Raw genomic sequence first — 57,671 nt, forward strand, 5'->3', positions numbered from 1 at the left:
TAGCCCGCCGCCTCGCAGACCAGCATCGCCTCGCGCGTCTTCTCGGCCACGCCGCCCAGCGTGCCGCCGCTGGGGCTGGGGCGGATGTAGGCGCGTTCGTCCATCGACAGACGCTCCATGCGCGTCTTGTCGCCGAGGATGGAGCCGCCGGAAACGCTGCTGGACGGATCGACCGTCAGCACCGCCACCCGGTGGCCCCGCTCGATCAGGAACAGGCCCAGCGCCTCGATGAAGGTGCTCTTGCCCACGCCGGGCACGCCGGAGATGCCAAGGCGCAGGGACTTGCCGGTGTGCGGCAGCAGTTCGGTCAGCAGCGCATCGCCCTCCGCGCGATGGTCCGCGCGGGTTGATTCCAGCAAGGTGATGGCCTTGGCGATGGCGCGGCGCTGGCCGGCGAGGATGTCCTCGATGCGGATCATCGCGGTGCGCTCCAGCGGTACTGGATGTCGAACTCTTCCTCGGCGATCGGCACGAAGCCCTCGCGCAGGTAGAAGCGGTTCGCGTCGCTCTGCTTCAGCGCATGCAGCACGACGTCCCGGCCATGGCTCTTCACCCAGGCCATGGCCCAGGCGCCGGCGCCGCAGCCCTGCTCGCCCGGCCGCAGGTAGAGATGCTTCAGGTTCAGCAGTTCGCCCTCGGGCAGCAGGGTCAGGAAGCCGATGCGATCCGCGCCGCGGCAGATGTGCCGCATGCAGGACGGATCGAAGCCATCCGCCAGGCGCGCGCGCGAGCGCTCGGGGTCGAAACGGCCGAGCCGCTCCAGGCTTTCGCGCATCGCGGCCATGCGCAGTTCGTGCAGTGCATCGAAATCTTCGGAGCGGACGGGTTCAAGGCTCAGCATCGGGAGCATTCTGAGGTCTGCCCGATCAAGCCACCGCCATCCGAATCTGCTCCAGCACGTCCTTCGCGCTCGCCGGGATCGGCGTGCCGGGGCCGTAGATGCCTTTGACGCCGGCCTCGTACAGGTAGTCGTAGTCCTGCGCCGGGATCACGCCGCCGACGAAGACGATGATGTCGTCCGCGCCCTGCTCGCGCAGCGCCTTGATGATGGCCGGCACCAGGGTCTTGTGACCAGCGGCCAAGGTGGACACGCCGACCGCGTGGACGTCGTTCTCGATCGCCTGACGGGCGCATTCCTCGGGCGTCTGGAACAGCGGGCCCATGTCGACGTCGAAGCCGAGGTCGGCGTAGGCGGTGGCCACGACCTTGGCGCCGCGGTCATGGCCGTCCTGGCCCAGCTTGGCGATCATCACGCGCGGGCGGCGGCCCTGGTCATCCGCGAAGAGCTTGATCTCGTCCTGCAGCTTGGCCCAGCCTTCGGCCGAGTCGTAGGCCGCGGCATAGACGCCGCTGACCTTCTGCGTGTCGGCGCGGTGGCGGCCGAACTCGGCCTCCAGCGCATCGCTGATCTCGCCGACGGTGGCGCGCAGCCGGATCGCCTGGATCGACAGGTCGAGCAGATTGCCTTGGCCGGCCTTCGCGGCCTCGGTCAGCGCGGCCAGGGCGGCGGCCACCGCCGTCGCATCGCGGGTGGCCTTGATCGTCTTGAGCCGCTCGATCTGCCCATCGCGCACCTTGACGTTGTCCACGTCGAGGATCTCGATCGGGTCCTGCTTCGCGAGCTTGTATTTGTTGACGCCGACGATCACGTCCTTGCCCGAATCGATGCGCGCCTGCTTCTCGGCCGCGCTGGCCTCGATCTTCAGCTTGGCCCAGCCGGAGTCGACGGCCTTGGTCATGCCGCCCATCGCCTCGACCTCTTCGATGATGGACCAGGCCTTGTCCGCCATGTCCTGCGTCAGCTTCTCCATCATGTAGCTGCCGGCCCAGGGGTCGACGACGTTGGTGATGTGGGTCTCTTCCTGGATGATCAACTGCGTGTTGCGGGCGATGCGCGACGAGAACTCCGTCGGCAGGGCAATCGCTTCATCGAGCGAATTCGTGTGCAGGCTCTGCGTGCCGCCGAAGACCGCCGCCATCGCCTCGATGGTGGTGCGCACGACGTTGTTGTATGGGTCCTGCTCGGTCAGGCTCCAGCCCGAGGTCTGGCTGTGCGTGCGCAGCATCAGGCTCTTCGGGTTCTTCGCATCGAAGCCCTTCATGATCCGGCACCACAGCAGGCGCGCGGCCCGCATCTTGGCGATCTCCAGATAGAAGTTCATGCCCACAGCCCAGAAGAAGGACAGCCGGCCGGCGAAGTCGTCCACGTCCATCCCCTTGGCGATGGCCGTCTTCACATACTCCTTGCCGTCCGCCAGCGTGAAGGCCAGTTCCAGCGCCTGGTTCGCGCCGGCCTCCTGCATGTGATAGCCGCTGATGCTGATCGAGTTGAACTTCGGCATGTTCTTGGCCGTGTACTCGATGATGTCGCCGATGATCTTCATCGACGGCTCCGGCGGGTAGATATAGGTGTTGCGGACCATGAACTCCTTGAGGATGTCGTTCTGGATCGTTCCGCTCAGCTGCGCCTGCGAGACGCCCTGCTCCTCCGCCGCCACCACGTAGCCGGCCAGAACCGGCAGCACGGCACCGTTCATCGTCATCGAGACCGAGACCTTGTCCAGCGGGATGCCGTCGAACAGGATCTTCATGTCCTCCACCGAATCGATCGCCACGCCGGCCTTGCCGACGTCACCCGTCACGCGCGGGTGGTCGCTGTCGTAGCCGCGGTGCGTGGCCAGGTCGAAGGCCACCGACACGCCCTGCCCACCGGCGGCCAGCGCGCGGCGGTAGAAGGCATTGCTCTCCTCGGCGGTGGAGAAGCCGGCGTACTGGCGGATCGTCCACGGCCGCACCGCATACATCGTGGCCTGCGGGCCGCGCAGGAAGGGCTCGAAGCCGGGCAGCGTGTCGGCATTGGGCAGGCCGGCGGTGTCGGCCGCCGTGTACAGCGGCTTGACCGTGAGGCCCTCGGGCGTCGTCCAGTTCAGCGCCGACACATCGCCGCCGGGTGCGGACTTGGCCGCAGCCTTCAGCCACTGTTCCATCGTGACCGGCGCGAATTCCTTCGAGGACGCTTTTGAGGACGAATCAGACATGGAGCACTCCTGTAACGCGCCGCATCATAGCCGATGAATTATTCATAATTATAAATTCAGATCGCCTGCAGATCGTCTTACACTGGCGCCGCCATGAGCGCACCGACCGTCTCCGCCGACCCCAACGCCGCCACCTCCCTGGCGCCGCGCGCCCTCTATCAAGAGGTGGCGGAGCGGCTGCGCCAGCGGATCTTCGGCCGCGAGCTGGAGCCCGGGAGCTGGATCGACGAACTGAAGCTCTGCGCCGAGCTGGGCATCAGCCGCACGCCGCTTCGCGAGGCGCTGAAGGTGCTGGCCGTCGAGGGCCTGGTGACGATGAAGGTGCGCCGCGGTGCCTATGTCACCGAGATGTCCGAGCGCGACGTGCGCGAGGCCTACCAGCTGCTGGGCCTGCTGGAAAGCGACGCCGCCGCCCAGGTGGCCCGCCAGGTGAGCGACGCCCAGGTCGCCGAGCTGCAGGCGCTGCACAACGAACTGGAGAGCCAGGTCGGCCAGCGTGACGCCTTCTTCGCCACCAACGAGCGCTTCCACTTGCGCCTGCTGGAGATCGAAGGCAACCGCTGGCGCCAGCAGATCATCAACGACCTGCGTCGCGTGATGAAGCTGAACCGTCATCACTCGCTGTTCGCCCAGGGCCGGCTCGCCGACTCGGCCGCCGAGCACGCCGAGCTGATGGCGGCCATCGCCCGCCGGGAGCCCGAATCCGCCGCCCGGCTGATGCGCCTGCATTTCGAGAACGGCCTCGATGCCGCCGTCCGGCGCGGCAACCCTAGCGATAGCTAAGACCCGCCTCGGCGCCATCGCGCAATCCCCTGCGCCGGTGCTAACGCCGAGTTCACGTGGACAAGTTCACGTGTGCCGGTTCGTTACATTTATGAAACAAGGCGGCAAAGGAACACTTTTTGGGAAGATTCGGCAAGTCCCTAGAACCGTAGCATCCCGCTACCCTGAATCCGCCGTGCGTCCCGATGTCGTACCTCGCCAACGGCCCTGAAGCCACCTCCCGGCCCCGTCCTACGCGGATTCGGCCTGCCGTCCTACGGAACTTTTCCGCACTTCTCGCGCAGGTGAACGAACTTCCCTCAAGTTTGGGGGGCGCTGTCCGAAATACCGATGAACGAGCAAAGGCCTATCTGTGCCCTGTCCATGCCGGACCGGTAACAACAGTAAGCAGTTGTTTGGAATATGAGGGCCTGGATTCGCCGATTTCCTGACGGATCCATCACAAGACAGACACGTGTGCCGCCCAGGGAGGGCGAGTCGCGCGAACGGTACGCACAAAACTTTTACTGAGCGAGCTCCAAATGGCTTCAATCATCACCAGCCTGACCACCGCGCAGATCGCCCAGCTGTCGACCTCGACACTGGCGCACCTGACTTCGGCCGACTGGGCTGCGTTCAGTACCGACCAGATCCAGGCACTGACCTCCTCCCAGGTCGGCAGCCTGACCTCGGCGGCCTTCAGCTTCATCAATACCCAGCAGTTCGGCGCGTTCGTCTCGCAGGACCTGATGGCGATCAACACGCTGGCGCTGAAGACGCTCAGCAGCGGCCAGCTCGGCGCGCTGGGCTCCGACCAGGTCGGCGCCTTCAAGACCTCGCAGATCCAGGCGCTGACGACCGCGCAGATCGCCGCCATGGGCAGCGACACGCTGAACGCCCTGACCAGCAGCCAGATCCCCGCGCTGACCAGCGCCCAGATCGGCTCGATCGGCACGTCCCAGATCAGCACGATGACGACCGAGGACATCGTTGCCCTCGGCTCCTCCGGCATCAAGGCACTGAAGTCCAGCCAGATCGGCGCGCTGACGACCGACGGCATCGTCGCCCTGACGACGGCCCAGGCCGCCGCGCTGACCTCCGCGCAGGTCGCGGGCCTGAAGAGCGATCAGATCGCCAACCTACAGACGGACGACCTGCGCGCGCTGAACAGCGCCGCGCTGCGCTCGCTGGGCAGCGCCCAGCTCGCCGCACTCGACAGCGACCAGGTCGGCGCGCTGACGACCGCCCAAGTCCAGCAACTGACCACCGCCCAGATCGCCGGCCTCGGCAGCGATGACCTGAACGCGCTGACCAGCGGCCAGATCGCCGTGCTGACCAGCGCCCAAGTGGCCTCGATCGGCACCGCGCAGATCGCCACGATGACGACGGAAGACGTCGTCGCTCTCGGCTCCGCCGGCGTCAAGGCACTGGGCTCCGCGCAGATCCATGCGCTGACCACCGACGACATCGTTGCCCTGACCACCGGCCAGGCCGCCGCACTCAGCTCGGCCCAAGTACAGGGCCTGACGACCGACCAGCTCGCCAATCTCGGTACCGACGATCTGCGTGCCCTGAACAGCGCCGCCCTGCGTTCGCTGACGAGCGCCCAGCTTGCCGCGCTGGACAGCGACCAGATCGGCGCACTGACCACCGCCCAGGTCCAGCAGCTGACCACCGCGCAGATCGCCGGCCTCGGCAGCGACGACCTGAACGCGCTGACCAGCGGCCAGATCGCCGTGCTCACCAGCGGCCAGATCGCCGCCATCGGCACCGCCCAGATCGCCACGATGACGACCGAAGACGTCGTCGCCCTCGGCTCCGCCGGCATCAAGGCACTGGGCTCGGCCCAGGTCCATGCGCTGACCACCGATGACATCGTCGCCCTGACCACCGGCCAGGCCGCCGCACTGAGTTCCGCCCAGGTCCAAGGCCTGACGACCGACCAGATTGCCAACCTCGGCACCGACGACCTGCGCGCACTGAACAGCGCCGCGCTCCGCTCGCTGGGCAGCGCCCAGCTCGCCGCACTCGGCAGCGACCAGGTCGGTGCGCTGACGACGGCCCAGGTCCAGCAACTGACCACCGCCCAGATCAACAGCCTCGGCAGCGACGACCTGAACGCCCTGACCAGCGGCCAGATCGCCGTGCTGACCAGCGCCCAGGTGGCCTCGATCGGTACCGCGCAGATCGCCACAATGACGACGGAAGACGTCGTCGCCCTCGGCTCCGCCGGCATCAAGGCGCTGAACTCGGCGCAGATCCACGCACTGACCACCGACGACGTCGTTGCCCTGACCACCGGCCAGGCCGCAGCACTCAGCTCCGCCCAGGTGCAAGGCCTGACGACCGACCAGCTCGCCAACCTCGGCACCGATGACCTGCGTGCGCTGAACAGCGCCGCCCTGCGCTCGCTGGGCAGCGCACAGCTGGCCGCGCTCGACAGCGACCAGGTCGGCGCGCTGACCACCGCTCAGGTCCAGCAGCTGACCACCGCTCAGATCGCAGGCCTCGGCAGCGACGACCTGAACGCCCTGACCAGCGGCCAGATCGCCGTGCTCACCAGCGCCCAGATCGCCGCCATCGGCACCGCGCAAGTGGCCACGATGACGACCGAAGACGTCGTCGCCCTCGGCTCCGCCGGCATCAAGGCCTTCAGCTCCAACCAGATCCACGCGCTGACGACGGACGACATCGTCGCCCTGACGACGGGCCAGGCCGCCGCGCTCAGCTCCGCCCAGGTGCAGGGCCTGACGACCGACCAGCTCGCCAACCTCAGCACCGACGACCTGCGTGCGCTGAACAGCAACGCCCTGCGTAGCCTCGGCAGCGCCCAGCTCGGCGCGCTCGACAGCGACCAGATCGGCGCGCTGACCACCGCCCAGGTCCAGCAGTTGACCACCGCCCAGATCCACGGCCTCGGCAGCGACCAGTTGAACGCGCTGACCAGCGGCCAGATCGCCGCGCTGACCAGCGCCCAGATCGGCTCTATCGGCACTGGCCAGATCGCCACGATGACGACAGAAGACGTCGTCGCTCTCGGCTCCGCCGGCATCAAGGCGCTGGGCTCGGCCCAGATCCATGCGCTGACCACCGACGACATCGTCGCGCTCACCACCGGCCAGGCGGGGGCGCTCAGCTCCGCCCAGGTGCAGGGCCTGTCCACCGACCAGCTCGCCAACATCGGCACCGATGACCTGCGCGCACTGAACAGCGCTGCCCTGCGCAGCCTGAGCAGCGCCCAACTGGCTGCGCTCGACAGCGACCAGATCGGCGCGCTAACGACCAGCCAAGTCCAGCAGCTGACCACGGCCCAGATCGCCGGCCTGGGCAGCGATGACCTGAACGCCCTGACCAGCGGCCAGATCGCTGTGCTCACCAGCGCGCAGATCGCCGCCATCGGCACCGCGCAGATCGCCACGATGACGACCGAAGACGTCGTCGCCCTCGGCTCCGCCGGCATCAAGGCACTGAACTCGGCGCAGATCCACGCGCTGACGACCGACGATGTCGCCAACCTCGGCACCGCCCAGACTGCGGTCCTGACCTCCGCCCAGGTGCAGGGCCTAACGACCGATCAGGTGCACGCGCTGACGACCGACGAGTTGCGCTCGCTGTCCAGCGGCGCGCTGCGCGGCCTGTCCACGGCCCAGATCGCCGCGCTGAGTTCCGACCAGATCGGCTCGCTGACCTCGGCGCAGATCGCCCAGCTGACGACGGCACCGCAGGTCGCCGGCCTCGGCAGCGATTCGCTGAACGCGCTGACCAGCAGCCAGATCGCCGCGCTGACCAGCGCCCAGATCGCTGCCATCGGCACCTCGCAGATCGCCACGATGACCACCGAGGACCTGCAGGCCTTCGGTTCCGCCGGCATCAAGTCCTTCAGCGCCAACCAGATCGGCGCGCTGACGACCGACGGCATCGTCGCCCTGACCACGGCCCAAGCCGCCGTGCTGAGCTCCGCCCAGGTCGCGGGCCTGAAGAGCGACCAGATCGCCAACCTGCAAACGGATGACCTACGCGCGCTGAACAGCGCCGCCCTGCGCAGCCTGGGCAGCGCCCAGCTCGCCGCGCTCGACAGCGACCAGATCGGCGCGCTGACGACCGCTCAGGTCCAGCAGCTCACCACCGCTCAGATCGCCGGCCTCGGCAGCGATGACCTGAACGCGCTGACCAGCGGCCAGATCGCCGTGCTGACCAGCGCACAGATCGCCGCCATCGGCACCGCCCAGATCGCCACGATGACGACCGAAGACGTCGTCGCCCTCGGCTCGGCAGGCGTCAAGGCGCTGGGCTCCGCCCAGGTCCATGCACTGACCACCGACGACATCGTCGCCCTGACCACCGGCCAGGCGGCGGCTCTCAGCTCTGCCCAGGTGCAGGGCCTGACGACCGACCAGATTGCCAACATCGGCACCGATGACCTGCGTGCGCTGAACAGCGCCGCCCTGCGCTCGTTGGGCAGCGCGCAACTCGCCGCGCTCGACAGCGACCAGATCGGCGCGCTGACCACCGCCCAGGTGCAGCAGCTGAGCACGGCGCAGATCAACAGCCTCGGCAGCGACGACCTGAACGCCCTGACCAGCGGCCAGATCGCTGTGCTGACCAGTGCACAGATCGCCGCCATCGGCACCGCGCAAGTGGCCACGATGACGACCGAGGACGTGGTGGCGCTCGGCTCTGCCGGCATCAAGGCTTTCGGCTCCGCGCAGATCCATGCGCTGACCACCGACGACATCGTCGCGCTCACCACCGGCCAAGCGGCCGCGCTCAGCTCTGCCCAGGTGCAGGGCCTGACGACCGACCAGATCGCCAACATCGGCACCGATGACCTGCGTGCACTGAACAGCGCTGCGCTGCGCTCGCTGAACAGCGCTGCGCTGGCCGCGCTGGGCAGCGATCAAGTCGAGGCCCTGACGACCGCGCAGGTGCAGCAGCTCACTACCGCTCAGATCGCCGGTCTCGGCAGCGATGACCTGAACGCCCTGACCAGCGGCCAGATCGCCGTGCTGACCAGCGCCCAGATCGCCGCCATCGGCACCGCGCAAGTGGCCACGATGACAACGGAAGACGTCGTCGCCCTCGGCTCCGCCGGCATCAAGGCTCTCAGCTCCAATCAGATCCACGCGCTGACGACGGATGACGTCGTCGCGCTGACCACCGCGCAGGCCGCAGCACTCAGCTCGGCCCAGGTGCAGGGCCTGACGACCGACCAGCTCGCCAACCTCGGCACCGACGACCTGCGTGCTCTGAACAGCGCTGCCCTGCGCTCGTTGGGCAGTGCTCAGCTTGCCGCGCTGGACAGCGACCAGATCGGGGCGCTGACGACTGCCCAGGTGCAGCAGCTCACCACGGCTCAGATCGCCGGCCTCGGCAGCGATGACCTGAACGCGCTGACCAGCGGCCAGATCGCCGTGCTGACCAGTGCCCAGATCGCCGCCATCGGCACTGCGCAGATCGCCACGATGACGACGGATGACGTCGTCGCCCTCGGCTCCGCCGGCATCAAGGCTCTCAGCTCCAATCAGATCCACGCTCTGACGACGGATGACGTCGTCGCGCTCACCACCGCGCAAGCCGCCGCGCTCAGCTCGGCCCAGGTGCAAGGTCTGACGACCGACCAACTCGCCAACCTCGGTACCGACGACCTGCGTGCGCTGAACAGCGCTGCCCTGCGCAGCCTGGGCAGTGCCCAGCTCGCCGCGCTGGACAGCGACCAGATCGGTGCGCTGACGACCGCTCAGGTGCAGCAGCTCACCACCGCGCAGATCGCCGGCCTGGGCAGCGATGACCTGAACGCCCTGACCAGCGGCCAGATCGCCGTGCTGACCAGCGCCCAGATCGCCGCCATCGGCACCGCCCAGATCGCCACGATGACGACCGAAGATGTCGTCGCCCTCGGCTCGACCGGCATCAAGGCACTGGGCTCTGCGCAGATCCATGCACTGACGACGGACGACATCGTCGCCCTGACCACCGGCCAGGCCGCTGCGCTCAGCTCCGCTCAGGTTCAAGGTCTGACGACCGACCAACTCGCCAACATCAGCACCGACGATCTGCGCGCGCTCAACAGCGCCGCCCTGCGCAGCCTCGGCAGCGCGCAGTTGGCCGCACTCGACAGCGACCAGATCGGCGCACTGACAACTGCGCAGGTGCAGCAGCTCACCACCGCTCAGATCGCCGGCCTCGGCAGTGATGACCTGAACGCGCTGACCAGCGGTCAGATCGCCGTGCTGACCAGCGCGCAGATCGCCGCCATCGGTACCGCGCAGATCGCCACGATGACCACCGAGGATGTGGTGGCGCTCGGCTCGACCGGCATCAAGGCGCTGAACTCGGCGCAGATCCACGCGCTGACGACGGATGACGTCGTCGCGCTGACGACCGCGCAAGCCGCCGCGCTCAGCTCGGCGCAGGTGCAAGGCTTGTCGACCGACCAGCTCGCCAACATCAGCACCGACGACCTGCGCGCCTTGAACAGCGCCGCCCTGCGCAGCCTGGGCAGCGCCCAGCTTGCCGCGCTGGACAGCGACCAGATCGGTGCCCTGACGACTGCACAAGTCCAGCAGCTCACCACGGCGCAGATCGCCGGCCTGGGCAGCGATGACCTGAACGCCCTGACCAGCGGCCAGATCGCTGTGCTGACCAGCGCTCAGATCGCCGCCATCGGCACTGCGCAAGTGGCCACGATGACGACGGAAGACGTCGTCGCCCTCGGCTCCGCTGGCATCAAGGCCTTCAGCTCCAACCAGATCCACGCGCTGACGACCGATGACGTCGTTGCTCTGACGACCGCGCAAGCCGCCGCGCTCAGCTCGGCCCAGGTGCAAGGTCTGACGACCGACCAACTCGCCAACATCAGCACCGACGACCTGCGTGCGCTGAACAGCGCGGCCCTGCGCAGCCTCGGCAGCGCCCAGCTCGCCGCGCTCGACAGCGACCAGATCGGCGCGCTGACCACGGCCCAGGTGCAGCAGCTGACCACCGCCCAGATCGCCGGCCTCGGCAGCGACGACCTGAACGCCCTGACCAGCGGCCAGATCGCCGTGCTGACCAGCGCCCAGATCGCCGCCATCGGCACCGCGCAGATCGCCACAATGACGACCGAAGACGTCGTCGCCCTCGGCTCCGCCGGCGTCAAGGCACTGGGCTCCGCCCAGGTCCATGCGCTGACCACCGATGACATCGTCGCGCTGACGACCGCTCAGGCTGCCGTGCTCAGCTCCGCGCAAGTGCAAGGCCTGACGACCGACCAGATCGCCAACCTCGGTACCGACGACCTGCGTGCCATCAACAGCGCCGCCCTGCGCAGCCTCGGCAGCGCGCAACTGGCCGCACTCGACAGCGACCAGATCGGCGCGCTGACGACCGCGCAGGTCCAGCAGCTGACCACGGCACAGATCGCCAACCTCGGCAGCGATGACCTGAACGCCCTGACCAGCGGCCAGATCGCCGTGCTGACCAGCGCCCAGATCGCCGCCATCGGTACCGCCCAGATCGCCACGATGACGACCGAAGACGTCGTCGCCCTCGGCTCCGCCGGCGTCAAGGCTTTGGGCTCCGCGCAGATCCACGCGCTGACCACCGACGACATCGTTGCGCTGACGACCGCGCAGGCCGCCGTGCTCAGCTCCGCCCAGGTGCAGGGCCTGACGACCGACCAGGTCGCCAACATCGGCACCGACGACCTGCGCGCCATCAACAGCGCCGCGCTGCGCAGCCTGGGCACCGCCCAGCTCGCCGCGCTCGACAGCGACCAGATCGGCGCGCTGACCACCGCCCAGGTGCAGCAGCTGACCACGGCGCAGATCAACAGCCTCGGCAGCGACGACCTGAACGCCCTGACCAGCGGCCAGATCGCCGTGCTGACCAGCGCCCAGATCGCGGCCATCGCCACGGCCCAGGTCGCCACGATGACGACCGAGGACGTGGTGGCACTCGGCTCCGCCGGCATCAAGGCGATGAGCACGAGCCAGATCGCTGCGTTGACGACCGATGACATCGTCGGCCTGACGACCGCGCAGGCCGCCGCGCTGAACTCCGCCCAGCTGGGTGGCATGACGACGGACCAGATCCACAACATCGGTACGTCCGACCTGCAGGCGATCACCAGTGCCGCGCTGAAGGGCATGACCACCGCGCAGTTCGCGGCAATGACCTCCGACCAGATGGGCGCGCTGACCAGCGCCCAGATCGCCGGCCTGGGCACCGCCCAGATCAGCGGCATGACCACCGACGCGCTGAACGCGTTCACGTCCACGCAGTTCTCCGGACTGTCGACGACGCAGCTCGCTTCGCTGACCACCACCCAGGTCGCGAACCTGGAAACGGCGGACCTGCAGGCGATCGGCTCGACCGGCATCAAGGCCTTCGGCTCCGGCCAGATCGGCGCGCTGTCGACGGACGGCATCGTCGCCCTGACCAGCGCCCAGGTCGGCGCGCTGAGCACGGCCCAGGTGACGGGCCTGACGACCAACCAGATGCAGGCCATCGGCACCGATGACATCGCCGCACTGAGCACCAACGCGGTCCACGCGCTGAGCACGGCACAGGTCGGCGCGCTGACCTCCGACCAGACCGGCCAGCTGACCGGCAACCAGGTCGGGGCGATGACATCGGGCCAGATCGGCGCGATGAGCACGGGCACCCTGGACGCCATGGGCACGGCAGCGTTCGCCGCCATGACCAGCGCGCAGATAGCCGGCCTCACGACCGACCAGATGGCCAACCTGGAGACCGACGACCTGCGGGCGATGACCCTGTTCGGCATCCGCGCCCTCAACAGCGCGCAGTTGGACGCGCTCGGCAGCACGCAGATCCAGTCGCTGACCAACCTGCAGGTGCAGTGGCTCAGCACGGCGCAGATCGCCAAGATGAGCACCGACGACGTCGAGGCCTTCACGTCGAGCCAGATCCTGGCGATGACGACGAGCCAGATCGGCGCGCTGACGTCCGACCAGTTCGCGACGCTGTCGACCGACTCGCTGCACGGCCTCAGCACCGGCGCGATCCGCGCGCTGACCGCGGGTGACCTGCACGCGCTGGGCTCCGACCAGATCGCCTCGCTGACCAGCACGCACATGAGCCTGCTGAACAGCGCGCAGATCCAGGGCATCGACACGGCCGACATCGCCGCGATCAGCACCGACGCCATCCACGCTCTGAACACGGCCGCCCTGCACAGCATGACGACCGATCAGATCCATGCGATGACCAGCGATCAGATCAGCTCGATGTCCTCGAGCCAGCTGATCTCGCTGACGACGGGCCACATCCAGGCATTCACGACCGACGACATCCACGCCCTGACGACGGCGCAGATCGCCACCTTCACGTCCGCGCAGATCGGCGCGATGACGACCGACCACTTCCTCACGATGGGCTCGGCCGACATCACCGCACTGACGACGGCGCAGATCGCCGGCCTCACGACGGCGGACATGTCGGTGATGACCAGCGACCAGATCATGGGCTTCGAGGTGGCGGACATCGCCAAGCTGGACATGAACCAGGCGAACGCGCTGGTGGCCAACACCACGGCGATGAGCGCGATGAACGGCCAGCAGCTCGATGCGCTGTTCCTGACCTCGCCGATCGTGCTGGACCTGGACGGCAACGGCATCCACACGCTGTCGGCCAGCAACGGCGTCAACTTCGACCTGAACAACACCGGCAACGCGCAGAAGTACGGCTGGGTGGGCAGCGGTGACGGCCTGCTGGCGATCGACCTGAACAACGACGGGAAGATCAACACGGGTGCGGAACTGTTCGGCACGGGCACGGTGCTCGCCAACGGCCAGCACGCGGCCAACGGCTACCAGGCCATGGCCGCACAGGACACCAACCACGACGGTGCGCTGACCGCCGCCGACGCACACTTCAATCAGCTGCGCGTCTGGGTCGACGCCAACCACGACGGCAAGACCGACGCGGGCGAGCTGAAGTCGATGGCGGACCTGGGCATCGTCGAGCTGGACCTGAACGCGAAGGCCTCGACCGCGACCGACAACGGCAACCTGGTGGGCTTGATCTCCGGCTACAAGACGGCCGACGGCGTCACCCACCAGATGGCCGACGTCTGGTTCGCCAAGGACGTGCAGCCGCAGACCAGCAGCGACACCGCCAGCAGCAAGGTGAGCCTGGGCGACGTGCTGGCCTCGCCGACGACCACGGCACTGCCAGGCGCCGCCGACCACGCGGCCGCCGCTGACCACGCCGCGGCAACCGCCGCCACAGCTGCCGCCACCACCACGGCCACGTCGCACCAGGCCCTGCTGGAGCAGAAGCTGCTGCAGGAAGAGGAAGAGCACAAGCAGCGCAGCAACCTCAACCCGCTGGTCTGATCGATCAGGAGCGCTTGAGCGAAACGGGCCCGGTTTTTACCGGGCCCGTTTTTCTTGGCGTCTCGCTGCCACAACGCCGCGAGAGCCAATCTCGCAGGTCGGCGCCGGCAGGCAATCAACTACAAACATAGTTGACAACCCGGCTGCGATTGATATTCTTCAACTATAGAAATAGTTGAAGAGGCCGATCACATGAAAGTTTCACTGACAGACCGTGAAGCCAACTTGATGCAGGTGCTGTGGGATCGCGGGCCGTCCCTGGTGTCGGAAGTGCGTGATGCCTTGTCGGACCCACTGGCCTACAACACCGTGCTGACAGTGCTTCGAACCTTGGAGAGCAAGGGCTATGTCGGCCACGAAGAGGAAGGCCGAGGACACCGCTACTTCGCGAGCGTCAAGCAGCAGGCCGCGCGCAAGAGCGCCCTACGGCACCTGACCGACAAGTTGTTCAACGGCTCGAGCGAACTGCTGTTCGCTCAACTTGTCACGGACAAGAAGTTGAGCACAGAACAGATCCAACGCATGCGCAAGCTGTTGAACGAGGCGACGGGCGACGGAGAAGCGTCATGATGGCCTGGGCGCTCTATGCCGTGCTTGTCGCAATGCTGATGGGGATCGCGGCCTGGATGGCGGAACGGTCGATGCGCCGCCAGGGCAAGGCGAGTCGCTGGGTTTGGCTGGCCTCCCTGATCGCGTCGGGCGCCTTGGCCGTGCTCGGATTACAGCCCGAGTGGTCTGAATTGCACTCGCCCGCCGTAGACACGCCATCCACCACGCGACAGGCACCAGACGCGCGCATGCGGGTCCCCGATCCGATCTTGCGCGTTCAGGCACAGGTCGAACGCCAGGTGCAAGTCCGGGCGCTGCAGATCAGTGAATTGCCTGGGTCCCGCTTCGTCGCCGCTGCTGGCTACGTCGGCCTCTCCGGTCTGATGGCCGCTGCGCTGGCCTGGAATGCCTGGACCCTGCGAAGGCGCATGCAGCAGTGGCGTGCGGCAATGTTGCTCGGCACACCCGTGCTGGTGGCTCCCGACGCCGGTCCGGCCGTAGTGGGCCTCCTTCGTCCGCGCATCGTGGTGCCGCAGTGGCTGCTGGACGCCACGGCATCGCAGCAGCGTCTGGTGCTTGCCCACGAGCAAGCCCACCTGGATGCGCGAGATCCCTTCTGCCTGGCAGCCGTGCTGATCTTGCTCGTCGCCATGCCATGGAATCTGCCCTTGTGGTGGCAGGTGAGCCGCCTGCGCCGCGCTATGGAAGTGGACTGCGACGCACGAGTGCTCGCTCAGGGCCATTCCTTGCGGTCCTATGGAGAACTGCTTCTTGCCGTGGGCCAGCGCCAGTCGGTTCGGCTGGGACTTTCCAGTTCGATGTCGACAAGCACGTCATTTCTCGAGCAAAGGCTGACCCTCATGTTCAAGCAACGAGGCCCCTCGCTGGCCGGACGCGTGGCTGCGTTTTCATTGGCAAGCCTGGCCCTGAGCCTGGCGGCTGCGGCCACTCAAATGGATCCTCCGGGGACGGCTTTGGTCCTGTCACCCGAGGCACTGACGGCACTGGATGGCGACTACCAGACCGCGGAACAGGAAGTGCTCCATGTCAGCCACGAAGGTCAACGCCTGTTCGTGCAGAGCACCGGTCGTCCGCGCGTGGAATGGCAGGCTCGCAGCGGCGGCGAGTTCGTCGCGCTGAACGGCCGACAGCGCGCCAGGGCACAGTACGACAGTGAAGGTCACGTGAGCCTGCTGAAGCTGCATCTTCACGGCATCGACCTGAGCGCCCAACGGATCTCAGAAGCTCAAGCGCTGAGAATTGCGGATGGGGTCGCGGCGCGGATTCGCAAGCAGACGGCATCGCCGGGCACTGAGGCAGCCGTGAGACGCTTCTTTACCCAGATTCTGATGAAGCCCGCGAATCTCGACGGCCTGAGCCCTCTCATGATCGCCGGCGTGCGGGAGCAGAACGAACGTTTGCGCCCGCAATTCGGCAAGCTCGGTGCGGTCCAGTCCGTCGAGTTCGCCGGCGTCTCGGAAACCGGCTACGACAAGTACCTGATGCGCTGCGAGCACGGCAGCGTGCTCTGGGACATCCTGCTCGACGCTGACGGCACCATCGCGCGAGTGAACTTCACCTTCCCGAATCTCTGAAACGGCGCCCCTGATGACCAAGCTCCTCGTGACTCTCGCCGCGGCCCTCACGTTCAGCGGCGCAGCATCGGCACAGACCGACCACTCCGGCGACCCCGATGCCGAGTTGACAGCGATCATTGCCAAGCTCGACCAGAAGCACTTCGACGCCTTCAACAACTGCGACACGGATACCTTGCTCGAGCTCTACGCACCGGACGTGGAGTTTTTCCATGATCTCAGCGGGCGTGTCCTGAATCGAGAGCAGTTCATTCAAGCCGTGAAGAAAAACATCTGCGGCAAGGTGCAGCGGCGACTGCTACCCGGAACGATGGAGGTCTATCCAATGGCCAAGATCGGCGCCATTCAGATGGGTCGACATTGTTTCGCCGAGCCAGGCAAGGCCGATTGCATTCAGCAAGGCCGGTACTACATCCTCTGGCGCTTCGACGGGACAAGGTGGCAGATCGCAAGGGTCTTCAGTTACGACCATCGGCCAATGGCGGGTGCTCAAGTACCCCAGCAAAGCAAGTGAATGTCGATGGCCTCTTATGCCTCGCGCGACGTCCGCTAGAGATCCAGCTTGATCTCGGCGCCTTCGGCGCGGGACACGCAGACGCACATCAGCCGCTGCTCGGCCTTCTGCTCGCTCGTCAGCACCTCGTCGCGATGCAGCGGCGTGCCGGACAGCACCCGAGTCGCACAGGTTCCGCAGTTGCCGATCCGGCAGGACGCCGGGACACGCACGCCCTGCGCCTCCAGCGCATCGAGGATGGAGGTCTGCGCCGGCACGTGGACGTCCCTGCCCGTTCGGGCCAGGTGTACCGTGATGGCCCGCTCCGCTGCGACGGCCCCGGGTGGGGCGGCAACGAATCGTTCGGAGTGGATCCGTGATTCGCGCAGGCCGTTCGCCCGGGCGGTGGCATGTACCTCGTCGACCAGGGTCTGCGGCCCGCAGACGTAGACCTCGTCGTCGACACCGAGGCCGGCGATGAGCGTCGGTACGTTCAGCCTCCGGCCCTCATCGCTGGCGTGGACATGGACGCGATCGCCGAAGGCCTCGACCAGTTCGGCCAGGAAGCTCGCTTCGCCGCGCGAGCGGCTGGCGTAGTGCAGCTCGAAGTCAGTGCCGCGAGCAAGCAGTTCGTGCGCCATGGCCTTGATCGGCGTGATGCCGATGCCACCGGCGATCAGCACCGCCCGGTGCGCCTGGGCCGACAGCGCGAACGAATTGCGAGGCCGGGAGCAGTTGAGGCGCAGGCCCAGCGTGAAGTCGCGATGGACTGCCTGCGAACCGCCCTTGCCTTCGGGCTCGACCTGCACCGCGATCTCATAGATGTCGGTCCGCGCAGGACTGGATGCGATGGAGTAGCACCGGGTCGACGACGTGCCATCGGCCAGCAGCAGCGGCACGTCGATGTGCGCGCCGGCGAGGACCGGCGGCAAGGGGGCTCCCGTGGCGCTGGCCAGCGAGTAGGCGCGCACCCTGGGCGTCAGTTCCCGCACACCGACGATCTTGAGGGCCAGGGGGCCGTCACCCAGGACCGACGGCTTGGCCGCCACCTGGCTCGCAGCGAGCTTCGCCCGCAGCTGCTGGACCTGGGCCTGCAAGGGCTGCACGAGCGTCGCGACCTCTGCCTCGGTGAAGCGCGGCGTGATGTGCTGCGGGCAGTTCCAGTCCCAGCCTTCGATCTTGATGACGAAGGCGCGTTCCACGGCGGCCGCGTAGGCGGGCTCGCGCACGGCGGAGATGACGCCGTCGTCATCCTCCCCAGCCTCCACCAGTTGCACCCGCCCCAGCAACTTCAGGCGGCGGCGATTGGGGTAGTCGACGACGATGATCGATATGCGGTCGTTGCCGAGCAGGTTGCCGACGCTCTGGTACTGGACATTGCCCCGGAAGTCGGCGAACGCGATGGTCTTGCTGTCCAGCACCTTCAGGAACCCTTTGGGACCACCCCGGTGTTGCACATAGGGCCAGCCGTTTTCGCTGACGGTCGCCTGGAAGAAGTGATCGGCCGCCTTGATGAAGGCGACCTCGCGTGCCGTCAGGGTGTCGCCCCTGTCGGCGGCCTCGTCGAGGAAGGCGTACTGCTCACGGCTCCCCATGCGAGCCTGGAAGGCCCGCACGGCGGGCGTGAAGGTGAGGTCTGAATAAGCTCTTCCCATGATGGCCTCCGACAGGTGTCCTGCAGTTCAGAGCTGGACCTTGGGGAAATCGATCTCGACCTGACTGGACTTGCCCAGGATGTTGGTGAGGAAGTTCAGCGCCACGTGGGTGATGATCTCGACAATCTGCGCGTCGCTCAGGCCAGCGCTGCGCACAGCGGCCACTTCCAGCGCAGACACATCGCCATGCTTCTCCATCAGGCTGCGGGCGAACTGCAGGACCGCGGCGGACTTGGGGTCGCTGCTGTCGCCCGCACGCGCGGCGGCCATTTCCTCGGCCGAGAGACCCGTCTTGCGCGCAATGGCCGTGTGGGCCGACACGCAGTACTGGCAGCCGTTCTGCTGCGCCAGGGCCAGCGCGATGCGCTCGCGGTCCAGCTCATCGAGGCTGCCGCCACCGGCGACGCCGTACAGGCCCAGGAAGGCACGCAGCGCCACCGGCGAGTTGGCGAAGACCTTCAGGAAGTTGGGCACCGTGCCCAGTTGCTGCTGGATGGCGTCGAACAGCGCTTGCTGTTCAGGCGTGGCGGAGGTGTATTCGACGACGTTGATGCGGCTCATGGTGATCTCCAGAAAGTGGATGTGTTGAAGGACGGATTGATGTTGATCTAATCCAAATTCATAGAGAATTCGCGCCGTGGATAAATGACTGTTTCCATTCCAGGAAAGATATGGACAAGCTCGAGGCGATGACGATCTTTGTGGCGGTCGTTCAGGAGAAGGGCTTCTCCGCGGCCGCGCGCAAGCTCGGGGTGTCGCCCCCGGTGGTCACCCGCGCCGTGAGCGACCTGGAAGCCGCCATGAAGGTCCGCCTGCTGGTGCGCACCACAAGGATCGTCACCGTCACCGAAGCGGGTGAGCGTTATGCGCAGGACTGCCGTCGCGTGCTCGCCGAGATCCAGGAGATCGAACAGGCCGCCACCGGCGCGCACGGCGCCGTGCGCGGGCGCCTCGTGATCACCGCGTCATCGATGTTCGGCCGCATGAGACTGGGGCCCGTCGTGCGCGGCTACCTCGAGCGCTACCCGGAAACGGAGATCGAGTGCCGCTACCTGGACCGCACGGTGAACCTGCTGAACGAGGGCATCGACGTGGCCATCCGCATCGGCGAGCTACCCGATTCCTCGTACCACGCAACACCGCTGGCGTCCGTTCGCCGCATCGTCTGCGCCACCCCTGAATACCTTCGCGAACATGGGACGCCAGCTCGCCCGGAGGAGTTGACGCACCACAGCGTCATCGCCGCGCTCAGCATGGAACCCGGCAATGAGTGGAAGTTCGTCAGCGGCGGCGAGACGCTCACTGCATCCGTCCGGCCGCGGCTTGCCACCACGAGCAACGACCACGCGATTCAAGCCGCGAGCACCGGCTTCGGACTGACGAGAGTCTTCGACTACATGGTGCAGGACCAGTTGGCCGACGGCCGATTGGTCGAGGTGCTGGAGAGCTATGGCCCGCCCGCCGTGCCGGTCAACGCATTGCAGATGCAAGGGCGACTCGCATCAAGCAAGGTGCGCGCCTTCATCGACCTGGCGATCGAGCATCTCCGCGGCAGTCCACTGTTTCCAAAACAGTAAAGGTCACTTCCGGTTCCTCGTCATTCCGTCTCAGCGGGGAATGATCGAGCATTTGCTCAGGGCTCCTCCATGGAGTGAAGCGCAATCCCGCGCTCCCCTGCAAGCTCAAGGAACTGCCATGACCTCCACACTCACCCGCACCAAGCGGCTCATGATCGCCGCGGCAATCTCGGCCACCCTGCCCCTGCTCGCCCAGGCGGGCACCGCATCGGAGCTGTACACCGACGCCTCCAAGGTGGTGCCCATCACGGAGCTGAAGTTCTACCAAAACAAGGAAGGACTCACCATCGCGAACGGCTGGGGCGACCCGGCAAACGGTGCCCACAGCAACTACATCAAGATGGCCGGCGGCACGGCCAGCGGCGTCCACACCCACACCGATTCGTACTACGGCGTCGTCATCGCCGGCGTCGTCGCGAACGAGGCGCCCGGCAGCTCGCAGGACCATCCGCTGCCGGCCGGCTCCTACTGGTACCAGAAGGGTGGCGAGCGCCACGTCACCAAGTGCGTCTCGCAGACGGAATGCCTGTTCTTCGTCACGTCGAAGGGGCCGTTCGACTACCTGCAGAGCAAGTGACTCAGGACACGGGAACGGGCAAGGGCTGCTTCAGCCCTGCCACTTCTCCAGGTACTTGCCGTAGCTCTCGGTCCAGTTGTTCGACGCGAAGCCGCCGCCGCTCTGGTGCGTGATCGACACCGGCCAGGTGGCCAGGCGCAGGCCCTTGCTGCGGGCACTGCGGCAGAAGTCCAGATCGTAGAAGTGGAACTTGAAGCGCGGATCGAACAGCACGCCCGCTTCGCGCAGGCGCGAGCGGCGCGCGGCCAGCAGCACGCCGTCCAGCAGCTCGCATTCGGCCGGCACCGGACCAAAGGGCGTCAGCTTGCCGAAGGGCATCTTGCCGTGGGCGACGATGCCGCTGAGGTTGGCGCGGTCGTCCCAGGCGAATGTGGTGTCCGGGAAGCACCAGGCCGGCTGCCTGGGCGCGATGCGGCGGTTGCCCGCCACGCCCAGCACGTCGAAGTGCATGAGGCCGTTGTGGATGCGGTCGGCGAAGAAGTAGTCGTCGAGCCAGACGTCGTCATGGATGAACACCAGGGCGTCGTCCGCAGCGCCGTCCTCGGCGAGGATGCGCGAGTTGTAGATCTCGGGCAGGCCGCGCGTGTTCTCGAAGGCGATGTGCGCGCGCAGGCGCGGGTCATCCACGAGCCGTCGCAGCGACAGGCCCAGCGCCGATTGCGCCCAGAACTCGTCCTCGGTCGAACGCGTGGCGCTGATGATCTCGATCATCGAATGCCCAGGCCGATCAGGCCGTCTTGCGGCCGACCAGCACGAACTGGAAGGCCAGCGAGTCACGCTCCGCCTGATCGGGGTCGGCGCCGCTGGCCTGTGCCATCGCGCGGATGGGCGCCATGTACTTCTCCTGCCCGGGGAAGGTGATGTTGCGGGCGATGAGCCCCTCCACCGTGTAGCCGGTGGACTGGAACATCTCGACCATCGTCATCCGCGAGAAGAAGCGGATGTGCGTGCGGTCGAACAGCCCGTCGTCCTGGTACTGCATCAGGCCGGCATTGACGCGGGCCTGGAAGCTCCAGTGCTGCGAGTTCGGAATGCAGGCGATGACCACGCCCTGGTCGGACAGTTGGTTCCTCACCTTGCGCAGCACCTGCCACGGGTCGCGCAGATGCTCGAGCACGTCGCCGAACACCCAGGCATCGGCCGCGCCGAACGCCTGCCAGCTGGCTTCGTTGAGCTTCTCGATGTCGGCCAGGATCGCGGTGCCGCAGACCTCCTTCGCGATCGCAACGTTGTCCTCGTCGATATCGACGCCGGTCCAGTCGGTCCCGGGATGGGTCTCGAAGTACTTGGCCGCCAGCGTGCCGCGCATGCAGCCGACTTCGACGACCTTGCGTGGTTGATGCTGCAACAGCAGTTGCAGGATCGTGTCGTTGAACTTGTCGTGGGCCGGGGTCTGCTTGATTGCCATGGTGTGTGGGGGTTCGTGGTGATCAGGCTGGGTGGGAGTGGCGGGCGCTGCGGCGCCGCGCCGGAACGCGGCGATCACCTGGCTGGCGCGTTCGTTGAAGCGCTGCAGGTACTTCTCGTCGCCGGTGTCCTTGTAAGCGCGCTTCAGCGCGTCGCAGGCCTTGGCATCGGCGCGGTACGCCGAAAAGATGTTCTGGTTGCCGGCATGCTGGCGGATTGGAATCGACACGGCGCGCCAGCCGCGGCGCGCGACCAGCGCCGACGCCAGCCCTTCGATCAGGAACACCTTGCGCATCACCTCGCCGGTGTACGAAGTGCGGGTGTTCAGCGCGGCGCTCAGCGGGTGGGCAGGATCCTCGGCGATCGCGAAGATCGCCTCGGCGACCTCGAGCCACTCACGCCAGAACGCAGGCCGCGCGACGAAGTAGTTGCTGTAGATCGTGTCGCGCTCGTCGTTGACCATCGAGCGGATGTCCAGCTGCCACGGCTTCGCATCGAGGATGGCCGAGTACAGGTCGAGGCTGCCGGGGGCGGTCGCATCGGAGCCGTAGTAGACGTTGCGGAACAGCGCGCCGACCTCGGGATGCGGGCAGCAGAAGATCAGGTCAACATCCGGCGACTGCTGCGCCACCGCGTCGGCGAACTCCTGCGCGGCGAGGCCGGTCTTGGTCTCGAACTTCGGCGACAGGAAGCCGTAGTAGTGATCCTCGACCAGCGGCTGCGTCAGCAGGTAGCGCCGGATCGGCCAGTACTCGTACCAGTCGGGCCGGGGGTTGTCCGTGTTGTCGAGCAATTCGAACGCGGCCGGCGCCGACGCCCGCGTGGCCGCGGAATAGGCGATGTGATGGATGTGCGATTCGATCACCGCAGTTTCCTGGTCGGGCGGCATGCTAGGGGTGCTACGTAGAGGTAACGCGTTAGATGAGCGGCAGTTTATGCCCGCGCTCAGCGCAGGGGCACCATCACGCCCCGCCCCATCGACCACATCAGCGCGATCAGCTGCTCGCTGTCGAACAGCGCGTTGACGTGGGAGATGCGCATCGAGTAGTAGTCGCTCTCGGCGGCCATCACGTCGAACAGCGAGCGCCGGCCGAGTTCCTGCCACTGCTGCAGGGTAGCGGCGCGCACGCGGTCGCTGTTGCGCAGGATGTCGACGATGCGGCGCGCGCGGTCCAGCGCCGAGTTGGTCTGCTCGTAGACGTCCAGCAGCCGGTAGCGCTTGGCCTCGATCGTGTCGTCGCGCTGCAGGTCGGCCGCCTGGTAGCGGCGGTTGGCGGCACGCACGGTGTCGTCGGCGCCCGGCGTCATCAGCGGGATGTTGACGGTCACGCCGCCGAGCCAGCTCACCGAGCTGGACGCGCCCACCGCCTTGCTGGCATTCACCAGCAGGCCGACGCTGGGCTTCTGCCCGGCCCGCACCGATTCGGCGTAGCTGCGCTGTGCTTTGGCCTGCGCGGTGGCCTGGGCCACGTCGGCGCCCTGCACCAGGTCGGCCTGCAGTTCGTTCACGTCCGGCAGTTGGGCCAGCACGGAGCTGAGGCTGGCGCTGGGCGGCAGGTCGTCGCCCGCGTAGCGACGCAACCGCACCTCGGTCTGGCGCAGCGAGGACATCGTCTGCTCCAGCGACAGGTCGGCCTGCTGCAGGCTCTTCTGCGCCTGCGTCAGCTCGCTGGAGCGGCCGCGGTCGGCCTTGGTGATGATCTCCAGCGCATCGACCAGGCAGGCCATCTTGCGCACGTACTGGCGGAACACCTGCGCCTGCAGGATGTAGCGGCTGCGATCCAGCGCGAGGCTCACCGTCTGCAGCGCCAGCTGCTCCTCGGCGCCGTCCTGGTTGAACTTGGCGGCGTCGGCCAGGTTGGAGCGCCATTCGGTCAGCTTGGCGATGCGGCCGAAGTCGTAGATCGGCGCGCTGACCGAGACCGTCATCGAGCCCTGCAGGCCCCGCGCCTCGTCCACGCCGGAGATGATGCTGCCGATGTGGCCGGCCGTGCCGTTCACCGTCACCGTGGGCATGCGCTGCGCCTTCGATTCGGCGAGGTCGGCCTCGGCCGCCTGCGTCAGGAATCTCGCGACGCCGACCGTGCGGCTGCGCTGCAGCGCCTGGTTCACCAGCGTCTGCAACTGGTAGCGCGGATCGCCGTCGCTGACGACCAGCAGCGCGGTGTCCTTGGCGCTGCTGCGCAGCGCGGGCAGCGTTTCCTCGTCGTTGCAGCGGCCTTGCGAGGCAGGTGCGGGTGCGGGCGGCGACGCGGATGGCGTTGCCCGCACCGGTGCGGGAGGCGCGGCCGCGATGCGACGGACGGGTGCGGGTGCGGGTGCGGGCATCGGCGCAGGAACAGGTGCTGCGGCGACAGGCACCGGTGCAGGCGCCGGTGCAGGTGTCGGTGCGATGTCAGCCGGCGCGCTGGCCGGGACCGCGGTCCGCGGCAGCAGTGCGCCCGAAGGCGCATTGCGCGCCGGCGGCGGCGAAGTGACGACGCCGGACGAACTGCGCGGCAGCAGGGCGCCAGATACGTCGTTGCGCGCCTGCGCCGCGGGCACGCCCGCCCCCAGGGCCAACAGGATGGCGGCAGCCAGGATGCTGGTGCGGACGACGGGAAGCGACTTCGAGAGGACGGGCATGGGGACAGCGGAAATGGCATGGGGGCCAATACCCGTCACTGGAACACGTACAACCCGGCAACAAAGCCCGGAAAAGCGGCGCTGCGGCCCGCCTCTTCTGGAGCGTTTGCTCCAGCGCTCGCTTCAGCGCTCGCGCAGAGCCTCCCGGCTCTTCATCATCGGCCGCAGCATGTAGCTCAGCACCGAGCGGTCGCCGGTCTTGATCTCGACCGTGGCCTGCATGCCGGGGATGACCGGCAGCGGCTTGCCCTTGAACTGCAGGGTGTTGCGCTCGGCGGTGACGATGACGCGGTAGTAGGCATTGGCGGGGTTGCCGCCCTTCTCGGGCGTCTCGCCCACCGCGTCGGGGCTGATGTAGGTCACCTTGCCTTCCAGCCCGCCGTTGATGTTGAAGTCGTAGCCCATCAGCTTCACCTCGGCCTTCTGGCCCAGGTGCATGAAGCCGATGTCGGCCGGTTTGATGCGCGCTTCGACCAGCACGCGCGTGCCGATCGGCGAGATCTCCATCACCGGCGCGCCGGCGGTGACGACGCCGCCGACCGTGTTGACCTTGATCGACTTGACCACGCCATGCACCGGCGACTTCAGCGCCGTGCGCGTCATCTGATCCTGGCGGATCACCATCTGCTCGTCCAGCGCGTTCAGGTCGTTCTGCACCCGCACCAGCTCGCCCGCAGCCTCCTGGCGGAAGCGGCTGACGCGTTCGTTGCGCTGCGCCTGCAGCTCGTTGACCTGGCGCGACAGGCGCATCACCTCGACGACCGACATCAGGCCCTTGGCCGACATGTCCTGCGAGATCTTCAGCTCGCGCTGCAGCAGGCCGGTGCTGCGGTCCACGCTGGCGACCGATTCCTCCAGCACGCGGCGGCGCGCCTGGAACGATTCCGTCTCGGCCTGCGCGATGCGCGGCACGGCCTGCACCTCTGGCGGGAAGGTGATCGAGCCGGCGCCATCGGCCTCGGCCTTCAGCCGCGCCACCTGGGCCTTCAGCGCGAGCATGCGACCCTGTCCTTCAGCCTGCGAGGCCTCGACGCGGGTCGGGTCGAGCTGGGCCAGGTCCTGGCCGGCCTCCACTTCCTGGCCCTCGCGCACGTAGAGCTCGCGCAGGATGCCGCTTTCCAGGCTGGCGATGACCTGCTCGCTGCCATCCGGCACGATGCGGCCATCGCTGCGGGTGATCTCGTCCACATGAGCGAATGAGGACCAGGCGATCGCCGTCGCGACGAGCGCCAGCAGCAGGTACAGACCCCAGACGGCGCGCGGCATCGGCTCGTCGATCGCCGCGGCATGCAGGCCGCTGACGAAGAGGCCTTCTTCGCGGGTCAGCGCGGTTCGATCGTTGCTGGCCATCTAGGGACTCAGACCGAAGCGGAACGCTGCACGGGCTGCGCGGCGGGATGCATGCGCACGTCGGCCTGCGGCTGTGCCGGTTGCTGCTGCTGCGGCTGCCCCGGCGCGCTCGGGCGCACGCCGGACAGCGCCGCCAGCACCTGATCGCGCGGGCCGTCCATCACGATGCGGCCGTTGTCGACGACGGCGATCCGCGACACCAGCTCCAGCACGGCCGGGCGGTGCGTGACCATCACCAGCGTGCAACTGCCGGCCGCATCGCGCAGCTGGCGCAGGAAGGCGATTTCGGACTGCGCATCCATCGAGCTGGTGGGCTCGTCCATCAGCAGCACCTGCGGCCGCGCGACGAGCGCGCGCGCCAGCGCGACGAGCTGGCGCTGGCCGCCGGACAGCAGGCCGCCCATCTCGCCCACCGGCAGATCCCAGCCCATCGGGTGGCCAGCGATCACGCGGTCCAGCCCGGTCAGGCGCGCCACCTCGACGAGGCGCTGCGCATCGAGGTGCGCGCGGCCCATCAGCACGTTGTCGCGCAAGGTGCCCTGGAACAGGCGCGGCTCCTGCGAGACGAAGCCGACGCGCGCACGGAACTCGGCCGGGTCGATCTGGCGCAGGTCGATGCCATCCACGTCGACCATGCCTTCGGTCGGCTGGTAGAGGCCCGCCAGCAGGCGCAGGATCGTCGACTTGCCGCTGCCGATGCGGCCCAGGATGGCGATGCGCTCGCCCGGCTCCAGCCGCATCGTCACGTTGCGCAGCACCTTGGGCGCGTGCGCCGCAGCCTGGGCGGCGGGGCCGACCAGCGGGTAGGAGAAGCCGACGTCATGCAGGCCGAGCCGGCCGCTGAGCTGGCTCAGCGGCACGTAGCTCCGACTGGAATCGCGCTCGGTGGGCTGACTCATCATCCGGTCCAGCGAGAGCATCGCCGCGCGCGCCCCCTGGAAGCGCGTGGCCAGGCCCACGAGGCTGCCCAGCGGCATCACGGCGCGGCTGGCGAACATCACCGAGCCGAGCAGCGCGCCCGAGGTGATGGCGCCGTCGTGGATCAGGTAGACGCCCCACACCAGCATGATCAGGTTGATCAGCTGCTGCATCGTCGCGGTGAGGTTGTTGCTGAGGCTGGAGAGGCCGCGTGCGCGCAGCGAGGACTCGGCGGCAATCGCCGTGCTGGTCTCGTAGCGGCGCAGGAAGCGGCCTTCGGCGCCGGAGGTCTTCAGGTCTTCCAGGCCCTCGATCGCCTCGACCAGCGTGCCCTGCAGGTCGGCCTGCTCGGCCATGTTCGTGCGCATGGCCTTGCGCAGATAGCCCTGCATGCCCCAGTTCATCAGCAGGATCAGCGGCAGGGTCAGCACCAGCACCCAGCCCAGCGGGCCGCCGATGACGAAGGTCATCCCGACGAAGACAAGGATGAACGGCAGATCGGTCAGCGCCGACATCGTGGCCGAGGTGAAGAAGTCGCGCACCACCTCCACCTGCGCCAGGTAGTGGGCGTAGGAGCCGGCCGATTCGGGCTTGTGCTCCATCCGCACGCCCAGGGTCTGGCGGAACAGCTTGGCACCGATGATCAGGTCCGCCTTGCGGCCGGCCAGGTCGATCATGTGGCTGCGCAGCTGGCGCGAGAACAGGTCGAACATCAGCGCCAGGGCCGCGCCGGTGGCCAAGGTCCACAGGGTCACCAGCGCCTGGTGCGGGATCACCTTGTCGTAGATCACCGAGGTGACGAGGCCCGACACCAGCATCAGCACATTGCTGAGCAGCGCCGCCAGCATCGCCGAGCGGTAGTAGGGCACGAAACGCTTCAGCGTGCCCCACAGCCAGTGCTCACCGGCCGGCGCCAGCAGCGCGGCCTCGGCATTGCGCGTGTGCGCCTGCGAGACCTCCTTCGGCGAGACGACCATCACGAAGCCGCTGTACTCCGGCTCCAGTTCGCTCAGCGAAGCGGCGCAGGCCGCCGCCTCCGGGCCGGGGAAGACCACCTCAAAACGTCCCCCTTGGCCTTCGTCCAGCGGCTTGACCAGCACGCAGGCGTCGCCCTCGTTGAGCAGCAGCACGCAGGGCATCAGCGCGGGGTTGATGTCCAGGATGGCCTTGCGCAGCAGGCCGGCGTTGTAGCCCGCCTCGCGCATCACGCGCAGCGCCTGGTCCGGCGCCAGCGCGCCTTCCACCGGCGTGCCGGCGCGCAGCGATTCGGGCGAGCGCGGCTTGCCGTGGTGGCGGGTCAGCCAGGCCAGCGCCTGCAGCAGCGGGTCGCCGATCGGCTGCTCGGCCAGGCCTTCGAGCGGATCGGGTGCGTGGGCCGGCGCGGCCACCGTGCTGTCCGCGGCCAGGCGCAGGCCGGCCGGCGTGCCGCGGGGGCTGCCGCCGTCGAAGAAGGAGTCGTTGCGCGTCGCCATGGGTCCTTAACGACGCTGACGGTGTTCGAGCGCCAGACGCTCGAACTCGTCCTCCATGCTGCGCACGGTGGCAGGCATGTCGAACAGATGGGATTGATGGCCCTGCTCGCGCAGGTAGCGCTTGTAGGAGGCGGCGCGGGCCGGATTGCTGCCGATCTGGATCGCGCGCTGCTCGTACTCTGGCAGGCTGAAGGTGATCAGGTCCGGCAGGCCGACGGCGCTCAGCAGGCTGCCGGCCATCCGCGAGATGTAGCTGCGGCCCGAGCGGGTCAGGATCGGCGTGCCCATCCAGAGGCAGTCGCTGGCCGTGGTGCCGCCGTTGTAGGGGAAGCTGTCGAGGAACAGGTCGGCGAGCTGGAAGCGCGCCAGGTAGTCCTGCGGCTGGGCGCGCGGCGCGAAGATCAGGCGCTCGGCCGATACGCCGTGCTCGGCAGCCACGCGCAGCATGTTGGCCTTGGCCCATTCGTTGTCCGCCAGCAGCCACAGCACGCTGCCGGGCACGGCGTGCACGATGCGCATCCAGCTGGAGAACATCTCCTCGCTGTACTTGTGGTTGTTGTTGAACGAGCAGAAGACGAAGGCGTCCTCGGGCAGGCCGTTGGCCGCGCGGGTGGGCATGGCACCGACCTCGCGCTTGCGGTCGCTGACCTGGTAGCTGTGCGGCAGGTAGATCGGGCGCTCCGTGCAGTAAGGCAGGTATTCCGGCGGCATCACGAAGCGGTCCGCGATGATCCAGTCGACACCCGGCAGCGCGGAGGTGGCCGGCAGGCCCAGGTAGCTCACCTGGATCGGCGCGCCGCGGTAGGCCAGGATGTTGGGCCGCGCGCCGCTGGTCAGGCCCTGCAGGTCGACCAGTACGTCGATGCCGGCTTCGGCGATCAGCTTCGCGGCCGTGAGGTCGTCGACGCCGTGCAGCCGCGTGTGCTGGTCCATCGAGCCGAGGATGCGCGCGCGCAGCGGCGTACCGTCGTCGCGGCTCCAGCAGAAGGCGTGGACCTCGAAGCGTTCCTTGTCGTGCAGCTCGAACAGCTCAGCCGTCAGCAGGCCCACGGCGTGCATGCAGAGGTCACCGGACAGGTAGCCGATCTTGATCTTGCCCTCGCGCTTCGCGCCGAAGCGCTTGTGGAAGGGCTGCTCGGTGTACTTGACCACCTTCTCGTGGACGAAGCGCTGCGCTGCCATCAGCTGCAGTGCCGGGTCGTCGGTCTCGCTGAGCATCGCCAGCAGCGAGGTGCTGACCAGCAGCTGGTTGTGCGTGACCTCGCCGACGGGCTGGTAGACCGGCCAGTCGCACTGCTTCTGGCGGATGTGGACGTAGTGCTGGGCGACATCGCCCTGCGTCGGCTTCAGCTCCAGGCTGCGGCGCATCAGCGCCTGCGCCTCGGCATAGCGCTTCTGCGTTTCCAGCATGCGCGCCGAGTTGTTCATCGCGTGCAGCACCAGATCCAGCGAATCCGGGTGTTCCGGGAGCTTCGGCAGCTCCTGGTCGATCACGCCCTGCCACTCGGCCAGCGCCTCTTCATGACGGCCCAGGTGTTCCAGCTGGTGGCCGAGGTTCAGGTGCGCCTGAGCGAAGGTCGGCGCCATCGACAGCGCGAGGCGGTAGGCGGCCTCGGCCTGCTCGTGCTTCTTCAGGTTGCCCAGCAGCGCGCCCCAGTTGAAGCAGGCGACGTGGCGGAACGGCGACGGTGTCGCGACGATCCAGTTCTGGTACAGCAGCGCCGCCGCCTCGCCCAGCCCGGCCGCCTGCAGCGCGCCGGCACGGTCCATCAGCACGGGCAGCTCCATCTTGCCGCTGCGCGCGACCGCGAGGAGTTGCTCGATCTGCTGGAGTGCGGTGGTCTGGGTGGCAGTGGGCGGTGAAAGGTCCATGACGAAGCGCCGCGACGACAACAAGGATGGCGGTGGTGCCCGATCTTAGGAGCCCGCTGTCAGCTCGATCGGGGCGTTAGCACCCGGATTGGACAGCAATTCATTCTTCTCGGCAGCAAAGACGGCTGACAAATCGGCAATAACCCGCAGGCCGCAGAAATATAGCTTTCGTTATTTACCCTAATTCACAACTTCAGCGTCATACAGGATGCTGAAAATAGAACGACTTACAGAAGTTACCTCGAAAAAGGGTGACAAGAAGAACGAGCGGGTTGGGGCCGGCGCTGCATCGCCGGGGTTGATGAACAAAACAGCGATCCACCAAGATCCATGCTGAATGCACTTCTGACGCGCTGGGCCCAGACTCGCGGGGCTCTGTCGACGAATTTCTTCGCGCGCAGCACGCAAAGCGCGCAGCCCAAGGGCGACAGCTTTTGGCAGACCATCCTGCGCCGCAGCGGCGATCCGGCCGCTCCCGCGGCCAGCCCTGCTGCCGTCGACGCCCTGCCCGCGGCGCGGGCGCAGTTCGAGGCCAGCCTCGAAGGCCTGCAGGGCGAGGACACCGACACCCTGGCCCAGATGATCAGCCGCAGCCGCAGCCTGGACGACCTCTGGCACCTGCGCACCCGGCTCTACAACGAGGTGGCCCGCCAGTTCTCGCAGTACGAGGCCGAACAGCGGCTGGCCGCGCTGCAAACCCACTTCACAGCGGGCGGCAGGCGGCACTGAGGACTGGGCTTACTTGCCCAGGAAGTCCATCTTGCCGAGCGACACACCAGCGTGACGCAGCAGCGCGTACGTCGTCGTCGCGTGGAAGTAGAAGTTCGGCATCGCGAAACCGCGCAGGTAGTCCAGGCCGCTGAACTTCAGCGGGTCGCCGGTGCGGCGCGGGATCTCGATGGCGCGGTCCTCGCTGCCGTCGATCTCGGCGGCGGACACCGACAGCACGTAGTCGCGCGTCTTGCGCACGCGGGCGATCAGGTCGTCGAAAGTGACCTCGTCATCGGGCCAGCTCGGCACGGCCTGGCCGGCCAGGCGGGCGATGCAGCCCTTGGCGGCGTCGCTGCAGATCTGGATCTGGTTCTTGAACGGCAGCATGTCCGGCGCCAGACGCAGGCCCAGGTAGTTGGCGGTGTCGAACTTCTTCGCCTCGGCGTGCGCCTTGGCGGCTTCCATCCAGTTCAGCATATTGCCCAGCATGCGGGCAAAGACAGGCGCGCTGGCCGCGTGCATCGTGATAGTCATGGGTCGGGTCTCCGGGTGAATCCTTGAGGGAGGCGGCATCGTAGCGATTTGCCGCAGGCTCTGCAGTGAACATAGATTGCCGAGGCAAAATGGTGTGACGACACCATGAACATCATCATCCTCGACGACTACCAGGACGCGGTGCGCAAGCTGCGCTGCGCCAGCAAGCTGGAGCCCTTGAACGCCAAGGTCTTCACCAACACGGTCAAGGGCATCGGGCAGCTGTCGGTACGGCTGCGCGATGCGGACGTGCTGGTGCTGATCCGGGAGCGCACCCATTTCAACCGGCAGTTACTTGAGAAGCTGCCCAAGCTGCGCCTGATCGCGCAGACCGGCCGGGCCGGCTCGCACATCGATGTCGAGGCCTGCACGCGGCTGGGCATCGCGGTGGCCGAGGGCGTTGGCTCGCCGATCGCGCCGGCCGAACTGACCTGGGCGCTGATCATGGCCTCGATGCGGCGCCTGCCGCAGTACATCGGCAACCTGAAGCACGGTGCCTGGCAGCAGTCGGGCCTGAAGGCCGGCTCGATGCCGCCGAATTTCGGCCTCGGCACCGTGCTGCGTGGCAAGACGCTGGGCCTGTGGGGCTACGGCAAGATCGGCCAGATGGTGGCGGGCTACGGCCGCGCCTTCGGCATGCAGGTGCAGGTCTGGGGCAGCGAGGCCTCGCGGCTGCGCGCCCAGGCCGACGGCCATGCCGCCGCCGAGAGCCGCGAGGCCTTCTTCGAGAGCTGCGACGTGCTGAGCCTGCACCTGCGCCTGGCCGATGGCACGCGCGGCATCGTCACGCCGGAAGACCTGGCGCGCATGAAGCCCACGGCCTTGTTCGTCAACACCTCGCGCGCCGAGCTGCTGACCGAGGGCGCGCTGGTGTCGGCGCTGAACCGCGGCCGGCCGGGCATGGCGGCGATCGACGTGTTCGAGAGCGAGCCCATCCTGCAAGGCCACCCGCTGCTGCGCCTGGAGAACTGCGTCTGCACGCCGCACATCGGCTACGTCGAGCAGGACAGCTACGAGATGTACTTCGACGCTGCCTTCGACAACGTGCTGAACTTCATCGACAAGAAGCCGACGAACATCCTCAACCCGGACGCGCTGAAGGTACGGCGTTGAGCGCGGAGGAGGCGACGGCGGCCACGCGCCGGCCCGAGAGCCTCCGGGCCTTGTTCCTCGCCTTCACCTGGCTGGCCCTGCAGGGCTTCGGCGGGGTGCTGGCCGTGGCGCAGCGGGAGCTGGTCGAGAAGCACCGCTGGCTCACGCGCGAGGACTTCGTCGAGACGCTGGCGATCGCGCAGGTGCTGCCGGGCCCGAACATCGTCAACATCTCGCTGATGCTGGGCGACCGCTTCTTCGGCCTGCGCGGCGCCTTCGTCGCCATGGCCGGCATGCTGCTGGCGCCCTCGGTGATCGTGCTGGCGCTGGCCGTGCTGTACGGCCACCTCGCCACGCACCCGGTGGTCGTCGACGCGCTGCGCGGCATGGGCATCGTCGCGGCCGGACTGATCCTGGCGACCGGGGTGAAGCTGCTGTCCTCGCTGAAGAAGAACCCGATCGGCCGCTGGCCCTCGCTGCTGCTGGCGGCGCTGACGGTGGCGGCGATGGTCTGGCTCAAGATCCCCCTGCCCTGGCTCGTGCTGGTGCTGGGTGGCGCGGGCATGGCGCTGGCTTGGCGGAAGGTTTGATATGGCCGTGGATCTGGTCGGGCTGTTCCTGCACTTCGCGATGATCTCGCTGCTGGCGATCGGCGGTGCGATCACGACGGCGCCGGAAATGCACCGCTTCCTCGTCGCCGACCACGGCTGGCTGAGCGACACGCAGTTCACCACCTCGATCGCGATCGCGCAGGCCGCGCCGGGCCCCAACGTGCTGTTCGTGGCCGTTCTCGGCTGGAACGTCGCCGGGGCGGCGGGCGCGCTGGCCACGATGACCGGCACCTTGCTGCCTTCGACGGTGCTGACCTTGACCGCCACCCGCTGGGCCTCGGCCAACCGCGACAGCCGCGTGGTGCGCGCCTTCACCGTGGGCATGACGCCGCTGACCCTGGGGCTGATCGTGGCCACCGGCTGGCTGCTCGCGGCGCCCTACGCGACGATGCCGGGCCGCATGCCCAGCACGCTGGCCCTGATGGCGCTCACCGTGGCGCTGGTGCTGCGCACGAAGATCCCGCTGGTCTGGCTGGTGCTGGGCGGCGGTGTGCTCGGCGCGCTGGGCGTGGTCTAGGGCCCGGCGACGCGGTTGCGGCCCTCGTTCTTCGCGCGATAGAGGAACTGGTCGGCGGTGGCGATCAGCGTCTCCAGCGTGGCATCGACGGCGACCGGCAGTTCGAGCGGCGCCACGCCCAGGCTCACCGACAGGAACACGCGCTGATCGCCACCGAGCGTGATCGCGCTGCCCTCCACTGCCGCGCGCAGCCGTTCCGCGAAGGCCAGGCCCGCGCTCAGGTCGGTCTCGGGCAGCAAGAGCAGGAATTCCTCGCCACCCCAGCGCACCGCCAGATCGCCGGCGCGGCAGTTGCTGCGCAGCACCTCGGCCACCATCACCAGCACGCGGTCGCCGCCGTCGTGGCCATGGCGGTCGTTGAAGTCCTTGAAGTGGTCGATGTCCAGCATCACGATGCACAGCGGCCGGCCGCGCCGCACGGCGGTGGCCCAGAGGCCGCGGGCGCGCTCGTAGAAGGCGCGGCGGTTGGACAGACCGGTCAGCGCATCGGTGCGGGCCTGCAGCTCGGCCTGGTGGCGCGCGCGCTCCTGGCTGCGCAGGTGGTTGGCCAGCGCCAGGGCCAGCAGCACCGCCTCCAGGGTCACGCCGATCTCGATGCCATGGAAGGTCGGGCCCGACATCGGCAGCAGGCCCCAGACGGCCAAGGTCGTCACGAGCGTGCCGCCCATGCCGCACAGCACGGCCGCCAGGAAGTAGGGCGCGGCCGGCTGCCGGCGCCGCCAGGCCCAGACCCCGAGCAGCACCATCACCAGGCCGAAGGCGAACAGGAACACGAAGGCGATCCAGCCGGCCGCCGCCTGCCAGTCCACCAGCGCACAGGCCGACACCGCCAAGAGCGCGGCCAGCGAGGTGCCGATCAGCGCGAGCCGCAGCCGCCGCGCATGCCGGCGCAGGTCGAGAAAGTGTTCGGCGAAGATGAAGCCGGCCGCGCCGAACACCACCATCATCACGAAGATCACATAACGCTGGAAGTAAGCGTCACCCGGCCACCACCAGGCAAAGCCGTGGCCGGTGTAGGCCAGGTTCAGCGCGATGAAGCTCAGCAGGTAGAAGGCGTAGTGCAGGTAGCTGCCGGTGCGCAGGCCGGCGAACACCATCGCGTTGTAGGCGATCAGCGCCAGCAGGAAGCCGTAGAGCAAACCATAGCCGTAGTGGACGGCGCGCTCCTCCGCGCCGGCTTCGCTGGCCAGTTCCAGGCTCACCGGCACGACCAGCGGATCGGGCGTCTGCGCGCGGATGAAGATCTCGCTGCGCCCGGCCGGCACCGAGAGCGGGAACGCATAGCCCAGGCCCGGCAGCAGGTTGCCGGCGCCGTCCACCCGGCCACCCTCGTCGCCGCTGTTCCAGCTCGCGAGCACCTGCCCGCCCTTGATCTGTGCCACGTCCAGGTGGTCGACCCAGGCCATGCCGGCCAGCAGGCGCACGGCCACATCGTCGTCCAGCGGATTCTGCAGCTCCAGATAGATCCAGACCGGCCGCGCGCTGAGGCCGAAGCTGGCGATCGGGCGCTCGTCGCGATGGAACTCGCCGCGCAGCAGTGCCGCCCGCGCCTGCGCGAGCGTCAGCGGCGGCGTGCCGCGCTGCTCCTGCAGGTAGAGCGCGCGGGCGCCCATGGGGCCGGCCGCCAGTTGATCCAATCGCAAGATCTGGGCCTGTGTGGCAGGCCCGAGCATCAAGCCCAGCAGCGCCAGTAGTGCCAGCAGCGCCAAGCGCAGCCGGCGCCAGACGCCGGCAGTGAACTCGGCCAAGCTCAGGAATCCTTGGTGCCGAAGATCTTGTCGCCGGCGTCGCCGAGGCCCGGGATGATGTAGCCGTTCTGGTCCAGGTGGCTATCGACGGCCGCGGTCCAGCAGCGCACGTCGGGGTGCGCCTTGTCCAGCGCCGCCACGCCTTCCGGCGCGGCCACCAGCACCAGCGCGCGGATGTCATTGCAGCCGCGGCGCTTGAGCAGGTCGATCGTCGCGATCATCGAGCCGGCCGTGGCCAGCATCGGGTCGACGATCAGGGCGGTGCGCTCGTCGAGCTGGCCGACGAAGCGCTCGAAGTAGTGCACCGGCTGCAGCGTCTCATGGTCGCGGGCCAGGCCCACGACGCTGATCTTGGCGTTGGGCACCATGTCCAGCACGCCGTCCAGCATGCCCAGGCCCGCGCGCAGGATGGGCACGACGGTGACCTTGCGGCCAGCGATCTGGTCCACCTCGGTCGGCCCGCTCCAGCACTGGATCGTCGTCTTCTCCAGCGGGAAGTCGGACGTCGCCTCGTAGGCCAGCAGCCGCGCCACCTCGCCGGTCAGCTCGCGGAACTTCTTCGTCGAGATGTCGGCCTCGCGCATCAGGCCGATCTTGTGCTTGACCAGGGGGTGGCGGACTTCGATGACGGGCATGGTGCAGGCTTCCTCTGGTTGTGCGGGGGGCGCGGATTATCCCTTGCGCTGGCGCAGGGCTTCGTACAGGCAGACGCCCGAAGCGACCGAGACATTGAGACTTTCCACCGCGCCCAGCATCGGGATGCTGACGAGCTCGTCGCAGGTCTTGGCGGTCAGCTGGCGCATGCCGTCACCCTCGGCGCCGAGCACCAGGGCAACCGGGCGGTTCAGGTCGACGTCGTAGATGGACTTGGTCGCGCGATCGGAGGTGCCGACGATCCAGACGTCGCGCTCCTTCAGCTCGTTCAGCGCACGGGCCAGGTTGGTCACCATCAGGTAGGGCACGGTCTCGGCGGCACCGCTGGCGACCTTGGCGACCGTCGCGTTGAGGCCCACCGCGTGGTCCTTGGGCGCGATCACCGCATGGGCGCCGGCGCCGTCGGCCACGCGCAGGCAGGCGCCGAGGTTGTGCGGATCGGTCACGCCGTCGAGCACCAGCAGCAGCGGCGTGGCACCGGCGGCTTCCAGATCTTCCATCACGCCGTCCAGCGAGTGCTGCATCGCGATCGGCTGCACGCGCGCCACGACACCCTGGTGACGAGGGCTGCCGGCCAGCTTGGCGAGGCGCTCGTCGTCGCTGTCGATCAGCTTGGCGCCGGCTTCCTTGACGCGCTCGACGAAGCTTTTCATCCGCTGGTCGCGCCGCGTCGTGTCGACGTGGATCTCGCTGATGGACTTCGGATGCGTCTTCAGCCGCACGGTGACGGCATGGAAGCCGAACAGGATCTTGTTGGAGCTCATCCGCGCATTGTCGCCGTTAGCGTCAGCAGGCCGATCAGCACCGGCTGATGAATCATGTAGAAGCTCAGGCTCCACCGGCCCAGCACGGCCAGCGGATGCAGCGCACGCGGCAAGGCGCCCTCCACCAGCGCCGGCCGCCAGCGCAGCAGCGCGAAGCCCCACAGCATCACGCCCAACCAGGGCAGCACGGGCACGTAGTCCTCGGTGATCGGCTTGTGGGTGACGAGGCCCACCCAGTCGGTCCAGCGCGTGTCGAAGAAGGGATGCTGGACGAACTGCGGCAGCAGCACCAGCACGAGGCCCAGCATGGCCGCCACCGGCGCGCCCAGGCGCGGGCCCGCCCAGCGCATCAGCAACAGCATCACGGCCATGCCGTGCAGCACGCCGAAGCTGATGAAGCTGTGCGGGAACATCCACCAGGAGCCCGCCGTCACCAGCAGCGCGCAGCCGGCGATCTGCGCCCAGCGCTTCCAGAAGCGCGGCCAGGGCTGGTGCTGAGCCGTCGCCAGCGCCTGGCCCATGCCGGCGCAGAGCAGGAAGCTGCTGACGATCAGGGTGCGCTGGCCGATCCAGAAGGGGTCGCGGTAGAAGTCCGCCCGCAGCCAGCCGAAATGGTTCAGGTCGAAGCAGAAATGGAAGGCCGCCATCCAGACGACGGCAAGGCCGCGCAGCGCATCCAGGCGCGGATACCGGGCGGAAACACGGGCGGAAACGGCAGGGAGAACATCGGCTCTTATCATCTGCGCCGCAGTCTACCCACCGATTTCCATGCGCCGCCGCTGCTTCGCCACCCTCGCCTTCCTGCCCGTGCTGGCCATCGCCCAGGAGCCCCGCCCGATCACGCCGCGCGGCCCGCTGGAGCCGGCCGAGCTGAACCACATCAAGGTGTTCAAGACGGTCTCGCCCTCGGTGGTCCACATCACGACGCTGGGGCTGGAGCGCGACATCTTCTCGATGAACGTCAGCGAGGTGCCCCGCGGCACCGGCAGCGGCTTCATCTGGGATGCCAACGGCCACATCGTCACGAACTTCCACGTGATCCAGGGCGCCTCGGCCGCGCGCGTGACGCTGGCCGACCAGAGCACGCTCGATGCCGAGTTGGTCGGCGTGTTCGAGGACCGCGACTTGGCCGTGCTGCGCATCAAGGCGCCGCGCGAGAAGCTGCCGCCGATCCCGGTGGGCAGCAGCCGCGAACTGCAGGTGGGCCAGCAGGTCTACGCGATCGGCAACCCTTTCGGCCTGGACCAGACACTGACGACCGGCATCGTCTCCGCGCTGAACCGCGAGATCGAGTCGGTGAACCGCCGCACGATCCGCGGCGTGATCCAGACCGATGCGGCCATCAACCCCGGCAACTCCGGCGGCCCGCTGCTCGACTCGGCCGGCCGCCTGATCGGCGTGAACACCTCGATCTTCAGTCCCAGCGGCGCCAGCGCCGGCATCGGCTTCGCTATCCCCGTGGACGAGGTCAACCGCATCGTGCCGCGGCTGATCAAGGACGGGCGCTACATCCGGCCCTCGCTGGGCGTCAGCGGCGGGGGCACGAACCTCAATCAAGCGCTGCGCCTGCCCAAGGGCGTGGCCCTGGTGCGCGTGGCGCCCGGCGGCGCCGCAGACCGCGCCGGCCTGATCCCCTTCGCGCGCGACCGCCTCGGCCGGCTGGTGCAGGGCGACGTGATCGTGGCCGTCAACGGCGAGGCCGTCGCGACACTGGACGACATGCTGACCCTGCTGGAACGCCGGCAGATCGGCGAGAAGGTGTCGCTGAGCGTCTGGCGCGCCGGGCGCACACGGATGGCGACGGCAGTGCTCGGCAGCAGCACGGACTGATTGACCCTGCTCGGGCAAGGCCGGGCGCCAGTTCCTAGACTGCGCGGATGAGCATCGCACCCCTTTCCATCCTGGACCTCGCCTTCGTCACCGAGGGCAGCAATGTCGCCACCGCGCTGCGCCAGAGCGTCGCGCTCGCCCAGCACGCTGAATCTCTCGGTTATGGCCGCTTCTGGGTGGCCGAGCACCACAACATGGAAGGCGTCGCCAGCTCGGCCACGGCCGTGCTGATCGGCCAGCTCGCCGGGGCGACCAAGACGATCCGCGTCGGCTCCGGCGGCATCATGCTGCCCAACCACGCGCCGCTGACGATCGCCGAGCAGTTCGGCACCCTGGCCACGCTGTTCCCCGGCCGCATCGACCTGGGCCTGGGCCGCGCGCCCGGCACCGACCAGCCGACGATGCGCGCGCTGCGCCGGCATCTTTCGGGCGCCGAGATCGACCGCTTCCCGGACGATGTGGTGGAGCTGCAGGCCTTTCTCGGTCCGGTGCGAGAGGGTCAGGTCGTGCGCGCCGTGCCCGGCCAGGGCACCGAGGTGCCGATCTGGCTGCTCGGCTCCAGCCTCTACAGCGCCCAGTTGGCGGCCTACCTGGGCCTGCCCTTCGCCTTCGCCTCGCACTTCGCGCCCGACATGCTGCAACAGGCGCTGGACATCTACCGCGCCCAATACCGGCCGAGCGAGAAGCACCCGAAGCCGCATGCGATGGTGGGCCTGAACGTGGTCGTGGCCGACACCGACGCCGAGGCGGCACGGATGTTCACCTCGATCCAGCAGCGCTTCCTCGGCATGCAGCGCGGCCAGCGCGGCCTGCTGCCGCCGCCGGTGGACAGCATGGAGCCGCTGTGGACGCCGGGCGAGAAGCTCGGCGTCGAGCGGATGCTTCGTGAATCGATCGTCGGCTCGCCAGTGACCGTGCGCGCCGGCCTGCGCGCTACGCAGGAGCGCACCGGCGCGGACGAATTCATCGTCGCCTGCGCGGCGTACGACTTCAACGCGCGGCTGCGCTCCTACGAACTGCTGGCGCAGCTGAACCAGGGCTGAGTTCCCAGCCTCTCCTCAAGCCAGGTGCTGGGCCTTCTGCGCCAGCAGGGCCTGCTCCAGGTCCAGCCCTTCCAGCAGTTCGCGCAGTACCTCGTCATCGAGCCGCTGCGCGTCGCGTTCGGCGATCAGCGCCTGGCGCTGGGCGGCCAGCACCGCGCGGCCGATCGTCAGCAGACGCAGGCGCGGGACGGTCGGCGAGCCGCCCTCCCCGGCCAGTTCCTGCGCCGCCTGCACGGCCGCGGCCTGGCGGTTCATCAGCTTCTCCGCCAGCGCCAGTTCGGCCGCGCTGAACTGCTCGTGCGACAGCCCCGTCAGCGTTGCGCGGGCGGCGCCGTGCATCACCGATTTGGCGTGCTTCTTCTGGCCATGCAGCGCTTCCGCGTCGTCGGGAGGCAGCTTCAGGCGTCGCACCAGCAGCGGCAGGGTCAGCCCGTGCAGCAGCAGGGTGCCGACGGCCACGACATAGGCCAGCAGCACGATCGCGCTGCGCCCGGCCAGCGGCTCGCCGGCCCAGGTGTGCACCGGCGTGGCCGCAGCGGCCGCCAAGGTCACCACGCCGCGCATGCCGGACCAACCCAGCACCGCATCCTCGGCCCAGCTCAGCGGCTGGGCCCGCGGGCTCCAGCGCCGGCGCACGCGCGCCAGCAGCTCGCTCGCCACGATCCAGACCACGCGCACGCCGATCACCACGACCAGCAGCGCGATGGCGATGCCGGCCAGTTGCCGCAGCGCATAGCCGTCCGCCTGCGCCTCCAGCATCAACGAGCGCAGCTGCAGGCCCATGTAGGCGAAGGCGAAGGTCTCCAGCAGCTTGTCGACGACGCCCCAGACCTCGCGCTCCTGGATGCGGCCGGCGAAGCCCAGGTCCGCCGCGCGATGGCTCAAGGTGAAGCCGGCGAACACGACGGCGACGACGCCAGAGGCGTGCACGCGCTCGGCCAGCGCGTAGGCGCTGAACGGCACCAGCACGGATAACGTCGTCACCAGGCTTGGGTCCTCCAGCCGGCGGCGGATGCGGTCGACGATGCGGCCGATCAGCATGCCGACCAGCGCGCCGACGATGGCCGCGTACAGGAAGGCCAGGGTCACGCTGCCCGGATGCTCGGCCCCGCTGAGCGCCCAGGCGGTGGCCACGCCGAACAGGGCCAGCGCCGCCGCGTCGTTGACGAGGCTTTCGCCCTTCAGGATCGTCATCAGCCGGCTCGGCAGACCCAGCTCGCGGCCGATGGCCACGGCGCTGACGGCATCCGGCGGTGCCAGCGCCGCGCCGAGGATGAAGGCCACGGCCAGCGGCAGGGCCGGCATCAGCGCCACGGCCGCGAAGGCGACCGCCGCCGCGCTGGCGAACACCAGCGCGACGCTGAGGTTCAGGATCGCCGCGATCCGCTTGACGAAGCTGAAGAAGGAGAAATCCAGCGCCGCCGAATACAGCAGCGGCGGCACGACGATGGCGAGGATCGTCTCCGGCTCCAGCGCCGGCGGCTCGATCCCTGGCACGAAGGACAGGCCAAGACCCACCGCCACCAGCAGCAGCGGCGGCTGCAGCTTGAAGCGCTCCGCGAAGATCGCCAGGCCGATGGCGGCCAGCATGACGAGAAGGATTTCGGTGGCCATGGCCGCCGCGTATCAGTCAGGCATGGACGAGGGACACACCAGCTTCAACCAAGGGCTTTGCGGGCGTTGCGGAACATGCGCATCCAGGGGCTCAGCTCGCTCTTGTCGCCGCTGGTCCAGCTCATCTGCACGTTGCGGAACACGCGTTCCGGGTGCGGCATCAGCACGGTGAAGCGGCCGTCGGCCGTGGTGACCGAGGTGAGGCCGTCCGGGCTGCCGTTCGGGTTCAGCGGGTAGGCCTCGGTCGGCGCGCCGCTGTTGTCGACGAAGCGCATCGCGCGAGCGACCTTGGCCGCATCGCCACGCTGCGAGAAGTCGGCGAAGCCTTCGCCATGGGCCACGGCGATCGGCAGGCGCGAGCCTTCCATGCCGGTGAAGAACAGGCTCGGGGACTTCAGCACTTCCACCATCGCCAGCCGCGCCTCGAACTGCTCGCTCTTGTTGCGGGTGAACTTCGGCCAGTCCTGCGCGCCGGGGATGATCGGCGACAGCGCGGCCATCATCTGGCAGCCGTTGCACACGCCCAGCGCGAAGCTGTCGCCGCGGGCGAAGAAGGCCTCGAACTGCGCGGCCAGCACCGGGTTGAACATCACCGAGCGGGCCCAGCCTTCGCCGGCGCCCAGCGTGTCGCCGTAGCTGAAGCCGCCGCAAGCGACGAAGCCCTTGAAGTCGGTCAGGCCGGCGGCGCCAGACTGCAGGTCGCTCATGTGAACGTCGTAGGTGTCGAAGCCGGCCAGCGACATCGCATAGCTCATCTCGACGTGCGAGTTGACGCCCTGCTCGCGCAGGATCGCCAGCTTGGGGCGCGCGCCGCTGTTGATGAACGGGGCGGCGACGTCTTCCTTCGGATCGAAGCTCAGGTGCACATGGCGACCCGGGTCGGTTGCCACGCCGGTGAGCGCGTGTTCGCTGTCGGCGCAGGCCGGGTTGTCGCGCAACTGGGCGATGCGCCAGCTGACCTGGTCCCAGGCTTCGTGCAGCTGGGCCAGCGGCGCGGTGAAGATCTTCTTGGCATCGCGCCAGACCTCGACCTGGCCGTTCGTGTTCGGCTTGCCGACCACGTGGCTGTGCTTGCTGAGGCCGTGCGCGCGCAGCACCTGCAGCGCGGCGTCGCGGTCGGCGGTGGCGACCTGCAGCACCACGCCCAGTTCCTCGTTGAACAGGGCCTTCAGGGTCAGCTCGTTGCGGCGGGCATCGACCTGCTGGGTCCAGTTCTTGACGTCGCCGTCCTCGACCTCCTGCACCAGCATGTCCACGTTGAGGCTCACGCCCAGGTGGCCGGCGAAGGCCATCTCGCAGGCGCTGGCCCAGAGGCCGCCGTCGCCGCGGTCGTGGTAGGCCAGCAGCTTGCCGGCGGCGCGCAACTCGTTGACGGCGGCGACCAGCGACTTCAGCTGCGCCGCGTCGTCCAGGTCCGGCACCGCGGGGCCGAACTGGTTCAGCGCCTGGGCGAGGATCGAGCCGCCCATGCGGTTCTTGCCGTTGCCGAGATCGACCAGGATCAGCGAGGTATCACCGGCCTTCAGCTCGGGTGTCAAGGTCGGACGGACGTCGTCGATCGATGCGAAGGCGGTGATGATCAGCGAGACCGGGGCGGTGACTTGATTGCCGTCCCACTTGGTCCGCATCGACAGCGAATCCTTGCCGACCGGGATGGAGATACCCAGCTCCGGGCACAGCTCCATGCCCACGGCCTTGACCGTGTCGAACAGCGCGGCGTCCTCGCCGGCTTCGCCGCAGGCGGCCATCCAGTTGGCGCTGAGCTTCACGCGCGGCAGCTCGATCGGCGCGGCCAGCAGGTTCGTGATCGCCTCGGCCACGGCCATGCGGCCCGAGGCCGGCGCGTTGACGGCGGCCAGCGGCGTGCGCTCGCCCATGCTCATCGCCTCGCCGGCGAAGCCCTTGAAGTCGGCCAGGGTGACCGCGCAGTCCGCCACCGGCACCTGCCAGGGGCCGACCATCTGGTCGCGCGAATTGAGGCCACCCACCGTGCGATCGCCGATGGTGATCAGGAAGCGCTTGGAGGCCACGGTCGGGTGGCGCAGCACGTCGAAGGCGACGGTGGCCAGGTCGACGCCGGTCAGCTCCAGCGCGCCGCCGGAGCGCTCCACGCGCTTGACGTCGCGGTGCATCTTGGGCGGCTTGCCGAGCAGCACGTCCATCGGCATGTCGATCGCGCGTTCGCCGCCGGTGCCGTCTTCCAGCACCAGCTCGCGGTTCTCGGTCGTCACGCCGACGACGCCGAAGGGGCAGCGCTCGCGCTCGCACATCTGCGTGAACAGCGGCAGCGATTCCGGCGCGATAGCCAGCACGTAACGCTCCTGGCTCTCGTTACACCAGATTTCCTTCGGGGCCAAGCCCGACTCTTCCAGCGGCACCTTGGAGAGATCGAAGGTGGCGCCGCGGCCGGCGTCGTTGACCAGCTCGGGGAAAGCGTTGGAGATGCCGCCGGCGCCCACGTCGTGGATCGCCAGGATCGGGTTCTTCTCGGCGCCCAGGTTCCAGCAGTGGTTGATGACCTCCTGCACGCGCCGCTCGATCTCGGGGTTGCCGCGCTGGACCGAGTCGAAGTCAAGGTCTGCCGTGTTGGTGCCCGCTGCCATCGACGAAGCCGCGCTGCCGCCCATGCCGATGCGCATGCCCGGGCCGCCGAGCTGCACCAGCAGGCTGCCGGCCGGGAACTCGATCTTGTGCGTCAGGTCCGAGCGGATCGCGCCGATGCCGCCGGCGATCATGATGGGCTTGTGATAGCCACGGTTGACGCCGTCGACCTGCTGCTCGTAGACGCGGAAGTAGCCGCCCAGGTTGGGCCGGCCGAACTCGTTGTTGAACGCCGCGCCGCCGATGGGGCCGTCGATCATGATCTGCAGCGGGCTGGCGATGTGCTCGGGCTTGCCGATGTTGTCGCGCTCCCAGGGCTCGGCCAGGCCGGGCAGGCGCAGGTTCGAGACCGAGAAGCCGGTCAGGCCGGCCTTGGGCTTGGCGCCCCGGCCGGTGGCGCCTTCGTCGCGGATTTCGCCGCCGGCGCCGGTCGATGCGCCGGGGAACGGCGAGATCGCCGTCGGATGGTTGTGCGTCTCGACCTTCATCAGCACATGGGCCGTCTCGGCGCGGGCTTCGTACTTCGGCGCGCGGGCGTCGCCCGCCTGCATCCAGCGCTCGATCTGGTGGCCTTCCATGATCGCGGCGTTGTCCGAGTAGGCCACCACCGTGTGCTGCGGCGCGAGCTTCTCGGTGTTGCGGATCATGCCGAACAGGCTCAGCGGTTGCTCCTCGCCGTCCACCGTGAACTTCGCGTTGAAGATCTTGTGGCGGCAGTGCTCGGAGTTGGCCTGCGCGAACATCATCAGCTCGACGTCGCTGGGGTTGCGCTTCAGCTGCTGGCCGAAGGCGGCGTCGAGGTAGTCAATCTCGTCGTCGGACAGCGCGAGGCCGAACTCGGTGTTCGCCTTCACCAGCGCCGCACGGCCCTGGCCCAGCACGTCCACATGCGCCAGCGGCTGCGCGGTCTTCTCGTCGAACAGGTGCGCCGCTTCCTCGCGGGCCAGCAGCACGCTCTCGGTCATGCGGTCGTGCAGCAGCTCGGCGCAGGCGACGAGTTCCTGCTGCGTCAAGGTCTTCACACCGCCCAGCAGGCCGGACTTCAGCGTGATGCGGTACTCGGTGACGCGCTCCACGCGGTGGATGCCCAGGCCGCAGTTGTGCGCGATGTCGGTCGCTTTCGAAGCCCAGGGGCTCACCGTGCCCAGGCGCGGCGCCACGACGACCAGCGAGCCCTCGCTCGCGCCGGCGTAGGCATCGCCGTAGTTCAGCAGCGCCGCCAGCTTGTCCCGGTCGGCACCCGCCAACGCTTCGTCGCTCCACACCCAGTGCACATGACGGGCCGACAGCCCGGTAATGCGGTCATTGACCGCTTGCAGCTTCGGCAACAGGGCCTGGGCGCGGAACGCCGAGAGGGCGTTGCCACCCTCGAAGGAGAGCAGATGCTTGGGGGAAGAAGCCATGAGAGTCCGGATGAGGAAGGAACGACGGCGAAACCCGGGATTCTACCGAGGGCGCCGGGTCCGAACGCTCAGACTCGACGGTATGCGGCGGCGACGCGCTGCTGGTTGTCGGCACAGATCGCGCGAAAACCAGCCGAGATCCGCGCATCGTCTGCCGCCTGCGCCCAGAAGCGCTGCGCCGCCTCGGCCGCCAGCACCCAAGCCTCGCGCTGCGGCGGCAGCGGCAGGCGCGGCGTGAAGTCGACAACGGGCAGCTCGACGCCGGCCTGCGGGCGGTAGGCCATCGGCAGCATGTCGTAGACCGGCGCCAGCCTCAGCGAAGCTGCGGGGCCGGGTTCAAAGGAAAGATTGCCGTCGTGCATGTCGGTGTTGGCGATCAACTGGCCGAAGAAAGCGAGCCGCTGCACGGCGGCCTGCGCTTGCGCATCGATCAGTCCGGCAGCCGCCAACGCCGCCGCGCCGTCGGCCCAGGAGCGTCCGGCCAGGCCGAACCAGTCCGCATTGATGGCAGCCCATGAGCACAGGCCCGAGCGCCCCAGCAGGCCGTGCCGGTCGAAGCGGCCGACTTCGAAGAAGGTGCGCCCCTCGCCGCGCAGGATGCGGCTGGCCGTGCCCTGCAAGCCGGGCAAAGTGCCGACCAGCGTCGAGGCGAGCTGCTCGCACACCAGCAGGTCCGACCAGCGCTGCGTGCCGGGCGAGTCGTCCGAGCCGGAGAACTTGACCAGCACATGCCGCGGCGTGCCCTCGTCATCGCGCAGCGCCGTGAACTTCGGGAACTCGCCGGCCACCGAGGAGCCGGCCGGGCCGAAAGCCATCGCCAACTGGGCCAGCTCGGCATAGGACCGCAGTTCGTCGCCAGCGGTGATCGGGACCTCCGCCTGGGCTTGCCAGTGGTGGAAAGCAGCGTCGCCGATGATGAAGTTGCCGCTCTGGTCCGAGCCGAGCAGCGAGAGCGCGTACAGCGCGTCGTCATCGGACCAGTCCTGCGGGTTCTCGGCCAGTTGCAGCAGCGCGGCATGGTCGCGGGCGAACCGGCGGCCGAGGAAGCCCTGAGGGCGCATGTCCTGCAGGAAGTAGGGCAAGCCTTCGAACCAGCCGTCCCGCATCCGCGTACCGGCCTGGGCCAGCGGCCATTCGAAGCGGTCCGCGTTGGCAACTTCGACCAGCGTGCCGTCTGGGTGTCCCAGGTGCAATTGCGCCACCGTCTCGGCCCGGCCATCGGTACCGATGCTGTACAGCGGAAGCGGGGCAAGGCTGCCGCGCAGCGGGCGCCGCAGCGTGTAGGCCGTGCGACGCGCCCGGCCGATCGTCAACACCTGTTCGCCCGCCTGGCGAACGGCCCGCATCAACGTCGGCGGACTGATCCGCAGCGCATCGCGCAAGGCTTGCGCAGCGAGCAGATGACGCTGGCGCAGCAGGCCCAACAGCTCATCGACCGCGTCAGCCATGAAACGATTCTCCGCACAGTTTTATACGGAGAATATATAGGTAAATCGTTCTCAGATGGATCGATTAATGAAACGATTCATGAAACGATTTTCAAGATCGTCTACTTCGCAAACAGCGACTCGATGTTCTTGAACGCCTTGAACTCGATGGCGTTGCCGGACGGGTCGAGAAAGAACATCGTTGCCTGCTCGCCGACCTCGCCCTTGAAGCGGATGTAGGGCTCGATGACGAACTGGGTGCCGGCGGCGCGCAGCTTGTCGGCCAGGGCCTCCCACTGCTCCATGGACAGCACCAGGCCGAAATGGCGGACCGGCACGTTGTGCGAATCGACGGCGTTGGTCGCCTTGTGGCCGCATTCGTCCGGCGCCAGGTGGGCGACGATCTGGTGGCCGTGGAAATTGAAGTCGATCCACTCGGCTGAACTGCGGCCTTCGGGGCAACCGAGCAGGTCGCCGTAGAAGGCACGGGCTTCGGCCAGGTTACGGACCGGGAAGGCGAGGTGGAACGGGGGCATGGCGTCGAACTCCTGGGTTAAGGCCTGGGATGGCTGGCAGCCTAGCAGGAGCGTGGAGTCGGTGCGGGAAAGCCGGTGGGCCGGGGCAGCGCCCAGGGCGGAATCGGGTCGGAGCGCCTGGACGACGCTCCCGCCGGCGATCCCTGATTGCCCTGGACGCCGCCCCGGCCCACCGGCTTTCGGCGGCGGATGTCGAGCGCGCTTCTTTTTTCGGCTCAGCGCTCCGTTTGCATCCGATGCACGATGGCTTCCGTGCGCTCCAGCAGCGAACCGACGTCGATCGTCGTCAGCTCACGGCCCTTCAGCACCTGACGGCCGCCGACCCACACGTCGGACACGTGCTCGCGGCCAGCCACGTAAACCAGTTGCGCCAGCGCGTTGTAGACCGGGCGGCATTCGACGGCGTCGAGCGAGACGGCGACCACGTCGGCCAGCTTGCCGGCCTCCAGCGAGCCCAGGTCGTCGCCGCGGCCCATCGCCTTCGCGGCGCGGATGGTGGCCATCTCCAGCGCGGTGCGGGCGGAGACGGTGGTGGGGTTCTGCGTGGAGCCCTTGGCCAGCAACGCGGCGGCACGGATCTCGCCGAACATGTCCTGGCGGTTGTTGGAGGCGGCGCCGTCGGTGCCGAGGATGGTGTTGACGCCGGCCGTTTCCAACGCCGTCACCGGGCAGATGCCGGAGGCCAGCTTCAGGTTGGAGTTCGGGTTGTGGACGAGGTGCACCTTCTGGCGCGCCAGCATGGCGATCTCGTCCTCGTTCAGATGGACCATGTGCACGGCCATCATCTGCTCGTTCAGCAGGCCCAGCTTGTTCAGGCGCTCCAGCGGGCGCATGCCGTGCTGCTTGACGCTCTCGTCCACTTCGAACTGGGTCTCGTGGATGTGGCAGTGCATCTGCAGGTCGTGCTTCTCGGCCAGTTCGCGCAGCGCGACGAAGGTCTCGTCGGAGACGGTGTAGGGCGCGTGCGGAGCGCTGGTCCAGTCGAGCAGCTTCTCGCCCTTGAACTGCTCGTAGGCGGCCAGGCCCTTGGCGATGTAGTCCTGCGCGTTGGCGGCGTAACCGGTAGGGAAGTCGATCACGTTGATCGACACGCCCGCGCGGATGCCCGCATCCACTGCCGCGCGAGCCATCGCGGTGGGGAAGAAGTACATGTCGTTCAGGTAGGTCACGCCGCCGCGCAGGGCCTCGGCGGCGGACAGCAGCGAGCCCTGGTAGGTCCAGTCCTCGGTGACCCACTTCTTCTCCAGCGGCCAGATGTGGTGGTTCAGCCAGTCCATCAGCGGCAGGTCGTCGGCGACGCCGCGCAGCAGCGACATGGCCGAGTGGGTGTGGCCGTTGATCAGGCCGGGGATCAGCACGTGGCTGCCCAACTCGACCGATTCGGCCTGTGGGTACTTCGCCTCGGCCTCGGCGCGGGGCAGCACGTCGGCGATGCGCTCGCCGTCGATGACCAGCGCGTGGTCGGTCAGCACGTCGGCGCTGCCGGGGGCCAGGGTCACCATCCACTTGGGCTTGAGGATCTTGGTCATGATGTTCTGTTCCTTCAGTTGAACGCGCTGTCGAAGATCTCGATCACGCGGGCGGCGTCGACGCCGATGCAGGCCTGCTGGACCGGCCGGCCGGTCCAGGCGGCACGGCCGGGGTGGCCACCGGGCAGGCCCAGGTTGCGATGGTCCTGGATCGTCTGACCGCGCGCCATGCCTTCGCAGACGACGCGGATCGGGCCGCGGCGCAAGGTGAAGGCGGACGGGTCGATGGCGTAGGCCACCGCGCTGGCATCGTGCGAATAGATGCCGCGGATGCCGGCGACCTCGCTGTAGAAGTCCTGGTAGTGGCGGGTGGCCTGCCAGAGGAAGTCGCCCACCTTGCCGCCCCTGCCCTGCAGGCTCGACAGGTAGTCCTCGTCCATCACCACCTGCTGCGTGACGTCGAGGCCGACGACGACGATGGGCCAGGCCGCCGTCAGCACCAGATCCGCCGCCTCGGGGTCGTTGATCACGTTGGCCTCGGCCACCGGCGTCACGTTGCCGGCATGGCCCAGCGTGCCGAAGGCGCCGCCCATCAGGATCACCTGCTTGACCTTGGAGACGATGGTCGGATCGTGCTGCAGCGCCAGCGCGAGGTTGGTGAACGGGCCGACGGCGATCAGCGTGATCGCGCCGGGCTCGGCGTTGACCATGTCGCAGATCAGCTCATGGGCCGGGCGCGGGTCCAGCAGTTCGTTGGCCGGTGCGGCGCTGGCGGCCAGGCCACCCAGTCCGTCCTCGCCGTGCACGTGGGCCGGATAGTCGCCCTCCTCCGTCGCGGCCAGCGCCTTGGGGGCACCGGCGGCCACCGGCAGCTTCAGGCCGTATAGCGTGCTGAGCGACAGCGCGTTGCGCGTGGTGGTTTCGACCGACGCGTTGCCGAACACGGTCGTGATCGCGCGCAGTTCGATGGCCGGGCTGCGTGCGAGCAGCCACAGGGCCATCGCATCGTCGATGCCGGGGTCGGTGTCGTAGATGACCTGATGCTTCATGCCAGATCCTTCAAGGGGTGTTGATTCGCAGGCCAGGGGCTTTCGAAGAAGGCCAGGACCTGTTCGCGCGTGACGCCGTCGAGGCTCGCCGGGTTCCAGCGCGGCGTGTGGTCCTTGTCCACGGCCAGCGCGCGGATGCCTTCCATCGTCTCGCTGGCGGTGCCGGGGCGCAGGTGGAAGCAGCGGTAGACGATGTCGCGCTCCATGCGCAGATCGTCGGCCAGGCTCATCGAGCGGGCGCGGCGCACCTGCTCCAGGGTGACGGCCAGCATCAGCGGCGAGCGCTTCAGCAGGGTCGCGCAGGTCTGCTGCGCCCACGCATCGGGATCGTCCGCCAGCGAGGCCAGGATCGCCGGCACGTCCGCCTGGCCGAAATGCCGGTCGATCTGCGCCAGCCGCTCGAAGTGCGGGGCCGGCGGCGCGACGTCGACACGCTGCATCACGGCGGCCACGACGTGCTCGGCCGTCGGCATCTCGCCGCTGCGCAGCGCATCGACCAGGCCTGCCATCTGCTGAGCCGGCACGAACACATCGCCCAGGCCCAGCTCGATCGCATCGGCTGCACCGATCGCATCACCGGTCAGCGCCAGCCATTCGCCGCTGCGACCCGGGCAGTTGGCCAGGAAGTGGCCGCCGCCGACGTCGGGGAACAGGCCGATATTGGTCTCGGGCATCGCGAGCTTGGAGTGCTCGGTCAGCACGCGCATCTTCGAGCCCTGGCTGATGCCCATGCCGCCACCCATCACGATGCCGTCCATCAGCGCGACGAAGGGCTTGGCGTAGTGGTGGATCAGGTGGTTGAGGCGGTACTCCTCGGTGAAGAAGGCTTCGATCGAGTCGTCACCGGCCAGCACCGCCGCATGGAAGAAGCGGATGTCGCCACCGGCGCAGAAGGCCGGCGCCTTGCCCGGGCGGGCCGCGCCGAGGATGGCCACGGCCTGGATCGCGGGGTCGGCGGCCCAGGCGTTCAACAGTGTGGTCAGGTCGCGAATCATCGCCAGCGAGAGCGCGTTCAGCGCCTGCGGGCGGTTCAGCGTGATCAGGCCCAGGCAGCCGTTCACTTCGGCCGTGATCTGGCCCTCGGACTGCAATGCGGGAATCGTCATGCCTTCGTAGCTCCGTCAATTCTTGATGTTGTGCGCCAGGCCAGCAGCTCGTTGCCGACGAGCGCCGCCAGCACCAGCGCACCGCCGACGATTGTCGCGGACGACGGATTTTCACCCGCGAGCAGCCAGGCCCACAGCACGCCGAAGATCACCTCCAGCAGGCCCAGCAGGGCCACCTCGGGCCCGGCCAGCACGCGCGTCACCTGCACGACCAGCAGGCAGGGCACGGCCAGCTGGAACAGGCCGAGGCCGGCCAGCAGGGTCAGGTCATGCGCACCGGCATGGGTGGGCCAGGCCAGCGGCAGCGCGAGTAGTGCGGAAATCGCCGCGCCGATGAGCACGGCCAGCGGCATGTCGTTGGCCGGCGCTGGCTCGTCGGGCTCGGCATCGTCCTGGCCGGCCGCGTGCTGAAGCACCGTCCAGTTCGTGGCAGCGGCGATCGGCACGCCCAGGGCGACGAGGATGCCCAGCATGCCCTCCCCGCCGCGGAACTCGTGGCCGAACATCCAGGCGATGCCCGCCGAGCCGACGAGGATCGCCACCCAGGTGCGCAGCGGCAGCCGGTGGTGCAGGAACACGCGCGAGAACAGCGCCGTCAGCAGCGGCCCCAGCGCCATCGTCACCAGCACGTTGGCGATGCTGGTCAGGGTCAGCGCCACCATGAAGGCGGTGAACATCACGCTCCAGGCAAGACCCGACACCCAGACGGCGCGCGGCGCGCTCCGCAACTGGCTCAGCAGCGCGGTGCCGCGCTGGAAGGCCAGGATCGCCGCGAGGAACAGCGTGTTGAAGCCGCTGCGCCAGAAGGTGACCTCGAAGCTGCGCGCCTCCTCGAGCTGGCGCGTGACGACGCCGGCGCTGCTCCACAGCAGCGTGACGACGATCATCAGCAGGACGGCTTTTCGATGGCTCATGTAAGAACGGCCCCGTTCGGGGCCGTGTTCGATGCGGTGAGGCGATCAGGCGCGCGAAGCGCGCTTGCGCTCATTCTCGGTCAGGAAACGCTTGCGCAGGCGCACGCTCTTCGGCGTGATCTCGACCAGTTCGTCGTCCTCGATGAACTCGACGCCGTACTCCAGCGTCAGGTCGATCGGGGGCGTGATCTTGATCGCGTCTTCCTTGCCGCTGACGCGGAAGTTGGTCAGCTGCTTGGTACGCGTGGCGTTGACGACCAGGTCGTTCTCGCGGCTGTGGATGCCGACGATCATGCCTTCGTAGACCGGATCGTTCGGCTTCACGAACATGCGGCCGCGATCGTCCAGCTTGCCAAGCGCGTAGGTGAAGATCTCGCCGGCATCCATCGAGATCAGCACGCCGTTCTTGCGGCCGGCGATCTCGCCCTTGTGCGGCTCGTAGCCGTCGAAGATGTTGGAGATCAGGCCCGAACCGCGGGTCAGGTTCAGGAACTCGTTGGTGAAACCGATCAGGCCACGGGCCGGAATGCGGTACTCGAGGCGCACGCGGCCACGGCCGTCCGGCTCCATGTTCACCAGCTCGCCCTTGCGCTCGCCCAGGGCCTGCATCACGCCGCCCTGGTGGTTCTCTTCCACGTCGGCGGTGACCAGCTCGATCGGCTCGTGCTTCTCGCCGTTGATGGTCTGGAACACGACGCGCGGCTTCGACACGGCCAGCTCGTAGCCTTCGCGGCGCATGTTCTCCAGCAGGATGGTCAGGTGCAGTTCGCCGCGGCCCATCACTTCGAAGATGCCGTCTTCGTCGGTCTCGCTGACGCGCAGCGCGACGTTGCTCTGCAGTTCCTTCTGCAGGCGGTCCCAGATCTGGCGGCTGGTGACGTACTTGCCTTCGCGGCCGGCCAGCGGGCTGGTGTTGACGCAGAAGTTCATCGTCAGCGTCGGCTCGTCCACCTTCAGCATCGGCAGCGGCGCCGGATCGGCAACGCTGGTGACGGTGACGCCGATACCGATGTCTTCCAGGCCGTTGATCAGCACGATGTCGCCCGGCTCGGCTTCGGGCGTCTGCACGCGGTCCAGGCCCTGGAAGGTCAGCACCTGGTTGACGCGACCCTTGACGGACTTGCCGTCCGGGCCTTCCATCACGACCACGTCCATGCCCGGCTTCAGCGTGCCCTGGTTGATACGGCCGACGCCGATGCGTCCGACGAAAGTCGAGAAATCAAGCGCCGAGATCTGCAGCTGCAGCGAGGCGGCCGGATCACCGGCGTGCGCCGGCACGTGCTTCAGCACGGTGTTGAACAGGGCCGACATGTCGGGGCCCCACTGCTCGCCCGGCGCGCCTTCTTCCAGCGAGGTCCAGCCGTTGATGCCGGAGGCGTAGACGACCGGGAAGTCCAGCTGCTCGTCGGTGGCGCCGAGCTTGTCGAACAGGTCGAAGGCGGCGTTGATGACGGCGTCGGGCTTGGCGCCCGGCTTGTCGACCTTGTTCACCACGACGATGGGCTTCAGGCCCAGGGCCAGCGCCTTCTTCGTGACGAAGCGGGTCTGCGGCATCGGGCCTTCCTGCGCGTCGATCAGCAGCACGACGCCGTCGACCATCGACAGCGCGCGCTCGACCTCGCCGCCGAAGTCCGCGTGTCCCGGCGTGTCGACGATGTTGATGTGCGTGCCTTCCCAGCTGACCGCGCAGTTCTTGGCCAGGATGGTGATGCCGCGCTCGCGTTCGATGGCATTGCTGTCCATCACGGTGTCGACGACCTTCTCGTGCTCGGCGAAGGTGCCGCTCTGGCGCAGCAGTTGGTCGACCATCGTGGTCTTGCCATGGTCAACGTGGGCAATGATGGCGATGTTGCGGATCTGTCGGTTGCTCATACGACTCTTTCTTTCATGAAACTCAGGCGGCGCTCAGGAGACTTTCGACTTCCTGCGGGCTCAGTAAACGATCGGCGATCAGTTCGCCGGACTTGATGTGGGCACTGCCGAGGAAGGCCTTGGGCTGCGGCCCGTAGACCCGGACGTTTTCGGCGTCCTGCGCCTTCACGCGCCGGCGAAGGCCCGTGAGAAAACGCGCGGCCTCGTCACCGTCCAGCGACAGCGCGGGCCAGTCGGCCAGCAGCGAGTCGGGGGGGTGAAGCAAGGCTTCACGCTCCACTTCGTTCATGGCCGCCAGCGCATCGAGCGAGACCGCCCGGTCCACCGTCAAGGGGCCTGATTTGGTACGCCGCAGCGCCGCCAGGGACGCGCCGCAGCCGAGTTCGCGGCCGATGTCCTCGGCCAGCGTGCGGATGTAGGTGCCCTTGCTGCAGCTGACGTCCAGGGTCAGCAGGGCATTGTCGAAACCGACGATGTCCGCGCGATGAATCGTCACGCGGCGCGACGGGCGCTCGATGTGGATGCCGGCACGGGCGTATTCGTACAGCGGCCGGCCTTCGTGCTTCAGCGCCGAGTACATCGGCGGCACCTGGTCGATCTCGCCGACGAATTTCGCGACGACGGCCTCGATCTGGGCGCGGGTGGCCGTGACCTCGCGGCGCTCCAGCACCTCGCCCTCGGCGTCGCCGGTGGTCGTGGTAACGCCGAGATTCAGCGTCGCCAGGTAGCCCTTGTCGGCATCGAGGCTGACCTGGCTGAACTTGGTGCCCGCGCCGAAGCACAGCGGCAGCAGGCCGGTGGCCAGCGGGTCCAGCGTGCCGGTGTGGCCGCCCTTCTCGGCGCGCAGCAGCCACTTGGCCTTCTGCAATGCATCGTTGCTCGACAGGCCCAGCGGCTTGTCGAGCAGCAGCACCCCGTGAACCGGGCGGCGCTGGATGCGTTGCTTCCTGGCTTCAGTCATTGGGTTCGTCGTCCAGCGCGCGGGTGGCATTGGCCTGGGAGATCAGCGCCCCCATCTCGGCGGCGCGTTCGGTCGTGCGGTCGAAGTGGAAGTGCAGGCTCGGCACCGTGTGGATCTGCAGGCGCTTGAACAGGCCGTTGCGCAGGTAGCCGGCGGCCTCGTTCAAGGCCTCCTGCGTTTCCTGCGGATCGCCGACCAGCACGGAGAAGAAGACCTTGGCGTGCGCGTAGTCCGGCGTCACCTCGACGGCCGAGATCGTCGGCATCTTGATGCGCGGATCCTTCAGCTCGCGGATCAGCTCGGCCAGGTCGCGCTGGATCTGGTCGGCGATGCGGAAACCGCGGTTCGGGATGGCTCGTTTATGTCGCATATTGATGAGCTCCTGAAGTGGCGAACCCCGCCCAGGGGCGGGGTTAGCACCTAGGCGAAGCGTACGCTTACAGCGTGCGGGCGACTTCCTTGATTTCGAAGATTTCCAGCACGTCGCCCTCGGCGATGTCGTTGTAGTTCTTCAGCTTGATACCGCACTCGAAGCCTTCCTTGACTTCCTTGACGTCGTCCTTCATCCGGCGGACCGATTCGACCTCGCCCGTGTAGATGACCACGTTCTCGCGCAGCAAGCGGAAACGCGCGCCGCGACGGACCAGGCCCGAGGTGACCATCGAACCGGCCACCGTGCCGATCTTGGAAGCCACGAACACCGTGCGGATCTCGGCCGTGCCCAGCGCTTCTTCGCGCTGCTCCGGCGCCAGCATGCCGCCCATCGCTGCCTTCACATCGTCCACGGCGTCGTAGATGATGTTGTAGTAGCGCAGGTCCACGCCATTGCCTTCGGCCAGCTTGCGCGCGCCGGCATCGGCACGCACGTTGAAGCCGATGATGATGGCCTTGGAGGCGATCGCCAGGTTGACGTCGGACTCGCTGATGCCGCCCACCGCCGCGTGCACGACCTGCACCTTGACCTCGTCGGTCGACAGCTTGAGCAGCGAGGTGGCCAAGGCCTCCTGCGAACCCTGCACGTCAGCCTTGATGATCAGCGGCAGCGTCTGCACGTCGCCGGCAGCCATGTCGGAGAACATGTTCTCCAGCTTGGCGGCCTGCTGGCGAGCCAGCTTCACGTCGCGGTACTTGCCCGAACGGAAGGTGGCGATTTCACGCGCACGGCGCTCGTCGCCCAGCACCATGAACTCGTCGCCGGCCTGCGGCACTTCGGTCAGGCCCTGGATCTCGACGGGGATCGACGGGCCGGCCTCGGTGCTCGGCTTGCCGTCCTCGTCCAGCATCGCGCGGACGCGGCCGAAGGTGGAACCAGCCAGCACGACGTCGCCGCGCTTGAGCGTACCGCTCTGCACCAGCACCGTGGCGACCGGGCCGCGGCCCTTGTCCAGCTTGGCTTCGATGACGAGGCCCTTGGCCATCGACTCGACCGGCGCCTTCAGCTCCAGCACTTCGGCCTGCAGCAGCACCTGCTCCAGCAGTTCGTCGATGCCCTGACCGGTCTTGGAGGACACGGCGATGAACGGCGATTCACCGCCGAACTCTTCCGGCACGACCTGCTCGGCCACCAGCTCGCTCTTGACGCGCTCGGGGTTGGCATCGGGCTTGTCGCTCTTGGTCATCGCGACCACGATCGGCACGCCAGCGGCCTTCGCGTGGTGGATGGCTTCCTTGGTCTGAGGCATCACGCCGTCGTCCGCCGCCACCACGAGGATGACGATGTCGGTGGCGGTGGCGCCACGAGCACGCATGGCCGTGAAGGCCGCGTGACCCGGGGTGTCCAGGAAGGTGACCATGCCGCGCGGCGTCTCGACGTGATACGCGCCGATGTGCTGCGTGATGCCGCCGGCTTCGCCCGCGGCCACACGGGCACGGCGGATGTAGTCCAGCAGCGAGGTCTTGCCGTGGTCGACGTGACCCATGACGGTGACGACCGGTGCGCGCGGCAGCGATTCGTGCGCCGACTCGGCAGCGGTGCCCTCTTCCTCGAGGAAGGCGTCGGGATCGTCCAGCTTGGCGGCGAACGCCTTGTGGCCCATTTCCTCGACCAGGATCATCGCGGTCTCTTGGTCCAGCTGCTGGTTGATGGTGACCATCTGACCCAGCTTCATCAATTGCTTGATGACCTCGGACGCCTTGACCGACATCTTGTGCGCCAGATCGGCCACCGAGATGGTTTCGGGCACATGCACTTCCTGCACCTGCTGCTCGACAGCCGGCTGGAAGTTGGACGAGGCACCGCGATCGTCACCACGACCGCCGCGACGGCCACCCGCGCCACCGCGGGCCGGCGCACGCCAGCCTCCGGGGCCCGGACGGGCAGCGCCGGCCGGTGCGCCGGGCTTGCTCGGACCGCGCTTCTTGTCATCGGCCCAGCTGGACGACAGCTTCTCGGACTTGACGGACTTCTTGTCGCCCGGCTTGGCCGCAGCAGGCGCAGCCGTGCCCGGCGCAGCGGGTGCGCCCGCCTTCTTGTGGATCGTTCCCTTGATGCCAGGGGCTGCCGCCTCGGCCGGCTTGGCCGGCTCTTCCTTCTTGGCGACCATCACCTTCTTCGGCGCGTTCATCATCGCGCGGATGGCAGCGGCCTCGGCCTCGGCGGCCTTGCGGCGGCGCTCCAGGTCGACCTGCTTCTGCTTCTCCTCGACGCCGACATCGACGGCCTTCACCACGCGCAGTGCGGGCTTCGGTGCATCGACCGGCGCGGCGGGGGCCGGAGCCTCGGCAGCCGGTGCGGGGGCCGGGGCGGCAACAGCAGCGACCGGGGCCGGTTCGGCCGGGGCCACGGGTGCAGCGGCCGGCGCGGCGCGCTTGGCAGCGGCAGCGCGATTGATCGCGGCAGCTTCGGCGGCAGCGGCTTCGGCGGTTTGGCGCGGAGCGGCCTTCGGGGCTGCCTTCGCAGCTTCCGCCGCAGCCTTGGCAGCGGCCGCGGCTTCTTCAGCAGCACGCGCTTCGGCAGCCAGGCGCTCCTGGCGACGCTGTTCCTCG

General features: G+C 68.0%; 41 protein-coding genes (2 of these 41 only partly in view). 13 read left to right on the forward strand and 28 right to left on the reverse strand.

Features of this window, described 5'->3' with window-relative positions; translation table 11 throughout:
- The 3 genes in view from meaB to scpA are tightly spaced (at most 25 nt apart) and all read right to left on the reverse strand, a layout consistent with a single transcriptional unit that may run on beyond the window.
- Nucleotides 1-419: the 5' portion of a methylmalonyl Co-A mutase-associated GTPase MeaB gene (gene meaB, locus SNE35_RS17300; protein WP_320424176.1), read on the reverse strand. 577 nt of this gene lie to the left of the window's left edge; only the first 419 of its 996 coding nucleotides appear in the window; its start codon is at nt 417-419; its stop codon lies off the left edge, out of view.
- Nucleotides 416-841, reverse strand: coding sequence for a GNAT family N-acetyltransferase (locus tag SNE35_RS17305; RefSeq protein ID WP_320424177.1), 426 nt, complete (start codon nt 839-841; stop codon nt 416-418). Before SNE35_RS17305 ends, meaB begins: the two co-directional genes overlap by 4 nt.
- A gap of 25 nt (nt 842-866) precedes the next feature.
- Nucleotides 867-3,038 (reverse strand): methylmalonyl-CoA mutase, encoded by a 2,172-nt coding sequence (gene scpA / locus SNE35_RS17310; RefSeq protein ID WP_320424178.1) that lies wholly within the window; start codon nt 3,036-3,038, stop codon nt 867-869.
- A gap of 93 nt (nt 3,039-3,131) precedes the next feature.
- On the opposite strand from scpA, the gene SNE35_RS17315 reads away from it, so the two are divergent.
- The 5 genes from SNE35_RS17315 to SNE35_RS17335 all read left to right on the forward strand — a co-directional run bounded on the left by SNE35_RS17315 (nt 3,132) and on the right by SNE35_RS17335 (nt 16,798).
- Complete coding sequence (locus tag SNE35_RS17315) at nt 3,132-3,821, forward strand: GntR family transcriptional regulator (RefSeq protein WP_320424179.1); 690 nt, start codon at nt 3,132-3,134, stop codon at nt 3,819-3,821.
- Nucleotides 3,822-4,342: 521 nt separating this feature from the next.
- Nucleotides 4,343-14,140 (forward strand): beta strand repeat-containing protein, encoded by a 9,798-nt coding sequence (locus SNE35_RS17320; RefSeq protein WP_320424180.1) that lies wholly within the window; start codon nt 4,343-4,345, stop codon nt 14,138-14,140.
- Nucleotides 14,141-14,332: 192 nt separating this feature from the next.
- The gene (locus SNE35_RS17325) at nt 14,333-14,710 is read left to right on the forward strand and encodes a BlaI/MecI/CopY family transcriptional regulator (RefSeq protein ID WP_320424181.1); all 378 of its coding nucleotides are present in this window, start codon (nt 14,333-14,335) and stop codon (nt 14,708-14,710) included.
- Nucleotides 14,707-16,284, forward strand: a complete 1,578-nt coding sequence (locus SNE35_RS17330) for a M56 family metallopeptidase (protein ID WP_320424182.1) — start codon at nt 14,707-14,709, stop codon at nt 16,282-16,284. The genes SNE35_RS17325 and SNE35_RS17330 overlap by 4 nt, the downstream gene beginning before the upstream one ends.
- A gap of 13 nt (nt 16,285-16,297) precedes the next feature.
- Nucleotides 16,298-16,798, forward strand: a complete 501-nt coding sequence (locus SNE35_RS17335) for a nuclear transport factor 2 family protein (RefSeq protein ID WP_320424183.1) — start codon at nt 16,298-16,300, stop codon at nt 16,796-16,798.
- Nucleotides 16,799-16,833: 35 nt separating this feature from the next.
- Here the strand turns inward: SNE35_RS17335 and SNE35_RS17340 are convergent, their stop codons facing one another.
- Both SNE35_RS17340 and SNE35_RS17345 read right to left on the reverse strand, forming a co-directional pair.
- The gene (locus SNE35_RS17340; protein ID WP_320424184.1) at nt 16,834-18,432 is read right to left on the reverse strand and encodes a 2Fe-2S iron-sulfur cluster-binding protein; all 1,599 of its coding nucleotides are present in this window, start codon (nt 18,430-18,432) and stop codon (nt 16,834-16,836) included.
- Between the two features lie 27 nt (nt 18,433-18,459).
- Complete coding sequence (locus tag SNE35_RS17345) at nt 18,460-18,993, reverse strand: carboxymuconolactone decarboxylase family protein (RefSeq protein ID WP_320424185.1); 534 nt, start codon at nt 18,991-18,993, stop codon at nt 18,460-18,462.
- A gap of 110 nt (nt 18,994-19,103) precedes the next feature.
- Here SNE35_RS17345 and SNE35_RS17350 point away from each other — a divergent pair, with 110 nt between their 5' ends.
- The gene (locus tag SNE35_RS17350; RefSeq protein WP_320424186.1) at nt 19,104-20,009 is read left to right on the forward strand and encodes a LysR family transcriptional regulator; all 906 of its coding nucleotides are present in this window, start codon (nt 19,104-19,106) and stop codon (nt 20,007-20,009) included.
- 118 nt (nt 20,010-20,127) lie between these two features.
- Entirely contained in the window at nt 20,128-20,586 is a 459-nt protein-coding gene (locus SNE35_RS17355) for a DUF4437 domain-containing protein (protein WP_320424187.1), read from the forward strand.
- 30 nt (nt 20,587-20,616) lie between these two features.
- Here the strand turns inward: SNE35_RS17355 and SNE35_RS17360 are convergent, their stop codons facing one another.
- The 6 genes from SNE35_RS17360 to SNE35_RS17385 form a co-directional block, all read right to left on the reverse strand.
- The gene (locus SNE35_RS17360) at nt 20,617-21,297 is read right to left on the reverse strand and encodes a hypothetical protein (protein WP_320424188.1); all 681 of its coding nucleotides are present in this window, start codon (nt 21,295-21,297) and stop codon (nt 20,617-20,619) included.
- Nucleotides 21,298-21,313: 16 nt separating this feature from the next.
- Nucleotides 21,314-22,882, reverse strand: coding sequence for a class I SAM-dependent methyltransferase (locus tag SNE35_RS17365; RefSeq protein ID WP_320424189.1), 1,569 nt, complete (start codon nt 22,880-22,882; stop codon nt 21,314-21,316).
- 56 nt (nt 22,883-22,938) lie between these two features.
- Nucleotides 22,939-24,618, reverse strand: a complete 1,680-nt coding sequence (locus tag SNE35_RS17370; protein ID WP_320424190.1) for a TolC family protein — start codon at nt 24,616-24,618, stop codon at nt 22,939-22,941.
- Between the two features lie 123 nt (nt 24,619-24,741).
- On the reverse strand, nt 24,742-25,968 hold the full coding sequence (locus SNE35_RS17375; protein WP_320424191.1) for a beta-barrel domain-containing protein: 1,227 nt from the start codon (nt 25,966-25,968) through the stop codon (nt 24,742-24,744).
- Nucleotides 25,969-25,976: 8 nt separating this feature from the next.
- Nucleotides 25,977-28,358, reverse strand: a complete 2,382-nt coding sequence (locus SNE35_RS17380; protein ID WP_320424192.1) for a type I secretion system permease/ATPase — start codon at nt 28,356-28,358, stop codon at nt 25,977-25,979.
- Between the two features lie 6 nt (nt 28,359-28,364).
- Nucleotides 28,365-30,230 (reverse strand): O-linked N-acetylglucosamine transferase, SPINDLY family protein, encoded by a 1,866-nt coding sequence (locus SNE35_RS17385; protein ID WP_320424193.1) that lies wholly within the window; start codon nt 30,228-30,230, stop codon nt 28,365-28,367.
- A 330-nt stretch (nt 30,231-30,560) separates the two neighbouring features.
- Between SNE35_RS17385 and SNE35_RS17390 the strand changes: the two genes are divergently transcribed.
- Nucleotides 30,561-30,959 carry a hypothetical protein gene (locus SNE35_RS17390; protein WP_320424194.1) on the forward strand — a complete coding sequence of 133 codons (399 nt, stop codon included), beginning with the start codon at nt 30,561-30,563 and terminating at the stop codon, nt 30,957-30,959.
- Between the two features lie 9 nt (nt 30,960-30,968).
- Here the strand turns inward: SNE35_RS17390 and SNE35_RS17395 are convergent, their stop codons facing one another.
- On the reverse strand, nt 30,969-31,475 hold the full coding sequence (locus SNE35_RS17395) for a DUF1993 domain-containing protein (protein WP_320424195.1): 507 nt from the start codon (nt 31,473-31,475) through the stop codon (nt 30,969-30,971).
- Nucleotides 31,476-31,580: 105 nt separating this feature from the next.
- Here SNE35_RS17395 and SNE35_RS17400 point away from each other — a divergent pair, with 105 nt between their 5' ends.
- The 3 genes from SNE35_RS17400 to SNE35_RS17410 are packed head-to-tail and all read left to right on the forward strand — an operon-like array spanning nt 31,581 to nt 33,695.
- The gene (locus SNE35_RS17400; RefSeq protein WP_320424196.1) at nt 31,581-32,588 is read left to right on the forward strand and encodes a D-2-hydroxyacid dehydrogenase family protein; all 1,008 of its coding nucleotides are present in this window, start codon (nt 31,581-31,583) and stop codon (nt 32,586-32,588) included.
- A complete protein-coding gene (locus SNE35_RS17405; protein ID WP_320424197.1) occupies nt 32,585-33,157 on the forward strand; it encodes a chromate transporter in 573 nt (190 codons plus the stop codon). Before SNE35_RS17400 ends, SNE35_RS17405 begins: the two co-directional genes overlap by 4 nt.
- A 1-nt stretch (nt 33,158) precedes the next feature.
- Nucleotides 33,159-33,695 (forward strand): chromate transporter, encoded by a 537-nt coding sequence (locus tag SNE35_RS17410; protein ID WP_320424198.1) that lies wholly within the window; start codon nt 33,159-33,161, stop codon nt 33,693-33,695.
- On the opposite strand, the gene SNE35_RS17415 is transcribed toward SNE35_RS17410, so the two are convergent.
- From SNE35_RS17415 to SNE35_RS17430, 4 genes are read right to left on the reverse strand one after another with little or no spacing between them, the layout of a single operon-like run.
- A complete protein-coding gene (locus tag SNE35_RS17415) occupies nt 33,692-35,443 on the reverse strand; it encodes a sensor domain-containing diguanylate cyclase (RefSeq protein ID WP_320424199.1) in 1,752 nt (583 codons plus the stop codon). The two genes, SNE35_RS17410 and SNE35_RS17415, sit on opposite strands and share 4 nt — an antisense overlap.
- A gap of 2 nt (nt 35,444-35,445) precedes the next feature.
- On the reverse strand, nt 35,446-36,078 hold the full coding sequence (upp, locus tag SNE35_RS17420) for a uracil phosphoribosyltransferase (protein WP_320424200.1): 633 nt from the start codon (nt 36,076-36,078) through the stop codon (nt 35,446-35,448).
- Nucleotides 36,079-36,114: 36 nt separating this feature from the next.
- Complete coding sequence (rlmB, locus tag SNE35_RS17425; RefSeq protein ID WP_320424201.1) at nt 36,115-36,861, reverse strand: 23S rRNA (guanosine(2251)-2'-O)-methyltransferase RlmB; 747 nt, start codon at nt 36,859-36,861, stop codon at nt 36,115-36,117.
- Entirely contained in the window at nt 36,858-37,601 is a 744-nt protein-coding gene (locus SNE35_RS17430) for an acetyltransferase domain-containing protein (protein ID WP_320424202.1), read from the reverse strand. Before SNE35_RS17430 ends, rlmB begins: the two co-directional genes overlap by 4 nt.
- A gap of 28 nt (nt 37,602-37,629) precedes the next feature.
- Here SNE35_RS17430 and SNE35_RS17435 point away from each other — a divergent pair, with 28 nt between their 5' ends.
- On the forward strand, nt 37,630-38,691 hold the full coding sequence (locus tag SNE35_RS17435; protein ID WP_320424203.1) for a S1C family serine protease: 1,062 nt from the start codon (nt 37,630-37,632) through the stop codon (nt 38,689-38,691).
- Between the two features lie 47 nt (nt 38,692-38,738).
- Nucleotides 38,739-39,734 (forward strand): LLM class flavin-dependent oxidoreductase, encoded by a 996-nt coding sequence (locus SNE35_RS17440; protein WP_431312761.1) that lies wholly within the window; start codon nt 38,739-38,741, stop codon nt 39,732-39,734.
- A 15-nt stretch (nt 39,735-39,749) separates the two neighbouring features.
- Here the strand turns inward: SNE35_RS17440 and SNE35_RS17445 are convergent, their stop codons facing one another.
- The 12 genes from SNE35_RS17445 to infB all read right to left on the reverse strand — a co-directional run.
- On the reverse strand, nt 39,750-41,348 hold the full coding sequence (locus SNE35_RS17445; protein WP_320424204.1) for a cation:proton antiporter: 1,599 nt from the start codon (nt 41,346-41,348) through the stop codon (nt 39,750-39,752).
- Nucleotides 41,349-41,392: 44 nt separating this feature from the next.
- The gene (gene purL, locus SNE35_RS17450; RefSeq protein WP_320424205.1) at nt 41,393-45,352 is read right to left on the reverse strand and encodes a phosphoribosylformylglycinamidine synthase; all 3,960 of its coding nucleotides are present in this window, start codon (nt 45,350-45,352) and stop codon (nt 41,393-41,395) included.
- 68 nt (nt 45,353-45,420) lie between these two features.
- Nucleotides 45,421-46,800, reverse strand: coding sequence for a type II toxin-antitoxin system HipA family toxin YjjJ (yjjJ, locus tag SNE35_RS17455; RefSeq protein WP_320424206.1), 1,380 nt, complete (start codon nt 46,798-46,800; stop codon nt 45,421-45,423).
- 101 nt (nt 46,801-46,901) lie between these two features.
- Entirely contained in the window at nt 46,902-47,315 is a 414-nt protein-coding gene (locus SNE35_RS17460; RefSeq protein WP_320424207.1) for a VOC family protein, read from the reverse strand.
- Between the two features lie 215 nt (nt 47,316-47,530).
- The gene (locus tag SNE35_RS17465; protein WP_320424208.1) at nt 47,531-48,844 is read right to left on the reverse strand and encodes a TRZ/ATZ family hydrolase; all 1,314 of its coding nucleotides are present in this window, start codon (nt 48,842-48,844) and stop codon (nt 47,531-47,533) included.
- 14 nt (nt 48,845-48,858) lie between these two features.
- Nucleotides 48,859-49,833 carry a nucleoside hydrolase gene (locus SNE35_RS17470; RefSeq protein WP_320424209.1) on the reverse strand — a complete coding sequence of 325 codons (975 nt, stop codon included), beginning with the start codon at nt 49,831-49,833 and terminating at the stop codon, nt 48,859-48,861.
- Entirely contained in the window at nt 49,830-50,939 is a 1,110-nt protein-coding gene (locus SNE35_RS17475) for an enoyl-CoA hydratase/isomerase family protein (protein ID WP_320424210.1), read from the reverse strand. Before SNE35_RS17475 ends, SNE35_RS17470 begins: the two co-directional genes overlap by 4 nt.
- Nucleotides 50,936-51,853, reverse strand: coding sequence for a DMT family transporter (locus SNE35_RS17480; protein ID WP_320424211.1), 918 nt, complete (start codon nt 51,851-51,853; stop codon nt 50,936-50,938). The genes SNE35_RS17475 and SNE35_RS17480 overlap by 4 nt, the downstream gene beginning before the upstream one ends.
- Before the next feature lie 45 nt (nt 51,854-51,898).
- Entirely contained in the window at nt 51,899-53,725 is a 1,827-nt protein-coding gene (gene typA, locus SNE35_RS17485) for a translational GTPase TypA (protein ID WP_320424212.1), read from the reverse strand.
- 22 nt (nt 53,726-53,747) lie between these two features.
- Nucleotides 53,748-54,686 carry a tRNA pseudouridine(55) synthase TruB gene (gene truB, locus SNE35_RS17490; RefSeq protein WP_320424213.1) on the reverse strand — a complete coding sequence of 313 codons (939 nt, stop codon included), beginning with the start codon at nt 54,684-54,686 and terminating at the stop codon, nt 53,748-53,750.
- Nucleotides 54,679-55,056, reverse strand: coding sequence for a 30S ribosome-binding factor RbfA (gene rbfA, locus SNE35_RS17495; RefSeq protein ID WP_320424214.1), 378 nt, complete (start codon nt 55,054-55,056; stop codon nt 54,679-54,681). Before rbfA ends, truB begins: the two co-directional genes overlap by 8 nt.
- 67 nt (nt 55,057-55,123) lie before the next feature.
- On the reverse strand, nt 55,124-57,671 hold the 3' portion of the coding sequence (infB, locus tag SNE35_RS17500) for a translation initiation factor IF-2 (RefSeq protein ID WP_320424215.1). It continues 467 nt past the right edge of the window; only the last 2,548 of its 3,015 coding nucleotides appear in the window; the start codon falls outside the window, past its right edge — the gene reads right to left on this strand; its stop codon occupies nt 55,124-55,126.

The organism is Roseateles agri (assembly GCF_034043675.1).
GTDB lineage: Bacteria > Pseudomonadota > Gammaproteobacteria > Burkholderiales > Burkholderiaceae_C > KK5.

Excerpts from the sequence above, each read along its gene's own strand:
- SNE35_RS17445 (WP_320424204.1), bottom strand. The coding sequence starts at position 41,348 with ATGGCCACCGAAATCCTTCTCGTCATGCTGGCCGCCATCGGCCTGGCG.
- SNE35_RS17465 (WP_320424208.1), bottom strand. The coding sequence starts at position 48,844 with ATGACCAAGATCCTCAAGCCCAAGTGGATGGTGACCCTGGCCCCCGGC.
- yjjJ (WP_320424206.1), bottom strand. The coding sequence starts at position 46,800 with ATGGCTGACGCGGTCGATGAGCTGTTGGGCCTGCTGCGCCAGCGTCAT.
- SNE35_RS17360 (WP_320424188.1), bottom strand. The coding sequence starts at position 21,297 with ATGATCGAGATCATCAGCGCCACGCGTTCGACCGAGGACGAGTTCTGG.
- SNE35_RS17305 (WP_320424177.1), bottom strand. The coding sequence starts at position 841 with ATGCTGAGCCTTGAACCCGTCCGCTCCGAAGATTTCGATGCACTGCAC.
- SNE35_RS17315 (WP_320424179.1), top strand. The coding sequence starts at position 3,132 with ATGAGCGCACCGACCGTCTCCGCCGACCCCAACGCCGCCACCTCCCTG.
- SNE35_RS17475 (WP_320424210.1), bottom strand. The coding sequence starts at position 50,939 with ATGACGATTCCCGCATTGCAGTCCGAGGGCCAGATCACGGCCGAAGTG.
- upp (WP_320424200.1), bottom strand. The coding sequence starts at position 36,078 with ATGCCCGTCATCGAAGTCCGCCACCCCCTGGTCAAGCACAAGATCGGC.
- SNE35_RS17460 (WP_320424207.1), bottom strand. The coding sequence starts at position 47,315 with ATGCCCCCGTTCCACCTCGCCTTCCCGGTCCGTAACCTGGCCGAAGCC.
- SNE35_RS17395 (WP_320424195.1), bottom strand. The coding sequence starts at position 31,475 with ATGACTATCACGATGCACGCGGCCAGCGCGCCTGTCTTTGCCCGCATG.
- SNE35_RS17440 (WP_431312761.1), top strand. The coding sequence starts at position 38,739 with ATGAGCATCGCACCCCTTTCCATCCTGGACCTCGCCTTCGTCACCGAG.
- typA (WP_320424212.1), bottom strand. The coding sequence starts at position 53,725 with ATGAGCAACCGACAGATCCGCAACATCGCCATCATTGCCCACGTTGAC.
- SNE35_RS17350 (WP_320424186.1), top strand. The coding sequence starts at position 19,104 with ATGGACAAGCTCGAGGCGATGACGATCTTTGTGGCGGTCGTTCAGGAG.
- SNE35_RS17340 (WP_320424184.1), bottom strand. The coding sequence starts at position 18,432 with ATGGGAAGAGCTTATTCAGACCTCACCTTCACGCCCGCCGTGCGGGCC.
- SNE35_RS17470 (WP_320424209.1), bottom strand. The coding sequence starts at position 49,833 with ATGAAGCATCAGGTCATCTACGACACCGACCCCGGCATCGACGATGCG.
- SNE35_RS17385 (WP_320424193.1), bottom strand. The coding sequence starts at position 30,230 with ATGGACCTTTCACCGCCCACTGCCACCCAGACCACCGCACTCCAGCAG.
- purL (WP_320424205.1), bottom strand. The coding sequence starts at position 45,352 with ATGGCTTCTTCCCCCAAGCATCTGCTCTCCTTCGAGGGTGGCAACGCC.
- rlmB (WP_320424201.1), bottom strand. The coding sequence starts at position 36,861 with ATGAGCTCCAACAAGATCCTGTTCGGCTTCCATGCCGTCACCGTGCGG.
- SNE35_RS17430 (WP_320424202.1), bottom strand. The coding sequence starts at position 37,601 with ATGATAAGAGCCGATGTTCTCCCTGCCGTTTCCGCCCGTGTTTCCGCC.
- SNE35_RS17355 (WP_320424187.1), top strand. The coding sequence starts at position 20,128 with ATGACCTCCACACTCACCCGCACCAAGCGGCTCATGATCGCCGCGGCA.
- SNE35_RS17435 (WP_320424203.1), top strand. The coding sequence starts at position 37,630 with ATGCGCCGCCGCTGCTTCGCCACCCTCGCCTTCCTGCCCGTGCTGGCC.
- SNE35_RS17400 (WP_320424196.1), top strand. The coding sequence starts at position 31,581 with ATGAACATCATCATCCTCGACGACTACCAGGACGCGGTGCGCAAGCTG.
- SNE35_RS17375 (WP_320424191.1), bottom strand. The coding sequence starts at position 25,968 with ATGGCCAGCAACGATCGAACCGCGCTGACCCGCGAAGAAGGCCTCTTC.
- scpA (WP_320424178.1), bottom strand. The coding sequence starts at position 3,038 with ATGTCTGATTCGTCCTCAAAAGCGTCCTCGAAGGAATTCGCGCCGGTC.
- rbfA (WP_320424214.1), bottom strand. The coding sequence starts at position 55,056 with ATGCGACATAAACGAGCCATCCCGAACCGCGGTTTCCGCATCGCCGAC.
- SNE35_RS17335 (WP_320424183.1), top strand. The coding sequence starts at position 16,298 with ATGACCAAGCTCCTCGTGACTCTCGCCGCGGCCCTCACGTTCAGCGGC.
- SNE35_RS17345 (WP_320424185.1), bottom strand. The coding sequence starts at position 18,993 with ATGAGCCGCATCAACGTCGTCGAATACACCTCCGCCACGCCTGAACAG.
- SNE35_RS17380 (WP_320424192.1), bottom strand. The coding sequence starts at position 28,358 with ATGGCGACGCGCAACGACTCCTTCTTCGACGGCGGCAGCCCCCGCGGC.
- SNE35_RS17325 (WP_320424181.1), top strand. The coding sequence starts at position 14,333 with ATGAAAGTTTCACTGACAGACCGTGAAGCCAACTTGATGCAGGTGCTG.
- truB (WP_320424213.1), bottom strand. The coding sequence starts at position 54,686 with ATGACTGAAGCCAGGAAGCAACGCATCCAGCGCCGCCCGGTTCACGGG.
- SNE35_RS17370 (WP_320424190.1), bottom strand. The coding sequence starts at position 24,618 with ATGCCCGTCCTCTCGAAGTCGCTTCCCGTCGTCCGCACCAGCATCCTG.
- SNE35_RS17390 (WP_320424194.1), top strand. The coding sequence starts at position 30,561 with ATGCTGAATGCACTTCTGACGCGCTGGGCCCAGACTCGCGGGGCTCTG.
- SNE35_RS17365 (WP_320424189.1), bottom strand. The coding sequence starts at position 22,882 with ATGCCGCCCGACCAGGAAACTGCGGTGATCGAATCGCACATCCATCAC.
- SNE35_RS17480 (WP_320424211.1), bottom strand. The coding sequence starts at position 51,853 with ATGAGCCATCGAAAAGCCGTCCTGCTGATGATCGTCGTCACGCTGCTG.
- SNE35_RS17410 (WP_320424198.1), top strand. The coding sequence starts at position 33,159 with ATGGCCGTGGATCTGGTCGGGCTGTTCCTGCACTTCGCGATGATCTCG.
- SNE35_RS17330 (WP_320424182.1), top strand. The coding sequence starts at position 14,707 with ATGATGGCCTGGGCGCTCTATGCCGTGCTTGTCGCAATGCTGATGGGG.
- SNE35_RS17320 (WP_320424180.1), top strand. The coding sequence starts at position 4,343 with ATGGCTTCAATCATCACCAGCCTGACCACCGCGCAGATCGCCCAGCTG.